At 70.6% G+C, this 57,671-nt stretch carries 38 protein-coding genes (2 of these 38 running past the window's edge); 23 read left to right on the top strand and 15 right to left on the bottom strand.

Annotation, left to right across the window (positions count from 1 at the left end):
- The 8 genes from APR04_RS03470 to APR04_RS03435 form a co-directional block, all read left to right on the top strand.
- On the top strand, window positions 1-849 hold the 3' portion of the coding sequence (locus APR04_RS03470; RefSeq protein ID WP_253867943.1) for a DNA-processing protein DprA. 177 nt of this gene lie to the left of the window's left edge; 849 of the gene's 1,026 nt are visible here — the last part of the coding sequence; the start codon falls outside the window, past its left edge; it ends in the stop codon at window positions 847-849.
- A 55-nt stretch (window positions 850-904) separates the two neighbouring features.
- Window positions 905-1,384, top strand: coding sequence for a hypothetical protein (locus APR04_RS03465; RefSeq protein WP_253867942.1), 480 nt, complete (start codon window positions 905-907; stop codon window positions 1,382-1,384).
- Between the two features lie 86 nt (window positions 1,385-1,470).
- Entirely contained in the window at window positions 1,471-3,117 is a 1,647-nt protein-coding gene (gene istA / locus APR04_RS03460) for an IS21 family transposase (RefSeq protein ID WP_253867941.1), read from the top strand.
- A 20-nt stretch (window positions 3,118-3,137) separates the two neighbouring features.
- Window positions 3,138-3,986, top strand: coding sequence for an IS21-like element helper ATPase IstB (istB, locus tag APR04_RS03455; protein WP_253867940.1), 849 nt, complete (start codon window positions 3,138-3,140; stop codon window positions 3,984-3,986).
- A gap of 17 nt (window positions 3,987-4,003) precedes the next feature.
- Window positions 4,004-4,198 carry a hypothetical protein gene (locus APR04_RS03450; protein ID WP_253867939.1) on the top strand — a complete coding sequence of 65 codons (195 nt, stop codon included), beginning with the start codon at window positions 4,004-4,006 and terminating at the stop codon, window positions 4,196-4,198.
- A gap of 689 nt (window positions 4,199-4,887) precedes the next feature.
- Window positions 4,888-5,982, top strand: coding sequence for a hypothetical protein (locus APR04_RS03445; RefSeq protein ID WP_253867937.1), 1,095 nt, complete (start codon window positions 4,888-4,890; stop codon window positions 5,980-5,982).
- 172 nt (window positions 5,983-6,154) lie between these two features.
- Window positions 6,155-7,129 carry a class I SAM-dependent methyltransferase gene (locus APR04_RS03440; protein WP_253867935.1) on the top strand — a complete coding sequence of 325 codons (975 nt, stop codon included), beginning with the start codon at window positions 6,155-6,157 and terminating at the stop codon, window positions 7,127-7,129.
- A gap of 201 nt (window positions 7,130-7,330) precedes the next feature.
- The gene (locus APR04_RS03435; RefSeq protein WP_253867933.1) at window positions 7,331-8,206 is read left to right on the top strand and encodes a hypothetical protein; all 876 of its coding nucleotides are present in this window, start codon (window positions 7,331-7,333) and stop codon (window positions 8,204-8,206) included.
- A 231-nt stretch (window positions 8,207-8,437) separates the two neighbouring features.
- Here the strand turns inward: APR04_RS03435 and APR04_RS30905 are convergent, their stop codons facing one another.
- From APR04_RS30905 to APR04_RS03420, 3 genes are all read right to left on the bottom strand, one after another.
- Window positions 8,438-9,775, bottom strand: a complete 1,338-nt coding sequence (locus tag APR04_RS30905) for a tyrosine-type recombinase/integrase (protein WP_253867931.1) — start codon at window positions 9,773-9,775, stop codon at window positions 8,438-8,440.
- Window positions 9,748-9,984 (bottom strand): helix-turn-helix domain-containing protein, encoded by a 237-nt coding sequence (locus tag APR04_RS03425; RefSeq protein WP_253867930.1) that lies wholly within the window; start codon window positions 9,982-9,984, stop codon window positions 9,748-9,750. Before APR04_RS03425 ends, APR04_RS30905 begins: the two co-directional genes overlap by 28 nt.
- 390 nt (window positions 9,985-10,374) lie before the next feature.
- On the bottom strand, window positions 10,375-10,659 hold the full coding sequence (locus APR04_RS03420; RefSeq protein ID WP_253867928.1) for a DUF4190 domain-containing protein: 285 nt from the start codon (window positions 10,657-10,659) through the stop codon (window positions 10,375-10,377).
- A 222-nt stretch (window positions 10,660-10,881) separates the two neighbouring features.
- On the opposite strand from APR04_RS03420, the gene APR04_RS03415 reads away from it, so the two are divergent.
- Complete coding sequence (locus APR04_RS03415; RefSeq protein ID WP_253867926.1) at window positions 10,882-11,475, top strand: tetratricopeptide repeat protein; 594 nt, start codon at window positions 10,882-10,884, stop codon at window positions 11,473-11,475.
- A gap of 363 nt (window positions 11,476-11,838) precedes the next feature.
- Here the strand turns inward: APR04_RS03415 and APR04_RS03410 are convergent, their stop codons facing one another.
- Window positions 11,839-13,389, bottom strand: a complete 1,551-nt coding sequence (locus APR04_RS03410; protein ID WP_253867924.1) for an MFS transporter — start codon at window positions 13,387-13,389, stop codon at window positions 11,839-11,841.
- Window positions 13,390-13,503: 114 nt separating this feature from the next.
- Here APR04_RS03410 and APR04_RS03405 point away from each other — a divergent pair, with 114 nt between their 5' ends.
- On the top strand, window positions 13,504-16,776 hold the full coding sequence (locus APR04_RS03405; protein ID WP_253867922.1) for an AfsR/SARP family transcriptional regulator: 3,273 nt from the start codon (window positions 13,504-13,506) through the stop codon (window positions 16,774-16,776).
- 98 nt (window positions 16,777-16,874) lie between these two features.
- On the opposite strand, the gene APR04_RS03400 is transcribed toward APR04_RS03405, so the two are convergent.
- Window positions 16,875-17,654 (bottom strand): DUF2382 domain-containing protein, encoded by a 780-nt coding sequence (locus APR04_RS03400; protein WP_253867920.1) that lies wholly within the window; start codon window positions 17,652-17,654, stop codon window positions 16,875-16,877.
- Window positions 17,655-18,546: 892 nt separating this feature from the next.
- On the opposite strand from APR04_RS03400, the gene APR04_RS03395 reads away from it, so the two are divergent.
- Together APR04_RS03395 and APR04_RS03390 are read left to right on the top strand one after the other, a co-directional pair.
- The gene (locus APR04_RS03395; protein WP_253867918.1) at window positions 18,547-21,954 is read left to right on the top strand and encodes a S8 family serine peptidase; all 3,408 of its coding nucleotides are present in this window, start codon (window positions 18,547-18,549) and stop codon (window positions 21,952-21,954) included.
- A gap of 199 nt (window positions 21,955-22,153) precedes the next feature.
- On the top strand, window positions 22,154-22,699 hold the full coding sequence (locus APR04_RS03390; protein WP_253867916.1) for a GNAT family N-acetyltransferase: 546 nt from the start codon (window positions 22,154-22,156) through the stop codon (window positions 22,697-22,699).
- Window positions 22,700-22,733: 34 nt separating this feature from the next.
- Here the strand turns inward: APR04_RS03390 and APR04_RS03385 are convergent, their stop codons facing one another.
- Entirely contained in the window at window positions 22,734-22,982 is a 249-nt protein-coding gene (locus APR04_RS03385; protein ID WP_253867914.1) for a glycine zipper domain-containing protein, read from the bottom strand.
- Between the two features lie 173 nt (window positions 22,983-23,155).
- Between APR04_RS03385 and APR04_RS03380 the strand changes: the two genes are divergently transcribed.
- Genes APR04_RS03380 through APR04_RS03365 form a run of 4 tightly spaced genes read left to right on the top strand, consistent with a single transcriptional unit; the run spans window position 23,156 to window position 26,739 of the window.
- Window positions 23,156-24,157: an ABC transporter substrate-binding protein gene (locus APR04_RS03380; protein WP_253867912.1), complete on the top strand. Its 1,002-nt coding sequence runs from the start codon at window positions 23,156-23,158 to the stop codon at window positions 24,155-24,157.
- A complete protein-coding gene (locus tag APR04_RS03375) occupies window positions 24,154-24,918 on the top strand; it encodes a class I SAM-dependent methyltransferase (RefSeq protein ID WP_253867910.1) in 765 nt (254 codons plus the stop codon). Before APR04_RS03380 ends, APR04_RS03375 begins: the two co-directional genes overlap by 4 nt.
- A complete protein-coding gene (locus APR04_RS03370) occupies window positions 24,890-25,927 on the top strand; it encodes a FecCD family ABC transporter permease (protein WP_253867909.1) in 1,038 nt (345 codons plus the stop codon). Before APR04_RS03375 ends, APR04_RS03370 begins: the two co-directional genes overlap by 29 nt.
- Window positions 25,924-26,739 (top strand): ABC transporter ATP-binding protein, encoded by an 816-nt coding sequence (locus tag APR04_RS03365; RefSeq protein WP_253867907.1) that lies wholly within the window; start codon window positions 25,924-25,926, stop codon window positions 26,737-26,739. Before APR04_RS03370 ends, APR04_RS03365 begins: the two co-directional genes overlap by 4 nt.
- An 88-nt stretch (window positions 26,740-26,827) precedes the next feature.
- Here APR04_RS03365 and APR04_RS03360 read toward each other — a convergent pair whose 3' ends face one another.
- Complete coding sequence (locus APR04_RS03360) at window positions 26,828-29,710, bottom strand: glycosyl hydrolase (protein WP_253867905.1); 2,883 nt, start codon at window positions 29,708-29,710, stop codon at window positions 26,828-26,830.
- 581 nt (window positions 29,711-30,291) lie between these two features.
- On the opposite strand from APR04_RS03360, the gene APR04_RS03355 reads away from it, so the two are divergent.
- Window positions 30,292-33,555, top strand: coding sequence for a 3-keto-alpha-glucoside-1,2-lyase-like domain-containing protein (locus APR04_RS03355; protein WP_253867904.1), 3,264 nt, complete (start codon window positions 30,292-30,294; stop codon window positions 33,553-33,555).
- Between the two features lie 46 nt (window positions 33,556-33,601).
- Here the strand turns inward: APR04_RS03355 and APR04_RS03350 are convergent, their stop codons facing one another.
- Window positions 33,602-34,138, bottom strand: coding sequence for an SMI1/KNR4 family protein (locus tag APR04_RS03350; protein WP_253867903.1), 537 nt, complete (start codon window positions 34,136-34,138; stop codon window positions 33,602-33,604).
- Window positions 34,139-34,514: 376 nt separating this feature from the next.
- Here APR04_RS03350 and APR04_RS03345 point away from each other — a divergent pair, with 376 nt between their 5' ends.
- The 5 genes from APR04_RS03345 (at window position 34,515) to APR04_RS03325 (ending at window position 43,618) form a co-directional block, all read left to right on the top strand.
- Entirely contained in the window at window positions 34,515-35,981 is a 1,467-nt protein-coding gene (locus tag APR04_RS03345; protein WP_253868014.1) for an HNH endonuclease, read from the top strand.
- 218 nt (window positions 35,982-36,199) lie between these two features.
- Window positions 36,200-38,284: an anthranilate synthase family protein gene (locus APR04_RS03340; protein WP_253867901.1), complete on the top strand. Its 2,085-nt coding sequence runs from the start codon at window positions 36,200-36,202 to the stop codon at window positions 38,282-38,284.
- A 116-nt stretch (window positions 38,285-38,400) separates the two neighbouring features.
- Complete coding sequence (locus tag APR04_RS03335; RefSeq protein ID WP_253867900.1) at window positions 38,401-39,315, top strand: prephenate dehydrogenase; 915 nt, start codon at window positions 38,401-38,403, stop codon at window positions 39,313-39,315.
- Between the two features lie 44 nt (window positions 39,316-39,359).
- Window positions 39,360-42,725, top strand: coding sequence for a TIR domain-containing protein (locus tag APR04_RS03330; protein WP_253867898.1), 3,366 nt, complete (start codon window positions 39,360-39,362; stop codon window positions 42,723-42,725).
- A 41-nt stretch (window positions 42,726-42,766) separates the two neighbouring features.
- The gene (locus APR04_RS03325) at window positions 42,767-43,618 is read left to right on the top strand and encodes a prephenate dehydratase (protein WP_253867896.1); all 852 of its coding nucleotides are present in this window, start codon (window positions 42,767-42,769) and stop codon (window positions 43,616-43,618) included.
- Between the two features lie 58 nt (window positions 43,619-43,676).
- Here the strand turns inward: APR04_RS03325 and APR04_RS03320 are convergent, their stop codons facing one another.
- The 3 genes from APR04_RS03320 to APR04_RS03310 form a co-directional block, all read right to left on the bottom strand.
- Window positions 43,677-45,374, bottom strand: a complete 1,698-nt coding sequence (locus APR04_RS03320) for a glycoside hydrolase (protein ID WP_253867894.1) — start codon at window positions 45,372-45,374, stop codon at window positions 43,677-43,679.
- 187 nt (window positions 45,375-45,561) lie between these two features.
- Window positions 45,562-47,253, bottom strand: coding sequence for a copper resistance CopC/CopD family protein (locus APR04_RS03315; RefSeq protein WP_253867892.1), 1,692 nt, complete (start codon window positions 47,251-47,253; stop codon window positions 45,562-45,564).
- Complete coding sequence (locus APR04_RS03310) at window positions 47,250-47,975, bottom strand: YcnI family copper-binding membrane protein (RefSeq protein ID WP_253867890.1); 726 nt, start codon at window positions 47,973-47,975, stop codon at window positions 47,250-47,252. Before APR04_RS03310 ends, APR04_RS03315 begins: the two co-directional genes overlap by 4 nt.
- 193 nt (window positions 47,976-48,168) lie before the next feature.
- Between APR04_RS03310 and APR04_RS03305 the strand changes: the two genes are divergently transcribed.
- Window positions 48,169-48,393: a tautomerase family protein gene (locus tag APR04_RS03305; protein WP_108495568.1), complete on the top strand. Its 225-nt coding sequence runs from the start codon at window positions 48,169-48,171 to the stop codon at window positions 48,391-48,393.
- Window positions 48,394-48,532: 139 nt separating this feature from the next.
- Here APR04_RS03305 and APR04_RS03300 read toward each other — a convergent pair whose 3' ends face one another.
- The 4 genes from APR04_RS03300 to APR04_RS03285 all read right to left on the bottom strand — a co-directional run.
- Entirely contained in the window at window positions 48,533-54,295 is a 5,763-nt protein-coding gene (locus APR04_RS03300) for a LamG-like jellyroll fold domain-containing protein (protein ID WP_253867888.1), read from the bottom strand.
- 130 nt (window positions 54,296-54,425) lie between these two features.
- Window positions 54,426-55,913, bottom strand: coding sequence for an aldehyde dehydrogenase family protein (locus APR04_RS03295; protein ID WP_253867886.1), 1,488 nt, complete (start codon window positions 55,911-55,913; stop codon window positions 54,426-54,428).
- Between the two features lie 94 nt (window positions 55,914-56,007).
- A complete protein-coding gene (locus APR04_RS03290) occupies window positions 56,008-57,000 on the bottom strand; it encodes an ABC transporter permease (RefSeq protein ID WP_253867884.1) in 993 nt (330 codons plus the stop codon).
- 2 nt (window positions 57,001-57,002) lie between these two features.
- Window positions 57,003-57,671 carry the 3' portion of a sugar ABC transporter ATP-binding protein gene (locus tag APR04_RS03285; RefSeq protein WP_253867883.1) on the bottom strand. The gene runs 909 nt beyond the window's last position, so only the last 669 of its 1,578 coding nucleotides appear in the window; its start codon lies beyond the right edge, outside the window; the stop codon is at window positions 57,003-57,005.

The raw sequence follows: 57,671 nt of genomic DNA, 5'->3' as shown, positions 1-57,671 counted from the left end.
GCCCAGTGGCTAGACCGCATCACCCAGCGCCTGGACCTGGCCGGTGTGAACGATGTCCTGTCGCAGACGCGGGATCTCGGGCTCGGCACCCTGATCCCGTCAGACCCGGGCTGGCCCGCCCTGGCCGGTGATACCACGGCCCACCCCCTGGTCCTGTGGACGCTCGGAAATCCCTCGGTGCTGGTCGACCGGCAGCCGCGCGTCGCCGTGGTCGGGCACCGGGTGCCGACCGACTACGGCCAGCGCGTCACCCGCGATCTGGCGACCGATCTCGCGATGCGGGGCGTCACCGTCGTCACCGCGGGCGGTCAGGGCATCGACACCGCGGCCGCCATCGGGACCGCGGCGGGTGAGGGAAGGTGCGTCGCAGTGCTTCCCGGCGGGCTGGACCACCCCTACCCCAGCAGCAACGCCGGACTGTTTCACTGGATCACCACCGACGGCGGGGTACTGGTCAGCGCTGACCCTCCGGGCCAGAAGAGCAGCCTCGACCGGCTTGCGCTGCGTAACCGGCTCGTCGCCGCATTGTCCGACGCCGTCGTCGTGACCGAGTCCGGGCACCGCTCCCCCGCCCTGAAGATCGCTCACGAGGCCCTACGCCTGGCTCGCCCCGTCGGAGCGGTTCCCGGCGAGATCACCAGCCCCGGCAGTGGCGGCACCAACGAGCTGCTGCGCCAGCACACGGCACGGATGATCACGCACGGGAGTGACGTCATGAACCTGATCACCGCCCCACGCCCCGCGACACCGTCGGCCGTGGCGGGAGATCGCTCCTCCCGGCACGACCCGTCGATGCCCCGGCCCCCAGAGCCCGGCCCACCCCTCTCAGCGGCCATGATCCCGCTCTAACCCCCGAGCACGGTCACACCCGGACGACCGGCACGCCGAGCCCCTGGAGCATGCGATGAACGACGATAAGAAGCCGCCCGAGCTGTGGGACCTGCCGGTGGTGCGGGCGTTGGACGCGATCGAGTTCTTGCCCGGCCTGGATCCCGATCATGTCGAGTTCGACGAGTTTCGGTTCCACGGCGAGGGATCCAGCGGTCCGATGCACGCGGCCGTGATCCACGCCTACCGGCCAGTGACCAGCGTCCCGTACACCGTGCGGTTCGCGGTTCATGGCGCCACCTACACCGTGCGAGGCCGTGGCCAGCAACCGCTGACGGCCAGCGGTGTCGCCGATCTGCTCCACGTCCCGCTGGCCAGTGCCGACCGCGCGATCACCCTGCTCGGGCGGGCACTGACCGAGTCGCTGCGGATCTACAACCAGGCAAACACCCCGGCTCAGAACGTCATGGAACGCCCCGTGGCTACGGAGGTGACTTTCGGGAGCGTTTGGAGCCGAGTTTCAGGAGCGGTCGGTTCTGGCGGAAGTCTGTGGTGATGAGTTCCAGGAGCGGTCGCGCGTAACGGGGCTCGCGGGTGCACGATGGGACGGCAGGGGGCCACGGAGCGGCGGACGGATCGCAGATGGCCGCGGAGTCGCGGGCACAGGTGTTCGCGGGGATCCGGCGGGACTACCGTGCCGGGATCTCCAAGCGGGAGTTGCAGCGCAGGTACCACGTCTCGTTCGAGACGGTTCAGGCTGCGCTGGATTCGGCCTGGCCCAGGCAGCGGCGTCCCATGCCGCCTCGTGGGTCGAGGCTGGACGAGTTCAAGTCCCTGGTTGATGAGTGGCTGCGCGCGGACCTGAAGGCTCCGCGCAAGCAGCGGCATACGGCCATGCGGATCTTTGACCGGCTGCGGGACGAGCACGACGCGGATGTCTCGTACTTCATCGTGAAGAAGTACGTCGCGGAGCGTCGTGAGGAGATCCGGGTCGAGGCCGGGTTGGGGCCTTCGCGCACGTTTATCCCGCAGACCCACGTGCCCGGTGCGGAGGCCGAGGTCGACTTTGGTGACGTCACGGTCGAGCTGGCTGGCAGGCTGGTGGTCTGCTCGTTGTTCTCGCTGCGGATGTCGTTCTCGGGCAAGGCGGTGCACCAGGTGTTCGCCTCGGCCGGGCAGGAGGCGTTCCTGGAAGGACACGTCCATGCCTTCAGGGTGCTGGGCGGGCTGCCGATCGGCAAGGTCCGTTACGACAACCTCAAGGCCGCCATCGCGAGCGTGCTCGGTTTCTCCCGTGCCCGTAAGGAGACCGAGCGGTGGACGCTGTTCCGCTCGCATTACGGGCTGGACGCGTTCTACTGCCAGCCCGGCCTGGAAGGCGCTCACGAGAAGGGCGGGGTCGAGGGACAGGTCGGCTGGTTCCGCCGCAACCACTTCGTCCCGGTCCCCAAAGTCGCCTCCCTGGCCGAGCTGAACGAGATGGTCGACGCCTGGGACCAGGGCGACGACGCCCGCCGGATCGGTGGGCGGGCCCGGACCGTCGGTGAGATGTTCGCCATCGAACAGCCCTTGCTCGCGCCGCTGCCCGAGGAAGAGTTCGAGACCGGGCGGTGGTCTCACCAGCGGGTCGACCGCTACGCCCAGATCAACATGCGCACCAACCGGTACTCGGTGCCCGTGCGGTTCGCCGGCAGGAAGGTCTCGATCCTGCTGCGCGCCTCGGACCTGATCGTCTACGACGGGCGCACCCAGATCGCCCGGCACGAACGCCTGCCAGGGAAGATGGAGGCCCGCTTGGAACTGGACCACTACCTCGAAGCCCTGATCCGCAAACCCGGCGCCATGCCCGGAGCGACCGCGCTGGAACAGGCGCGCGCCGCGGGCAGGTTCACCCCGGTCCACGACGCTTGGTGGGAAGCGGCCCGCAAGGCCCACGGCGATGCTGAGGGCACCCGCGCGCTGATCGACGTCCTGCTCCTGCACCGGCACATGGCCCACGAGTATGTCGTCGCGGGCCTGGCCGCGGCGCTGACTGTCGGGGCGCTGACCGCCGACGGCGTCGCCCTCGAAGCCCGCAAGGCTGCCGACGCCCACCGCACCGGCGAGCCCGGACCCGGGCCCAGTCGCGGCTGCCTGCGCCGGCAGGTGAACAACGTGACCTCGCTGACCGAACACCGGCTACGCACCCAGCAGCTGCCCGACGACACCCGCCCGCTGCCGGACATGAGCAAGTACGACGACCTGCTGCCCAGCCGCCGGCGGGGCCGGGAGGACCAAGCGGGCGGCTGACCCCGACAGGAGAGACGAAGATGACGACGCAGACCCCGCCCGCGAAGCCGAAGACGGACCCGAAGACGGGCAAGGCACCCAGGCGGCGGGGCATGACCGAGGAAGCCGCCGACGCCGCGATCGACCAGGCCTGCCGGATGCTGCGCCTGCCCACGATCCGCACCCACTTCGAGACGAACGCCGACGCCGCGGCCCGCGAGCAGATGACCTACCGCGGGTTCCTCGCCGAGCTCCTCATGGCCGAGTGCGACGACCGCGCCCGACGCCGCTCGGAGCGCCGGATCAAGGCGGCCGCGTTCCCCCGGATCAAGACGCTGCGCGAGTTCGACTTCGACGCGAACCCGAACATCGACCCCGCGGCCGTCAACACTTTGGCCACCTGCGACTGGATCCGCCGCGGCGAGCCGTTGTGCCTGATCGGGGACTCCGGGACCGGCAAGTCCCACCTGCTCATCGCACTCGGGACCGAGGCCGCGATGAACGGGTTCCGAGTCAAGTACACGCTGGCTACCCGGCTGGCGAACGAGCTGGCCGAGGCCGCCGACGAGATGACCCTGACCAAGACCATCGCCCGCTACGGACGCGTCGATCTGCTCTGTATTGATGAGCTCGGCTATATGGAGCTGGACCGCCGCGGCGCCGAGCTCCTCTTCCAGGTCCTGACCGAACGCGAGGAGAAAGCCTCGGTCGCGATCGCGTCGAACGAGTCCTTCGCGGGCTGGACCAAGACCTTCACCGACCCGAGGCTCTGCGCCGCGATCGTGGACCGGCTCACGTTCAACGGCGCGATCATCGAGACCGGCACCGACTCCTACCGCCTCGCGCACTCCCGCGACCAGCGCGGCAAGGAACCCGCCACAGGCGCCTGATGGGCTCACTCTCGCCAGTGCCCCAGCACTGGAACGCCGACCAGCGCGCCGCCGCAGACTACTACACCGGCTGGTGGGACGAGAACGGCAACCTTGCGCCCTGGCCCGAAGACTTCTTCCTGCCCGACGGCACGATCAACCCCGACTGGCAGCCCAGCCCCGGCGACACCGTCAGCGACGAAGACCCAAACCCCGACGACCCACCGTTCTGACCTCTCCCGGCAGCCGCAGGACGAGGGATTCCGCCGCTCCCTGCCCAACATGACGGCACGGACGGAGTCCAGGCTGGCCGCAGGCCACCCCGCAGGGGCCGAAGGGCCTTGACGCCGCCCGGGACGGAGCCATGATCCGCACACCACGGCGGAATCCCGGACCCCACCAACCGCTCCTGAAACTCACCTCCACAACCGGCCCCGAGAGCGTCTACCGCTCCTCAAACAGGGCTCCAAACGCTCCCCGTTCTCACCTCCGTAGCCAGGTACTCCCTGCGCGCCCCCGAACAGGCGCACCGCAGGCCCGCGGGGCCCTGGTCTCCAGCAGATTTCTGGACCACCCCGACCGACAGATCCAGTTCAAGATGCATGGCGCTACCAAACTACTCGGAGCCGTCCGCCTGCCCACCGCTGCCCTACACGCCACACGCGGACCAATCGCGCGCCCGGGTGGCCCGACGACGTACCCAACGCCGCGGCACGGGCCTGTTCTCATCCGATCCTGCCCAACACGCTCGGGAGACCTGAGGCGTTCCGGAGGCGCCCTGGTTCTGAGCCAGACCACACCGTTGTGACCGGGCGCGGTCCCCGGCGCCCACCTGTCTCGCGCGGGGTCCTCAGGATCACAGGCGGACGTTCAGCCACCCGTACGTGAACCGGCAACAGCCCTACGCGAGAGGACAGTCTAGATGGATGACCTACAAGAAGAGCTCGGCCAGTACCTCGCACACCTGCGGTCCTGGGTGGGCCGCGAACTGACCGACCCGGACCTTGCCGTGGCGGCCTTCGACCGCGACGGGCGGACGACCGCACACACCACAGTCCAGTGGAATCCGGACCTCCCACATCACAACGTGGCCAACGATCTGGCGTATCAAGTGGCAAACAGCTTGGAGCGTCAAGACGAGATATCCCGGATGCTGGTGATCGAGTACGGCCCGCCAGGCCAGGGCCGGGCCGCGTGGCTCGCCAACGCGCTTCACGGCCACTTCCCCGTCACCCCGGGCCAGATCCACGCGCAGGACGACACCTGGCGAACCCAAGCCCTGACCGCCGACGGTTGGGGAGCCGACCACCCGCTCCCGCAGGGCGTCCTCGCTACCGACCTGTCCGAGCTCACCGTGACTGCCAGAGCGTTGGACCAGACGCTGAATCCGACAGACCCCCTGCCCACTCCCTTGTTCGACGGACTCGAACCGAACAGGAGCACCTCGACGGCGCACTGCTCGCCGCGCGCACGAACCCGTATCGCGCTGCGAGCCTTGAAGCGCCTGTCCGCGGGCCGGCCCGAAGACCCGGCCCAGATGCAGGTCCTGGCACACCTGATCAGCTCCGACATCACTGTCCAGGACGCGGTGCTCATGCACACCGTCACCAGCCGGCAACACCACGCACGCACCCAAGTATTGGTCCGCACCTTCCGTGCAGCCCCAGCACCACAACGACCAGCCCTCGCGATCACCGCGGCCACTGCCGCGTTCCTGACGCACTGGCCCAGACGACCAGTCCTGAGGCTCCTGCTGCACGCTGAACCGTTCAAGCCGCTGACCGCACTCGTCTCGACCGCGATCGAGCGGCAGATCCATCCCGACTATCTGCGCCAAATCATCGTGCGCACAGCCCGCCGGAATCCGAAACAGGTCGACGCCACCCAGACAGCTCAGCGCAGCGGACGCCTCACCAAGCACCAGCGCCCTCGCCGAGCAACCAGCATTCCGCCACGATCCGCCCGAGCAGATGACACGACACCCCCAGGTACCGGGCCCGGCCTCCCGAGCCCTTAGCCCTACCCACCGAGCAGGCCGACCGTGTGGCTCCCGACACTGCGGCCACCCGGCTGCACCAACAGGCCGCGCGTCCAACCAGTGAGCCGATCCCAGCGATAACCACTTCCAACTGTCCGACCAACCCAGAACGGCCGACAGACGCGACCGCCGGAGGAAAGCGAGGACCATCATGCAGAGCGCCGACAGCGATGAATCCGCCCGACTTAAGGCACTGGACGAGATCGCCCACGACTGGCACGTCAGAGCGCCGACCACGGACGCGCACATGAAGATCGCCATCCATCTGTGGGCACAGATCAAATCCCTCGGATACACCTCCGGTCGGCTGTTGGCAGTCGGACAGGACGCGGACCTGCTAGCCGGTCACCCACCGGGCACACCCCGGACCGCGCAGGCAGTCGGCCCCGGCGAGGCCGGCCTCGTTCTGAGCGCCGGCCTGCCTCAGGCCGACCAGTGGCCCCACCCAGACCTAAGGCTGGAACCAGCCGCCACCAATGCCCCGGTCGGCTCGGACGTCATGATCGCCAACCTGCCCTACGCCGACACCAGATTCCTGGACAGGTCCAACCAGATCGACATCGCCTTGGAGCATCACCGGATGATCCGGATCGCACTGTCCTGGCTGCGGCCCGGCGGGCTGCTGGTCGCGCTGGCCCACCGGCAACTGCTGGACGGGACCGACGCCGAGCCACGCCGATCGATCGCCCAGCACGCTGACCTGCTCGGCGCCGTCCGTCTGCCCGCGTCCGCCCTGCGGGCGGGACCGTTCCAGGACAGTCCTGCCGATCTGCTCCTCCTACGGCGGCGAGAGCCCAGCCACCCGGCCAGCGGACTGCCGTTCATCGATCGCAGTCCGGTTCATGTCCATGGCCGGCCGGACATGCTCATCAATGCCTGCTACGCGAACGAACCCTGGTTCGCCCTGGGGACCATCGTCCCGGACCCGATCGATCCTGACCTGACGACCGTGGCACCCGCGAACGGGAACTTCGAACCGCACCTGAGCGACGTCCTGGACGTGATCACCGACGCAGCCATCCACCACGAGACGACAGCCCACGTACGACCGACACGGGGGCGGCCCTCCACTCCGCCACCACCTGGTCGGCCAGCCGCACCAGGCCCGGACCCGCTCGGCATCTAGGCGATGCAGTACCGCCGCCACGCTCTGCAGGGCGCCGGTAGCCCTGCGCCAACGCTGGGCTCCAGAGTGCCGGATCGATATGCATACCTACCCCCAGGACCGCCAGCCGTTCGAGCGACAAGGACCTCTCCCATGGACACCGAACCCATCCGGGGCTCCTGGCCCGTAGCGACCTTCGACCCGGCAGGGACCTGGGGAGAGATGCTCGGCAACGTGGCCTGGCTCCGCGGGCACACGTTCGCGGACATTCTCAAGGTCGCTCAGCAGCACGAGGAGCACATCAGCACAGGGCAGCGAGACCCGGACGAACCATTCCCACGGCTTCTGGGCAATATCGCCCAATGGCACCTGGCCGGACGTCAGGTGCTCGACCACGCCATCGGCTACTACACGTTCAACAGTCCGCGAGACCCCAGCACGCGAATGTTCAGCCTGGCCGAAACTGCGCCAAAAGACACGCGCAACGACGCAGAACTCGTCGGCATCGAGCCTGCCGACACGATCGGAGCCCACCTGCTCACGCAACGCGTGTGGAACGACCTGTCGGCACGACGCGAACGATTCGGCTACAGCCTGATCTACACCTACAACGCCAACCAACCCCAAACCGTCGTCGACCACCAGGCCCGGTCGATACGCATGCCGGGCTGGCAACGGCTCAGCCAGCGCGTCGCCGACCTCGCGCACATCATGACGAGCGCAGCTCTGCGGCCCGTGATGGAGCAAGCACACGACACCCAGCACGGCGCGATCAAGATCATCGCCTCCTCGGCCGCGCACCTCGTCGTGACCTCCACCGGCCTGGACCCTCGCACCGCGCCCTTCCCGACCACGCAGCTCGCCGTCGCTCCAGACCCCGACCACGGCACCCGACTCGTTCTCACGATCGGTGAGGCCGCCCGCCGTATCGCCAACAACGTCCTGGCAGGCATCAGCACACCACAGCGCCCGGACGGGATCCCCGCACCGGTCACGGGCCAGATCAACAACAACGCGTCAAGCCAGCACGCACCTGGGCGACATTTCCCGGAACCCAAGCGCCCTTCGCCGGCCTCTGCATCCGATGTCGAACTCTGACAACTGGCCTCTTCTTTCCGTGCAAGCCTTTGGCTCCCTTCTGGAGCCCTCAGATCGATCGATAGTTGTTCACAAACGCTCCCGCGCCTTTGGTCATCCGCTTGGGCGGGACGTGGCACGAGGCCAGAAGTACCAGATCCAGGCGTTGAATCCGCTCCGTCTTGTGGTGCCGATGATGCCCGGAGTCCCGCAGAGCTGCCTCGTCTATCAAACCCCGATCCCGCCGTCTGACTACACGATGCGCAGGTGTCCTCGAGCGGCTCTCCGTGGCGCGAGTGGGATGACCGCCGCGGTCGCAGGTGCAGTCCGTGCGGCATCCGGCACCGAAGATTCGACGAGCGTCTGAAGCACGGCCCGCACGTCCGGTGCGATGTCGCGCCGCGCGATGTAGTTCGACTGCGTGGTTCCCCTCGGCTTGTGTCCCAGCACCTGAGCTGCAACATGGTCCCCGTGCTTCTCGGCGATGGCGGTGGCTGCCGTCGAGCGGAGCTTGTGGAAGGAAATCCGGTCCGGGTCCAGCACGCCCTTCGACTTCTCGACGAGCTTGTCGATGATCTTGTCCGCATTGCCCGAGTTCCAGGCGGTCTTGTTCCGGGTGGGGAACACCCAGCCTTCGGGCTTCGCGTTGTCCGGTCGGATCTTCAACATCGCTTCAACGACAGTTGGCGGCAGGAGCACTGTCCGGTTGCTGAACTCGGTCTTTGGCGCCTCCTGTCGGAATGCTCCCTTGCCGGTCAGCTCCACCTGCGTACCCGAGATCGAGACCGTCGGTGCGGGCCCGTCGAGCACTAGGTCGCTCCAGCGCAATGCGACAGCCTCACCGACCCGTAGCGCCGTGCCGAGCAGCAGCACCAGCAAGGTGTCGAAGTTGGCCGCGGTCGTGCGCGTGATTTTCAGGGTCGGTTCGTCGCGCAGGATCCTCCGGATGGCCCGAAGCTCGTCCGCCTCCAGCGCGATCGGTCGAGGGTCGTGGCGCCGCACGGGCGACACTCCCGCCATCGGATCTGTCAGGAGGATGCCGAGTCGTACGGCCGAGCGGAATGCGCCGCGCAGTGCGATGCGGATCTCCGCTGCGCGGCTGCGCGAAATGCGCTTGTGACCGTCGAGCCACTGCTCCAGGGTGAGGGTCGTGACCTCGCCCAGACGCAGGTTGCCGATGCCACCTTCCTCGGCACAGACGTACTTCACCGCGCGCTTGGAGTGGACCAACGATTGAGGACGAGGTGGGGTCTCGCCCCGTCGCTCCGCAGCATCCGGCCGGGACCAGAACGCCGTCGACTCGGCCTCGATCTGGTTGTACCAGTTCCAGCAGAGCTCTCCGACGGTCGTCACGGTCGAGACAACGGTCTTGCTAAGGAGTTCGTCAACATTGTCCTGGCAGTCGTCCATGGCCGCCTTCTTGGTCGGGCCTCCGCCGGACGTCTGGCGCTCCATACCAAGGAGGTCGCAGTACCGGACACGGGCTCGCCAGCGTCCGTTGGCCTGCCTCGTCGCGCTGATGGAGCCGTGCTCGCCGGGCCTGAGCTTCTGGCGGCCGCCCATCAGGACGCCGCCTTCGACTCGCTCCACGCCAGCAGGTCACGCGGGTCGTAGCGCACGTGCCGGCCGTGGAGGCGGTAGCGCGGACCGACACCCTCGTAGCCGGAGCGGCGCCACTTCTCCAGGGTGTGTACCGAGACACCCAGCAGTTCTGCGGCCTGCCCTGGCGTGAGGTAGCCCGTCGCCGGGAGTGTGGCGTGCAGCGGCGGCTGCAGTCCGGAACGGCGCGGGCGGCTCATGCATTTCAGGTGAGCAGACCGGCCCAGGCCCGTACACCTCCGGACGGCACGGGTCTGCTGTGTCCGACACTGCGTTCGCGAAAACGTGTCCAATTCGTGTCACCTCAGGGTGCCACGAACGTGCTCTTGCAGGTCAGAGGCCGATTACCCAGAAGCGAAGTACTTCTCCGTGTGAGGGCTGAGGACCGATAACCTGCTTGTGCGGGCGGCACGGCCCGGTTGCCATGCCGGCCCCTTGGCACTCACGCGGGCTCGTCGCGCGGTCGTGCCGCGGAACTTGATCAACGGGTCTCGCTCGTCGGATGGTGCAGCCATGCTCCAGGTCCTTCCGGGTCTTCGATGTCTCCATCAAACCCGCGGCGGGACTTTGCGGACGCTACGGTCCAGCGCTCATGTGTAACCACCCGACATGCCGACGAGGTAGACGATGAAGCGCACGAGCAGGAGCAGAGCCATGACGGCGAGGTGTATCCAGCCCAGCACGATACCCACGCCTGCGAGGTGAGCGTTGTCGGCCTCTCCCCTCTCTGCGGCGTCCTGAGCCTTCTGCCCGAGGTGGATCGCGACGATGGCGAACACCACCGGGACGCAGAACCACGTGAGTATCCCTGCGGCAAGGGACCGGACGGCGAGGTCGTTCCGCTCCGGCTCCGGAGTGGAACGCTTGATCGGCATCTGGCTCTCCTCAAGACGGTCATGCCCGCTGGCCGGAGGAAAGTAGCAACGGTTCAGCGGGACCGGTCCCGCCTATGGAGAGGTAGCCGAGCGAGGGTTGGTCGAGGCCACGGCCCGCTGTTGACGCGTCGTACTGACCTTTGCAGAGGCCCTGCCTCGGGACCCCTCCCGGAGCAGGTCTGAAATGCTGCACGTCGCACACGGTCGAGGTGGAGGAACGAGATGTTCGGTCGACGACGTGGCATTACGGGACGGGACAGCGATGCCGCCGCCAAGAAGGCGTTCGAGCGGGGACAGCGAGAGTTCGCGGTGGGCCGCTGGGCCGCTGCGGCCCGCGAGTTCCGCACGGCGGTGGCGTTGGCGCCCGACTCGCCGAACTCACATTTCCTCCTCGGCGCTTCGTTGTTCAATTCGGGTGACTCGCGGGGTGCCGTCGAACCGCTGCGCGCGTGTCTCGCGATGCGGCCCGACCATGCGGACGCACACTTCGCGCTTGGCGTGGCGCTAGGTCGCCTGGACCAGCTCGACGACGCGGCTGATCACATCGCGAAGGCCGCTTCCCTCGGCGACCGGCAAGCACTGGACATGCTGCCGAACATCGGCGCCGACTACTGCCGGAGATGTGGCCGAGCTGCCCGGTTCGGCCAGATCAACAACCCAGACGCAGACATTTTCGTCGGCAGCATCGGGATCGGCTGGGCCTGCACGGGCTGTCGCACCATCCTCTGCGGAACGTGCGTCTCGGGCGGCCAGGCAGAGTCATGGGTGCTGGCGTGCCCCAGCTGCGGCGGCAGGCTCAGCGTACTGACCAGGTAAGCGACGTACGCCTCCCGCAGTCGATCAACAGGTCCGCTCGGTCGCTCCCACCCGCCGTCGACGTCGGCTCCCTGTCACCGCTGGCGGCCCAGCTCGCGACCGCCGTCCGTACCGCGCCAGGAACCACGGTGATGGTTCGAGTGTCCCCGCCGGAACCGGAGCCACGATGCGCGCCATCGAGGTCGCCGCGCGAGAAACCCGGCTCGCCCGACTTCGTGCGGCCCCGGTCACGGGTTGAGGGGATGTTCAAGCTCGAGTACCGCGGGGCGCGGATGTCGCTGGGGTATTCCGCGTGCCCGGAGATGGAAGACCGGCACAAGGTGGTGAACCGGGACTCCCGGCGCCCTCCCGCATGACGAGCGGCTACTCCGTGTCAGTGCTTTCGCCTGCGCCGCTGGTCGGCACATGCCGAAGGAGCACGATCGCGACGATCGCGAGTACGGCCACGATGGAACCCGCGATGCCCGCTGCGAGGTTCATCCCGTTCGTGAACGCCTCCCTGGCCAGTTCCAGGACCTCGAGTCGCATCGGGTCCGGCAGGGCACCGACAGCCGTTTCGGCGCCCGCCAGGGTGTCGAGGGACGCGTCCCTCGTCGCCTCGGAAGTGTTCGGCGGCAAGGTGTCGCCGAGCTCGCTCCGGTAGACCGAGGTGACCACGCTGCCGAGCGCGGCGACACCCATGGCGATGCCGAACTCCATGCCCGACTCGGACACCGCCGCGGCCGAACCGGCTCGTTCCGGAGGCGCCGAACCGACAACAAGGTCGGTACCGAGCACCATCATCGGACTGATGCCGGCGTAGATCAGCACGAAACCGGTCACGAGCATCGGCAGCTCTCCTCCGCTGTCGACCACGGCGATCATGAAGTAGCCGGGCACGGAGAGCAGCAGCGCGCCGCCGATGACGTACGCGGGCCGGATCCGCCGGACGAGCACAGGCGTCAGCGACGAGGCCACGATCAGGGCTGCCGCCGCGGGCAACAGCCACAGGCCGGCCCGGAACGCGGGCAGGCCTGCCACCGACTGGAGGTACTGCGTGATGAACAGGTACAGCCCGCCCATCAGACCGAGGCCAAGGAGCAGCACCAGCAGCGAGGCGCTGAACGCCCGGTTCGCGAACAGCCGGAGGTCCAGTAGCGGATCGGTGGACCTGCGCTGCCGCATCACGAAGAGCATCCCGACGGCCAGGCCGAGGAGGATCGCTCCGGCCGCCGCGGCGTCGACACCGTGCTCGGCCAGCCGTTTGATCCCGTAGATCACCGGCAGGACCGTCCCTAGAGACAGCACGACGCTGGCCAGGTCGATGCGGCCCGCGTCGGCGTCCTTGAACTCAGGGAGCAGCAGCGGCGCCGTGACCAGCAGCAGAACCATCACCGGCACGGCGAGGAGGAACACCGAGCCCCACTCGAACCACGCCAGGAGCATGCCTCCCAGCACCGGGCCGACGGCGGTGCCGACGGAGAAGCAGGTGACCCACACACTCAGGGCCACACCGCGCTGCCGCGGGTCCTTGAACATGTTGGTGAGCAGCGCCAGTGTCGAGGGCATCAGGGTCGCGCCGGTGACGCCGAGCAGCGCGCGGGCCGCGATCAGCGCGGCGGGGGTGGTGGCGAGGGCTGCGAGGACAGAGGCGGCCCCGAAGCCGACGGCGCCGATCATCAGGAGCCGGCGGCGACCGACGTGATCACCCAGCGCGCCCATGGTCAGCAGGAAGCCCGCGATCATGAAACCGTAGATGTCGACGATCCACAGCAGCTCGGCGCCGGTGGGCTCGAGGTCAGCGCTCAGGTGCGGGACCGCGAGGTTCAGCACGGTCGCATCGAGCGCCAGCAGGATCGTGGGGAGCGTGAGCACGAAGAGCCCGAGCCACTCTCGTGGCCCTGCCTTCGGCTTCACCTGCGTCGCTGTCGTCATCGGGAGCCTTCCAGGTACGGGGGTCGTGGACGCAGCCGACTCTGCGCCGGGCTGCTCTCGACTCGCTCACCATCCGCTCTCGGTCGGCGCCGCGGCTGCGTTACGGTGACGTTCGTGCGATTCGGAGTCTTGGGGCCGCTGGCGGTGTGGGCGGCCGACGGCCGCCCGGCCGCCGTGCCCGGCCGCAAGACGCGGACCCTCCTGGCGGCGCTTCTCGTTCGCGAAGGACACCCGGTCTCCGCGGACCGTCTCGTCGAGGACCTCTGGGGTCACGGGGAGCTGCCGGGCGATCCAGCGGCAGCCCTCCACACCAGGATCTGGCAGCTCAGGAAGGCCCTCGAAGCAGTATCACCGGGCGCTCGCGAGCTCCTGCGGTTCCGTGATGAGGGCTATGCGCTGCTCGCCGATCCCGACAGCGTCGACATCGGCCGGTTCGCGGCGCTGACGTCGCGCGCCCGCACCTCGGACGACGCGCACGAACGCATCGCGCTGCTGTCGGAAGGCCTCGCGCTGTGGCGGGGTGCGGCATTCGCCGGATTCACCGACTTCATGTTCGCGCAGCCGGTCGCCGCCCGGCTGGAGGAGGCCCGTCTCGCCGCCGTCGAAGCACTCACCGAGGCACGGATCGACACCGGTGCGCACGCCGTGGTGGCGGCCGAGCTGCAGGAGCTCGTCCTGCGCCACCCGGTGCGCGAGCGGCTGCGTGCGCTCCACATGCGCGCCCTCCATGCCTCCGGCCGGACCGGCGAGGCACTGGCCGAGTTCCAGGATCTGCGGGCCCGGCTCGCCGATGAGCTGGGGCTCGACCCGGGGGCCGAGATCACCTTGCTGCACCGGCAGATGCTGGAGCAGCACGTGCCGGTCGCCGTCCCGGCCATGACGCGACGCGCACTCGGCAACCTCCCGGCCTCCCTGACGCCCTTGGTGGGCCGTGAAGACGCGGTTGCCGCATTGCGGCAGTCGTTCGCCGACGCAAGGCAGGTGACGTTGACCGGTCCAGGCGGCGTCGGCAAGACACGGCTTGCACTGGAGACGGCAGCACTGCTCGCGCCGGACTTCCCCGATGGCACCTGGCTGGTCGAGCTCGCCCCGCTGAACGCCGCCGGGGACGCGCTTGACCTGGTCACCGAGGCTGTCATGACGGCGCTCGACATCAGGCAGACGACCGCCACGACGGCCGAGCATCTCGCGGACGCCTTGCACGGCAAGCAGATCCTGCTGGTTCTGGACAACTGCGAGCACGTTCTCGACGGCGCTGCCGGCCTTGCTCTGCTGCTGTTGCAGCGCTGCCCGGGAGTACGGTTGCTGGCCACCAGCCAGGAACCGTTCGGCATGGCCGGCGAGGTAGTGCGAAACGTGCAGCCGCTGACGGTGCCCGACGAGGACCGCGACCCCGCGCTCGACGCCATCGCACGGTCCAGCGCCGTCGAGCTGTTCGTCGCCCGAGCCGCGGCCGCCGTACCTGGTTTCGCGCTCGATGCCGGCAACGCTCCCCACGTAGCGGAGATCTGCCGCCGACTCGACGGCATCCCCTTGGCGCTCGAGCTGGCTGCCGCGCGAGTCCGCGGGCTCGGCGTGCACGGCATCGCGTCCCGCCTCGGCGACCGCTTCCGGCTCCTCGCCACCGGATACCGCGGTGCCCCACCTCGGCACCAGACCCTGCGGGCGATGATCGACTGGAGCTGGGACCTGCTGCCCGACTCCGAACGCGCGGTGCTCCGCAGCCTCGCCGTCCACTCCGATGGCTGCACCCTCGAAGCGGCCGAGGCCGTCTGCGGCGACGACCGAGTCCTCGACCTCCTTCCCCACCTGGTATCGCGCTCGCTCGTGGCCATGGACGAGAGCGGGACCGAGCCCCGGTACCGCCTTCTTGAATCCATCCTGGACTACAGCCTTGGCCAGCTCGACGAGTCGGGCGAGCGCAGGGCGGTCCTCGCTCGGCACCGCGAGTACTACGTGCGTCTGGCCGAGCGCGCCGCACCGCTGCTGCGCGGCCCCGACCAGAGGGACCAGCTCCGCGTCCTCGACGCGGAGGCCTCCAACATCGCCGTGGCCCTTGACCATGCCCTGCAAGATGACGCGATCGAGGAGGCGCTCGAGCTCGTCCTGGCGCTCACCTGGTACTGGTTCCTGCGCGGCCGGCTCAGGGAGGCGGGCCGGTCGTTGGAGACGGTGCTGGCCGCCGCGTCCGTGGCGTCCGCCCAGGCGTCGCTGACGGCGCAAGCCCGTGCGTGGCATGCCGGGTTCACCGTGCTCGCGGGCGGCGGTATCGAGCGTGGCCACCTCGACCGCGTCGCCGATGAGCTCTCTCGCGACGTCACCGACCCGTCGCAGCGGGCCAGGGTCCAGTGGTTCCTCGGCTTCGCTCTCTTCGGCGTGGGCGACCAGGCGTTCAGCGAGGCAGTCATCGATCAGGCGCTGGAGGCGTTCGAGACCCTCGACGACCGCTGGGGCATTGCCGCGGCGTTGAGTGTTCGGGCCAACCAGGCCCACGTGCGCGGCGACCTCGCAAAGCTCGAACGCGACGGACGGCGTAGCGCGGCGCACTTCGCGGCCGTCGGCGACGAATGGGGACAGCTGCAGACCGCCGAGCCGGTCGGCGCTCTGGCGGAGATGGCGGGTGACTACGCGGCCGCAGCGCGGATCCACCGAGAGGGCCTGCGGATGGCGGAGGACCTGGGCCTGTGGCCGGAGGCCTCCTACCGGCTGACGAGCATGGGCAACATCGCCATGCTCACCGGCAGCTTCGGGAGAGCGCGGGAATGCCACGAACGGGCCCTGCGCCTCGCCACCGACCACCACTTCAAGCCGGGACAGATCCACGCTGAGATCGGACTCGGCCTCGCCGCCCGCCGCGAAGGACGACTCGACGCCGCAGAAGTCCGGATGCGCAATGTGCTCCGCTGGCAGTCCGCGATGGCATTCGATCCCGGTCACGCACTCGCCCTGGCGGAACTCGGTTTCATCGCCGAAGAACGGGGCAACGCCGACGAGGCCTTGCGCCTCCACCTGGAGGGCTGGAGCGCGGCACGCAGTTCAGGAGACCCGCGGGCGAAGGCACTGGCACTCGAAGGCATGGCCGGAGCTCACGCCCGAGCGGGACGCCACACATACGCCGCCATGCTGCTCGGCGCTGCCACCAGCGCCCGGAGCTCGGTCGGCATGCCGCTGCCCATCGCCGAACGCAGAGATGTCGTCCGGATCACCCGCACCATACGAAAAGACATCGACGAGCACCTGTTCCACGTCGCGCACCGGCACGGAGCCGAGCTCGATCCCGAAGAGGCCGTCCGAATCCCCCCGGACTGGAAACCCGTCGACCTGCGCGAAGCTGGCCCCGGCTCTCGACTGTCTCGGCCCACCCAGGCAGCCCGTGTCCGTCCCTGAGGGGACGGACACGGGCTGGTCAGACGCCGAGGCCGTCGGCGGTCAGGTCCTGGGGCTCGACGCCGAGCCGTTGTAGGGACCGGGTCGCCCCGTGAGGGTCACCGCGTGCCCCGGTCGGGCCGGTTGCCATGGCTCCTGGACGGTTGCCCGGTCTCGCCTTCGGCCTGGATCTGTTCCTTGCGGAGCTGTTCGCTGATCTCGGCGTCCTCGGTGACGGTGTCGGTGTCCATCCGGACCCGCTCGACCGGGACTGTCTCCTTGTCCACGGTGGGTCGCTCAGCGTGCAAGGTCACCTCGTGCTCTTCCTCGGTGATGTCGCCGCCGGCCATGGCCCGGCCCCGGTTGGCGTCGGTGACGGGCTCGCGCTCGACGCGGACCTCTTCATGGCTGACCGGGACCGTCTGGGTGACGTCCTCGGTGACGACGTACTTGCGCAGCCGGGCCTTGCCGCTCTCGACCCGGTGAGTGCCGACTCTGAGCTGTTCCTCCGAGCGGGTCATCGCCTCGTCGGTGTTCGGTCCCGAGACGTCGTGTCCGACAGTGCCGGCCTGCGCGGAGGACTCCAGGCCGTAATAGCGGTACAGCTCCTTCTCCTGGTCCTGGGTGAGGTGACCCTCGGGGTCGTCCAGGCGCGGTGCGCCCTTGACTGTTTCCTGGTCATAGGGCACCTGGATCTCCTGATCCCGGACGTTGCCCTGGGCCAGCGGGATGAAGGTCTCGGAGCGACCGAACAGCCCAGTCTTGGCGGTGACCCACTCGGGCCTTCCGCTCGTGTCGTCCAGATACACCGTGCCGACCTTGCCGATCTTGTGCCCGTCCGAGCCGACGACGGTGCCACCTGCCTCGAGCAGTTCCTGAACTTGCTGGGTGGTGATCATGCTGCCTCCTCCTTCTTATGCTCCAGATCCACAGGAGCTGGTGGTTGGTGCCCTTGTCGTCGATGTCACTGTCGCTGGGTTCCTCGGTCGGGCTGCGTCCCCCGCTGGCGGGTGCCGGACCATATCGGTGCGAAGACCTCGCGTGGCCCAGACTGAACGCCAACGTGCCTGCCAGGGCGAGCCAGAAGGCATCAAAGCCCTACGACGGGCGGACAGGGCCAGCCTGATGCCAGGAGATCCGTCGGTGTAGATCTGAGTGCGAGAGACCGAACAGTCGGCACTGCGCCAAGAACCCGCTCCGCGGCCCGGCCGCACACGAATCTGAGCTGTACCTGTGGACAGCGGCAGCGATCCGATGTTGGTGGTAACCGATGATTTCTGAAACAAAAGAATGCCCCATTCCCCAAGCACATCGGTCGGATTCGCTGCCAGGGTCTGGGGCAACTTGTCAGAGACCTGCTTCATTATCTGATAATCAGAACGTCATCAGATCATCAGATAATCGGAACGTCATCAGGTAAACAGAACGTCACCCGTCCCGCAACCGGGCCACCCGGCAAACGGGCGACCGGGTCGCCCGACGCTTAGCTTGTCTTTAACGTCTGCCGGCGTCGTTGCTGGTCAGATTGGGTTTCGGAATGTGGGCGCGACCGTTGCCCTGGATGATTCGTCACATTCTTCGCAGATCTGGACGGAACATCGAGGAGCAATGTCGCGTGGACAGTATGGACGAACTGGGCGTTCCGCGAAGTGGTGTATTCGTGCGGCCCAGGAGCGCGGGGGCTGGGTGAGGTCTGGTTCCGCAGGTCAGGCAACCCATCGCAGGGTCTAGCGCGTCTGGTTACCGTGGCGCCGCACAGGCGGCGCGCTCGACCCGGACGGGAGCAACCCGATGCGCAGACAAGCAAGTGCAGCAGCGGTCGCGATGGCGATCGCACTGGGCGGGGGGACGTGGGCGACCGCGGCCGTCCCGCAGGACACACCGGCACCACATCATGAGCAGAAGTCTCCGACAGCCGCGGCGCAGGGTCGTCCCGCGACCGTCACGTTGCTGACCGGCGACGTCGTCACGGTGCGGACCGCACCCGACGGCTCGGTCACGGCGACGGTGCAGCCCGCCGCGGGCCGCGAGCACATGGCCTTCTTCCAGCAGCGTGAGGGCGAGCACCTCTACGTCATCCCGCGCGACGTCGCGCAGCTCGTGCCCAGCCGCCTGGACCGCGCGTTGTTCGACGTGACCGGCCTGGTCGAGGCCGGGTACGACGACGCATCGCGTGACTCGCTGCCCGTGATCGTCCAGACCGCGGCAGCCGCCGCGGCAACGGCCGACGACGCCGGCACGGCAGGCTCCCCGGACGCCGGGGCCCGCTCTGCGGCGCCGGCCAAGCAGGACTGGTCGGCGTCGGGCATCACGCCCGACCGGAACCTGGAGTCGGTGGGTGCGGTGGCCGACGTCCTGCCGAAGGGCCGGGCGGCGAAGCTGCTCGACGCCCTCGCGCCGCCCGAGACCCTGGACGGAGCCTCGACCAGGCGAACCGCACCCGGCAGCGTCGGCTACGTCTGGCTGGACCAGCCGGTCCGCGCGTCCGACGCCGACTCCAGCCCGCAGATCGGCGCCCCCGAGGCATGGGAGGCGGGATTCACGGGTGAGGGTGTCACGGTCGCCGTGCTCGACTCCGGCATCGACGCGACCCACCCCGACCTCGACGAGGCGGTGGCCGGCGAGCGCGACTTCACCGGCAAGGGCCAGGTGACCGACGGCGACGGCCACGGCACGCACGTCGCCTCGATCCTGGCCGGATCGGGCGACGCGTCCGACGGCGTGAACCGGGGCGTCGCCCCGGACGCCGACCTGCTGGTCGGCAAGGTGCTGGACGACGACGGCTTCGGCTCGCTGTCGGGCGTCATCGAGGGCATGGAGTGGGCGGCCACCGAGGGCGCCGACGTCGTGAACCTGTCGTTGGGCGACCTGTACTTCGACGTGCCGTCCCCGGACGCCGTCGCGGTGGACGAGCTCACCGAGCGGTACGGCACGCTGTTCGTCGTGGCCGCGGGCAACGACGGCGACCTCGGCGAGGGCACCGTGGGCTCCCCCGGCATCGCGGCGAAGGCCCTCACCGTTGGCGCCGTCGACGACGCAGACGACGTCACGGTCTACTCCAGCCGCGGCGGCGCCGACGCCGGCCTGCTCAAGCCGGACGTCGTCGCCCCGGGTGACGGGATCGTCGCCGCACGAGCTGCCGGAACCACGGGTGGCGACGTCGTCGACGACCTGCACGTCGCGCTGAGCGGTACCTCCATGGCCGCCCCGCACGTCGCGGGCGCGGCGGCGGTGCTCAAGCAGGCCCGGCCGGACCTCTCCGCTACGGCGCTCAAGTCCGCGCTGATGGGTTCGGCCGAGCCGACGGGCGCCGACGTCTGGGCCGAGGGCGCTGGGCGGATCACCGTCCCCGGCGCCATCGCGCAGCAGGTCACGGCCACGCCGTCGGTCTCGTTCGGCACCTTCGCCTGGCCGCACGACGGCGAGTCGGCGACCCGCACCGTTACCTACACGAACGCGGGGTCCGACGACGTCTCGCTCGCCCTCACGAGCGACGTCACCGACTCGGAGGACACCGATGCGACCGCCGCGCTCACCCTGTCGACAAGCTCCGTGGTCGTGCCGGCGGGCGGGACCGCGTCTGTCGACGTGATCGCGGCGGACGGCCCGGGCGCGATCGGCGCCGTCGGCGGCACACTCGTGGCGACCGGGACGGACGGCACAGAAGTGCGCACGCCCGTCGGCTGGGCCAAGGAGCGCGAGTACGTGAACCTCACGGTGCGCGCCGTCGACCGGGCCGGCGAGCCCGTCACCGCCGACACCTGGGGCGCCGCGATCAAGCTGGACACCGAGAACGGCGGGCTCTTCGGCACCAACCTCTTCTTCGAGGACGGCGTCGCCACGGCGCGCGTCATCCCCGGCGTCTACAGCCCGGTTGCGTTCATCGAGACGCTCGGCGAGGACGGCGCGGCCACCGATGCGCTGGTCCTGAGCAGCGGCGAGGTCGACGCGACCGCCGACGCCGAGGTGCTCCTGGACGGCACGACGGCGCGGGAGGTCACCACCTCCACGCACCGTCCGGCGGAGCTGGCGTCCCTGGGCCTCTCCATCGAGACCGAGGACTCTGCGGAGGTCGCCTCCGCTGGGGTCAACGTGACCTACGGGCCGGGGACGGACCTCGCGCTGACCCCGGTACCCGCCGCCACCCACGGCGACTACGACACCATCATCCAGGCCACGCTGCTGGCACCGACCACGGGGGACGAGGCGGCGGCCTACCGCTACGACCTCGCCCACCACAGCGAGGGCGTGGAGGTACCCGCGCTGCGGGGCGACCGCCGCACGACGGTCGCCGTCGACACCACCTACGGCGCTTCGGTCGGCGACACCCATCTCACGCAGCGTCTGTACTGGGAGCCGGGCACCATCGTCGCCGGAGCTGCCATCGAGCCGGTCCCCGTCGGCACCCGGCGCACCGAGTACGTGACGGCATTGCCGGGCAGGTGGTACCTCGGGTCCGAGATCCAGGAGGACGGTGTGGGCGTGGTGCTCACCGAGGCCGAGAGGCACGTCTGGAGCACGCCGGGCCGCGCCCGGCAGGGGCTCGCAGCGGGTGTGCTGGCCCCAGCCGTCTCGTCGATCACGCCGGTCCAGCACTGGGGCGGCGAGCTCTCGCTCCCCCCGACCAGCCGGGCCGACGACGACGGCGGCGTGCTGTGGGGCTCCGATGTCGGCGAGCGGCTGCGCATCTGGCAGGACGACGAGCTCGTCGAGGACGTTCCCGAGCCCTACGCCTTCCCCACCGTGCCCGACGGCGGGGCCGACTACCGGATGCTGCTGGAGAGCACACCCGACGACCCCGCCTACCGGCTCGCCACCAGCGTGACCGGCGAGTGGAAGTTCCACGCGCGGTCCGACGTCGCCGACAAGGCCCTTCCCCCGCTGCTCGACACCACCTGGGACGTGCGCGGGCTCGACCCGTCGGGCTCCGCACCGGCGACGACCCGGGTGCGCGTCGGCGTGGGCTACCAGGAAGACGCCTACGACACGTCGGAGGTCGAGGGCGCACGCCTGTGGTGGTCGGCGGACGACGGCACCACCTGGCACCGGGCCAAGGTGACCACCACCCGTGACGGCACCTTCGTCGCGAAGGTCAAGGCACCGGCCGGCACCGAGCACGTCTCGCTCAAGGTCGAGGCGTGGGACGAGGCGGGCGGATCGGTGACCAAGACGGTTGTCCGGGCGTACGCCGTCGACTGAGCCGGAGGTGTAGCGCAGGGTGCGGGCCGAGGGACGAGGCACGCGCCAGGAGCGGAACCGCAGACTCGGTCGACACCGATAGAGCCTGATCTCGCTCGTGAACGTCAGACGCCCGGGTCACGGCAGTGACCTGGGCGTCTGACAGCAGCTTCGGGAATTAGTGTTGCTCCCCAGGCCAGGTTCCCTCGAGAGTGTCGGGATGCTGATCAGACGAGAGCGTCCGTCCGACACCCAGACGGTCCGCGCGGTCACCGCGGCGGCCTTCGAGCAGGTCGAGCACTCTGCACCGCCGGTCGAGCCCGATGGCGTACCCGGTGAGGCCACCCTGGTCGGATGGCTGCGCGACGACCCGGGGTGGGTGCCGGAGCTGTCGCTGGTCGCCGAGTCGGGACCCTCCGGCGCGGAGGTGGTCGGCCATGTCGTCGCCACGCACGGACGGCTCGCGGACCGGCCGACCCTGGGGCTCGGGCCCCTCAGCGTTCATCCCGCACACCAGGGCCGCGGGATCGGGTCCGCCTTGATGCACACGCTCCTCGGCGCGGCCGACGCGACGGGCGAACCGGTGGTGGTGCTGCTCGGTGACCCGGCCCTCTACTCCCGGTTCGGGTTCGTGCCTGCCGGTGGTCTCGGGATCGAGTCGCCCGACCCGGCATGGGGTGACTACTTCCAGGCGCGCACCCTGAGCGCGTGGCGTGCGGAGTACGCGGGGCGGTTCCGCTACGCCGCCTCGTTCGACCGGCTCTGACCGAGCGCCGCGCTGGCCGGCGTCGTCCGCCCCGTCAGGTATCTCCGCCGGGCAGGCTCTCGCCGTCGCTGGGGACCTCGTCCTCGGACGTCGTGCTGCCCCGCACCATCGCGAACACCGGAAAGAACGCCACACCGAGCGCGATACCGACCGCGAGGTTGTCGAGCGCGACGCCGAGAGCCACCCCGATGCCCAGGCCGACCGCGACGCCGGCCCCCCAGCTCCAGCCGGCGGTCGAGGGGGAGGCGCTTCCGCTCTGGTCGTGCGGTCCGGTGTATGCCATGTGCCCAACGTAGGCAGGTGGTGGCAGGCCAGTCTTCCCCCTGGGGGCTGATCTTGCGCCGCCCCTCCCCCCGTGGGCTTACTCCGTCGGCACGTCACCCCGCAGCCTCACCGCCGAGCCGCCTGCGCTGATCCCTGTCACTCGTGGCCGGTTCCAGCACCTACGATGATCATATGCGAACGATTCTCATTCCCAGCGCGCTGCTCGTCGTCGCGCTGTCGGGCTGCGCGGCGGCCACCGCCGCGCCGCCCGCGTCGACGTCCACCGGAGCCGTCGTCACGCTCCAGAGCTGCGGGCTCGACCTCACCGTCGACAGTCCCCCGCGACAGGCGGTCACGCTCGAGCAGGGCGCCACCGAGCTGCTTCTCGCGCTCGGCCTCGGCGACCGGCTGATCGGCACGAGCTACCTGACCGACGCCGTCGCCCCCGAGTACGCCGACGCGTACGCCGACGTGCCTGTGCTCGCCGACCAGTATCCGACCGCTGAGCAGCTGCGCGAGGCCGGCCCGGACTTCGTGTACTCGATGCGCGCCTCGGCCTTCGCTGCGGACGCCGTCGGCGACCGGGCCGAGCTCGTCGACCTCGGCGTCCCGGCCTACCTCTCGGCGAACGACTGCGAGGACCCGGACCTGGTCGCCGACGAGGTCGGGTTCGACCAGATCTTCGCCGAGATCACGGACCTGGCAGCCGTGTTCGACGTCGAGAGCCGCGGCACCGAGCTGGTCGGCGAGCAGCAGGCCGTGCTGACCGAGGTGGCCGACGCCGCCCCACAGGCCGAGGGCCTGGACGTCGCCTGGATCTACTCGACGATCAACGGCGCGCCGATCGTGGCGGGGAACGCCGGTCTGCCGCAGACGCTCACCGAGCTCGCCGGCGCAGGCAACGCGTTCGAGGACCTCGACGCCCAGTGGTCGGAGACCAGCTGGGACGAGATCGCCCAGCGCGACCCCGACGTGCTGGTGCTCGCCGACCTCTCCCGCGGCCTGACCGGCGACAGCGCGGACGACAAGATCGCGACGCTCCGCTCGGACACCGTCACCGCCCAGCTGTCGGCCGTGCGCAGCGACCAGCTCGTCGCCATCCCGGCGACCGAGATGGATCCGTCCGTCCGCAGCATCAACGCGCTCGCGGCACTGTCCGGCGCACTGGTCGAGTACGCGGAGGTGGACAAGTGAGCGAGGACCTGACGCGCTGGGCGCGCGCGCACCTCGCGGCCTGGGACCAGCAGCAGGCGGCGTACATCAACCGCCGCGAGGACCGGTTCGCCGTGATGCTGGACGTCCTGACCGAGGCAGTGCCTGCCGACGCCCTCGTGGTCGACCTGGCCTGCGGCCCCGGCTCGATCTCGGCCCGGGTGCTGGACCGGTTCCCGGAGATGACCTGCGTCGCTGTCGACTTCGACCCGCTGCTGGTCGAGCTCGGGCGGCAGGCGCTGTCGGGCCACGGCGACCGGCTGCACTTCCAGGAGGCCGACCTGTGGGACCCGGCCTGGACCCAGGTGCTGGACGGCCGCAGGCCGCACGCCGTCCTGTCCTCGACCGCGCTGCACTGGCTGCCCGCCGACGTGCTCGCCCGGGTCTATCGGGACGCCGCGAACGTCCTGGAGCCCGGCGGCGTGCTGCTGAACGCCGACCACCTGCGTCAGCCGGACGGCCGGCCACTGTTCGAGGAGCTGAGCCAGAGGGACGACGCCGCGACCCAGGCACGCGACCAGGCAGCTGGTGCGCTGCGCTGGGACACCTGGTTCGCCGAGCTCGTCGCCCACCCGCACTTCGCACCGCTGGCTCCCGAGCAGGAGCGACGTTTCGCGCACCGCCCGCCCAACCCGGACCTGAGCCTCGCCTTCCACGTGTCCGCGCTGCGGGCGGCGCAGTTCCGTGAGGCCGGGCCGATCTGGCAGCACCTCGATGACTATGTCGTCCTCGCGCAGCGCTGAGCTCGCGCGGCCGATAGCCGCGACGGTCGGCACGGCGCTCGTCCTGGCGGCCGTCGCGTTCGCCGCCGTCGGGACGGGCGGCGGCGACATCACGTGGAGCGAGACCGCTCGCTCGCTCGGTGCACACCTCGGCCTGCCCGTCGCGCCCTTGCCAGCGCTCGTCGACTCCGTGGTCTGGGAGCTGCGCGCGCCACGCGCGCTGCTCGCGGCCGTCGCGGGTGCCGGCCTGGCCACCTGCGGTGTGGTGCTCCAGGCCGTGACGCGCAACGCCCTCGCCGAGCCCTACCTGCTGGGCATCTCCTCCGGTGCGTCGACCGGCGCGGTGCTCGTGCTGGTCACCGGCCTGGGCTCGGGGGCCGTGTCGCTCGCCGGCGGCGCGCTCGCCGGCGGCCTCGCGGCGTTCGGCCTCGTGCTGCTCCTGCTCGGCCCCAGCACGGCGGGCGCCAACCGCCTCGTCCTCACCGGCGTGGTCGTCGGCCAGCTGTTCGCGGCTCTCACGTCCCTGGTGCTGCTCGGCTGGGGCGACGCGGACGCCGCGCGGGGCCTGACCTACTGGCTCACGGGCTCGCTCGCGGCCGCGCGCTGGCCCTCCGTCCTGCTGTGCGCGACCGTGGTCGGCGTCGCCCTGCTCGCCCTCCGCCTGATCGCGTCCGACCTCGACGCCTTCGCCTTCGGTGCCCGGACGGCGGCGTCGCTCGGGGTTCCGGTCGCGGCGGTGCGCGCCGTGGCCCTGGTCACGACGGCGGTTGTGACCGCCGTCGTGGTGTCGAGCGTCGGGGCGATCGGGTTCGTGGGGCTGATCGTGCCCCACGCCGTCCGCGCGCTCGTCGGGCCGCTGCACCACCGGCTGCTGCCGGCGAGCGCGGTGGGCGGAGCCGTCTTCCTCATGCTCGCGGACACGGTCGCGCGGACGGCGCTCGCCCCGAAACAGCTGCCCGCCGGGGTCGTGACCGCCCTGCTGGGAGTCCCGGCGTTCCTCCTGATCCTGCACCGGAGGGAGCGCCAGTGAGTCCCGGCACGGCGGCCCCCGCCCGCGGCGTCCGACCGGTCGAGATCAGCGGACAGGGCCTGACGGTGCGCGTGCGCGGCCGCACGGCGCCGATCCTCGACGACGTCGGGTTCACCGCCCCCGCGGGGTGTGTCACCGGGCTGATCGGTCCCAACGGCTCCGGCAAGTCGACGCTGCTGCACACGCTCGCGGGGTCGACCTCACCGCAACCTGGGGTGGTGCGGCTCGACGGCCGGCCCTTCGGCGAGCTGCCTCGGCGCGAGCGCGCCCGCACCGTCGCCGTCATGGAGCAGAACAGCGACTCGGACACCGACCTCGCCGTCGCGGACGTCGTCGCCCTCGGCCGACTGCCCCATCGCGGTCGCATGGCACCCGCCGGCCCGCAGGACGCGGCCGCGTGCGCTCGCGCTCTGGACCTCGTCGGCCTGACGGGGACAGAGCAGCGACGCTGGCGCACCTTGTCCGGAGGTGAACGCCAGCGCGTGCAGGCGGCTCGGGCGCTGGCGCAGGAGCCGGCCGTGCTGCTGCTCGACGAGCCGACCAACCACCTGGACGTCCAGCACCAGCACGAGCTGCTGTCCCTGCTCGCCACCACCGGTCTGACCGTGGTGGTGGTCCTGCACGACCTCGCGCTCGCGGCGCGCTACTGCGACCGGCTCGTCGTCCTGCACGAGGGACGCACGCACGCGGCGGGCCGCACCCACGAGGTGCTCACCGCCGACACGCTCCGCACCGTCTTCGGTGTGCGGGCAGACGTGTCACGGCACGCGGACACGCTGCGGGTCGAGGTGCTCGGCTCCGTCGGGGACTGACGGGCGCGGGTGTCCTGGCGCTGGCTCTGGCGCTCCACCAGCCGATGGCCCCGGTCGTGACCGGGGCCATCGGGTCGCTCGGTGCTCGTCAGCTCACCGCCAACGGCCCGAACGGCACCTCCAGCACGGAGTCCGCGAGGTTCACGAGCGACGTCGCGTTACCGAGCACGTTCCAGACCTCCACCTTGATCGTGCCGTCGGAGATGTCGCCGAGAGTGCCTTCGGAGCTCTCCATCGCCTGGTTCGCAGAGGTGTAGCGCTCGAAGCCGGGAACCGGATCCGTTGCGAAGTACCTGTAGGTCTCCACCCGGTCGAAGGAGCCGTCGCCGTCGAGATCGTAGGAGACGCGCAGTCGTGTGCCGTTACCGACATTCGCTCCCGCGTCCACGCCGAGGTCGAACGCGGTGCGCAGGCCGCCGAACTCGCCCGTGACGTGCTCCAGCGTGGCGGTGAGCCCGGTGCTCGGGTCACCGACCGCATCCGGTCCCGACCGTGCGCCCAGCACGGCCGTGGCAGCGGAACCGGGGTCGGCAACCAGGGCGCCACCTGCGGTCAGGTAGAACGTCGTCGCAGCACGCTCGGGCGGATCTGTCGGATCTGTCGGGTCCGGCGGGTCCGTCGGGTCTTCGGTACCGCTCGGGGCGCCGCCCCCGCTCCACGCATGAGCACCCGAGGTGACGGTCTTCCCGACCGGCACCGCGAGCGAGGTCCCGTCCGAGAACTCGACCGTGAGGGGCGACTGCGTGATGTTCGAGGCCACGTAGGTGCGCGCCCCGTTCTTGGTGAACACGGCCGCCACCGGGGAGTCGGCGGTCACCGCGGGGTCGACCGTGCCCAGCCCGGCGACGTTGGCGATCCAGTGATAGGTGTGCGCGCGGCTCTCTCCTTCCTCGACCGGGTACTCACGGTCGCCGTCGAGTGCGGCGAGCGCTCGCTCGCCGTCCCCGAGCGCGAGATACGACCACAGGATGTCCTGCCAGACCGTCGGACTGCCGTTGTTGGCCGCGACCATCTCGTCGTAGTTGGCGACGACGTCATCGGGTCTGAGGCCCAGGTAGAGATGACCACCGGTGACCGGCAGCGTGTTGATGCCCTGGATCATCTCGGCCTCGCCGCTGAACCAGGTCGCGTAAGCCCCGCCGCTGCCCCAGATCATGCCGACGGTGGAGTGACCAAATGCATCGGGCATCGCGCCGGACCCGTCGAACCAGTACTGCTGGATCGCCGCCGTCTGCGTGGCGTAGAGGTAGATCCCGGCATCGCGAGTGGCGTCGTCGCCGGTGGCGACACCCCACTGGATGAGGCCGTTCGCGAAGTTCTGGCCTTCCGAGCTCGACTCCTGGTTGTTGCCGTTGACGAAGGCGCCGTGGCCTGCCGCCCAGTCGTGGCCCGCATAGATGTCGAAGTCCCGGAGATACGGGTAGCGCAGGTCGGTGCGATCGAAGTTGTTGGCATCTGCGATCAGCTGGTCGACCATGCCACCGAACTCCTGGTCGGTGGCCCACGCCGGATCGAATCGCGCCAGGGTGGCGGCTGCGACGATGAAGTACCCGTAGTGGAAGTGATGGTCGTTCAGCTCTTTGTCCGACCCGTACGCGGCGGGGAATCCCACCAGCGTGCCCCAGTTCTCGTTGTACGCGAACACCTGCTCCGTCTCACCGGGGCTCGCCGTGAACCAGTCCGTGAGCGTGGCCTCGATCTGTCCGAGCGCCGTATCGCGCACGCTCGTGCGGTCGACCTGGTCGGCGATCTCCGCGATCCGCACCGCACGGCCGAGCGCCTTGCCGGTCCAGTAGGTGTCGGCGGCGTCGATGCTCATCGGGTCATCCGCTTCCGCGTCGAGCAGGGCATCGAGCCGCGCGTTCGCGTCGCCCTCCGCGGTCGCGACCGAAGGCACCTCTGGCAGCACACCGGTGAACGGGGTGTCCGTCGTGAACGACGTCGCTCCGATCAGCGTGGTCATCTTGCCGCGTGCGGACTCGTAGTCGCGGTCGGAGGCCGCGCCGTCGCCGGGCCCGTCGCCGGCAGCCCCCTCGAGGTACACGTCCTGATGCGGGTAGAGCGCCACGATCGTGCCCGCATTGCTGCCCTCGTGGGCCTCGGTCTCCAGGGAGTAGGTCGTACGGACGATGCTCGTCGCCTCGTCGTACACGTAGTCGGCGCGGGTCCCCGTCACCTCGACGTAGGCGTACGGGGTGTACGAGTCCGCCTGGGCGGTCCGCGCCGCGTCGTCGTCGCCCGGCGTCGTGGGAAGTGCTGCGACGGAGAGGTAGCCCTTTCCGGAGAGGTCGCTGCTCAGCTCGTTGCCCGAAGTGGTCCAGGACGACCCGGTCGGCGCGAACGCGACGTAGTCGGCGCCACCCGTGCTGAATCCGATCCGGGCACCGTCGTCGAGCCACACGCGCAGGTCCGACGCACCGGTGAGCACGGCGTCGCCACCCGTCATCTCGAACCAGGTGACGGGTAGCCCGTGCCCGATCGTCGCCGTCATGGAGCGTGCTCCGTCGCTCCACGACGGGGTGACGGTCCAGTCGCTCCAGTCCGCGACCTCGGCGACGGATGCGTTCAGTCCGGCGACCCCGACGACGAGGTCCTGGCTGTACGGGTAGTGAAACTCCCCGATCCCGCCGGGCGTCCCGTAGAGGATGGGCTGCTGGGTGTACGAGAGCCCGAGGCCCTCCGGCGACGGCTTGTACGACACGGGGTGCGCGTGCAGCGGCTCGCTCATCGAGCAGTTGAACTTCTTGAAGGCCAAGGAGGACCACCAGTCGTTCGTCGGCACGGCTCCTTCAGGCGCCGAGTCGGTGATGAACGCGCGAGCGTCGGTCGCGAGCGGGGCGCACCCCTCGGGTGCTGGGCCGACCTGCTCGGTCGTGTAGCTCCCCGCGCCCACGGGCGTCGGTTCAGCCGCCGCGGCCGGGACGGCGCTGATCGTGGAGAGTGCGACCACGACCGACGTGAGGACAGCCATGCGCGAACGCCGTCGGCGAGGTCGAGGTCGAGACCTGAGCCGATCGTCGCCGGGCGATCGCGCCGTTCGCTCGGGATGAGCCGTGGAACCTGTGCTGGCAGAAGGCTGGAACATCGTTGTCCTCTCGGAGCCGCCCCGCCATCGGGATGCCCGGCTCATCTCGTTCCCACGTCGTTGAGGGTGATGAAGGACTTGCGAGATCTTGCATCGGACCGCTTCGAGCAGCGGTTTCATGGAAGCGCTCTCACACTTTGGCAGGGTTAAAACGCGGTCGTCAACCATTCGTCGGGAGACATCGTTTTCGTAATGAACTGTGCCGGGCCCGCCCCTGGACCTCAATGGCAGGGCAACAAATGGCAACTTATTGTCCGATGTCCCCCCAGCACCCATAGTGACGGGCGTGCGCACGCCACCGGCGTCCGTGCACGGCCCAGGCAGGCAAGGTCCCTCGATGGAGAGGCAGACTACTGATGGCACACAGATCGACCGACCCCGTCCCCGAAGGCGTCGCACCGCGCGGACGTGCCGTGCGGCGAGCCGGCGGTCCACCCCCGAGGCGTAGGCACCGGACGCTTGCCGCGATGCTCGGCGCGCTCGCGCTGCCGCTCGCGGTGCTCCCGGCGCAGGCCGCCGAGAACGGCGACATCCGGCCGCAGGAGCCGGGCGTCACCCTGCGGGTGTTCGACGTCCAGGTCCCGCTCGACGACTACTGCACGCTGAAGCCTGGCCAGACCCCGAACGTCGACAAGCTGATGCCGACGATCGACTGGACCACGGCGGAGGACTTCGGCATCCCGGACCGGTTCGTCACCGAGGTCTCCGGCTATCTGAACGTCCCGGAGGACGGCACGTACGACTTCCGGCTGACGAGCGACGACGGCGCGCGGCTCCTGCTCGACGACGCCCTGGTGGTCGACCACCCCGGAAAGCACGGGGCGACGCCCAAGGAGGGGTCGGCCGAGCTCGAGACCGGCTACCGCGCTCTGCGGATCGACCACTTCGACGGTGACTTCGACCAGCGGCTGAAGCTGGAGTGGCGGCCGCCGGGTGCTTCGGGCTTCGCGCTGGTACCCAGCTCGGTCCTCAGCACCGACGCCGACGTCACGCGCGTCACCTCGCCGGGGCGCAAGTCCTGCGAGGGAGTCACCGAGGCCCCTGGCGACGGGCTGCCGCTGACCGAGGTGCACCCCGACTACACGCTGACCGACCTGCGTCCGGACGGGTTCGAACCACAGGTCACCGGGATGGACTGGCTGCCGGACGGCCGGATGGCCATCGCCACGTGGGGCGGCGACCGGGAGACGGTGCTCGGCGAGGTGTACCTGGTCGAGAACGTGACGGGCGACGCCGCTGCCGGCGACGTCACGTACACGAAGATCGCCGAGGGCCTCCAGGAACCGATGGGCCTGAAGGTCGTCGACGGCAGCATCTACGTGTCCGAGAAGCACGGCCTGACCGAGCTCGTCGACGACGACGGCGACGAGGTCACCGACGAGTACCGCGAGGTCGCGACCTGGCCGTTCGGTGGCAACTACCACGAGTTCGCGTTCGGTCTCCTCTACGAGAAGGGGCACTTCTACGTCACCACGGGGATCGCGATGGTCCCCGGCGGCGCGACGCGTGACCCGCAGCTGGTCGAGAACCGTGGCTCGGTGATGAAGATCGACAAGGACACCGGTGAGGTCGAGTACCTCGCCGGCGGTCTGCGCACGCCGAACGGCCTCGGCTGGGGAGCGGACGGCGGCATGTACGTCACCGACAACCAGGGCATGCACGTCCCGACGTCGAAGCTCGTGCGCGTCGAGGAGGGCGCGTTCTACAACCACTACACGAACCCGGACGGCCCGTACGACGACCAGCCGGTGACCGAGCCCGTCCTGTGGATGCCGCACAGCGAGATCTCGAACTCGCCGAGCAACCCCGTCCTGCTGACCGACGGCGTCTTCGCCGGGCAGCTGGCGATCGGCGACGTGACGTACGGCGGCCTGCAGCGGGCCTATCTCGAGGAGGTCGCCGGCCAGGAGCAGGGCGCGGTGTTCCGCATGACGCAGGGGCTGGAGTCCGGCGTCAGCAGGACCAGCATCGGCCCGGACGGCTCGATCTACGTCGGTGGCATCGGCTGGTCGGGCAACTGGGGTCAGGCGGGCAAGCTCGGCTACGGCCTGCAGAAGCTCACCTTCGACGAGAGCCGCGCGTTCGACATGCTCGAGATGCGCGCCGTCGACGGCGGGTTCGAGATCGAGTACACGCAGCCCCTGTCGGACGAGACCGCGCAGGATCTCGCGGCGAAGTACTCCGCTGCGCAGTGGCGCTACGTGTCGACCCCGCAGTACGGCGGACCGAAGATCGACGAGGAGGACCTCGAGGTCACCTCGGCGACGGCGTCCGACGACCGCAGGACGGTGACCCTGATGATCGACGGGCTGAAGCCCGGCCACGTCGTCAACGTGCACTCCCCGCGCCCGTTCGCGTCGGAGAGCGGGAACGAGCTGTGGAGCACCGAGGCGTGGTACACGCTCAACCGTCTGCCGGACGGCTCGACGCCTCCGCCCGTCTACGAGGCAGAGGCCGCCGACCTCTCCGGCGGTGCGGGCTGGAACACCAACCACGCCGGGTACTCGGGCGCGGGTTTCGTCGACCGCAACTGGGAACCGGGCGCACGCACGACGTTCGCGGTCGAGGCCGACAAGGCCGGCCGGCACGACCTCGCGCTGCGCTACGCGAACGGCCAGAACTCCGACCCGAGCCCCCTGCCACGTTCGCTGAGCCTGTACGTCAACGGCGAGAAGCAGAAGCAGGTCTGGCTCGACAGCACGGTGAGCTGGTCGGCCTGGGCGACGCAGGTCGAGACCGTGCGGCTGAAGAAGGGAGCGAACTCGATCGCCTATGTCTACGAACCCGATGACGTGGGGCACGTGAACCTCGACAGCCTCACCGTCACACCGACCGAGCGCATCGCTCTCTTCGACGGTGGCGATCTCGACGCGTGGGAGAAGGTCGGTGGCGGGCCCGCGACGTGGCCCGTCGAGGACGGCTCGATGGAGTCCGTCGGCGGCGACATCCGGACCAAGGAGAAGTTCGGCGACTTCCGGATGCACGCGGAGTGGTACCAGCCGGAGCACGCGCCCGACGTCACGGGTCAGGCGCGCGGCAACACCGGTGTGTACATCCAGGAGCGCTACGAGGTCCAGGTGCTGGAGTCCTTCGGCATCGATCCGCCGGCGACGAACGACGCAGGGTCGATCTATCTGAAGAAGGCCCCGGACGTGAACGCCGCGACGGAGATAGGCACCTGGCAGACGTACGACATCGCGTTCCGCGCCGCCCGGTTCGCCAGCGACGGCACCAAGACCGAGGACGCGCGCATCTCGCTCTGGTGGAACGGTCAGCTCGTGCACGACGACGTGGCGGTCGACGGCAAGACCGGGAACGGCAAGGCCGAGGGGCCGACTCCGGGTCACATCAAGCTGCAGGACCACGGGGACCCCGGCCTGAACCCCCGGTTCCGTGATGTCTGGATCGAGCGTCTCACCGGACAGGAGCCTGCGGACCAGGCCCTGGTGGCCAAGGTCTCGACGCGGCTCACCCCGCCGAAGGTCCGCACCGGCCAGGACGCCGTCGCGCTGGTCCGGGTACCCGGCGCCAAGGGCGGACCGGCGCCGACGGGGACGGTCCGGGTCACCCTCGGGGACGAGACGGTCAGGGCCACGCTCGGCCGCGGCCCGGCACGGCTCCGGCTCCCGACGTCGGGGCTCGACGCGGGGGTGCACCCGGTGCAGGTGGAGTACCTCGGCGACCTGGCGTACGGGCGGAGCACGGCGACGGTGGACCTGACCGTGCGCTGACGTGACACCCAGGACGGGTAGGCGGCGCAGCCGCCTACCCGTTCGGTCACCGAGCGTAGGTCTTGAAGAGCGTGTCGTGGCCCGTCCACCACTCGTTGAGCAGCTCGCTCTGCACCTCGCCCTGGACGATCCCCAGGAGAAGGTCGGTGGTGAGCAGGTCGAACCTCTCCCACAGGTCGCCGTTCCGGTCCGAGACCCTGATCGGGTAGGAATCGGCCGCCACCTCGGGTGGGACCTGCCAGTAGAGCGTGACCCCCGTGCCGGTCGAGGCCCAGGGCAGCAGCCTGGAACCGGGGTCGAGGTCGTCGGGCGGCTCCACGACCTCGTCCTCGAACAGGTCCTGGAGCTGCTCGGACTCCAGCCCCGACCGCTCGAGATCGACATGCTTCAGACCAGGGCCGGGCGCCGGGACGAACAGCCGCACGTGGTCCAGCCAGAGCCCGCCACCCCCTGCGTCGAGAAGCGTGCGGTAGTCCTGCGGCACGGGCGCCCCGAGCCGCTGTTCGACCTGTTCCCAGTCGAACGAGTCGGCCGGCGGTGCGAGACGTGCCAGCTCGGTCAGCTGCTGGGGACTGGTGGTCATGAAGGTGCACTCCTCTGTGTCGCTGGTCCAGATCGGGTCTGCCCGAACCGGAGCCCGTCCGAGCTCCGGTCGAACGCCGGTGTTTCCCTGACATCGGGCGTGGTCGAGGGCCCGTCCCCGATCGTGAAGAACGGGCGGGTCTTCGTCGCGTACTCGGCGTCCGCCACCGGAGCGTCGGTTCTGCTCGTGGCAGATGGCTCCTACCCGGCGTGCGGTACGAACGGACGTACTATATGTTGGTGGCATGACGCGAACGGGTGAGGTGACGACTCGGGCAGGCGATGAACCTGCCAAGTCGGTGCTGCCCGGCGGTGGCGCACTTCCCGGGGTCGTCGACGTCGCAGGCGTCCGGGCGCTGCGCCAGGTGTTGGCGGGCATGATCCTGCCAGGTGCCTCCGACACCGCGTCGTCGGCGCCGAAGGGACGTCAGGCAGAGTGGGTAGACCTGCTCGCGGAGCTCGAAGCGGTGAAGAGCACCGTGAGCGCCACGCAGGCCCGGCTGGCCGTCGCGCTGGACGAGGCCAGCCGAGCCGAGGAGGCCAGGCAGCACATCCGCGCCGAGCGCCGAGGTCGTGGTGTGCCCAGCCAGGTGGGTGCGGCGATGCGGTGCAGCCCACATGCCGGTGCGGCATTCCTTGGCGTGGCACGGGTCTGGGTGACCGAGATGCCGCACACGTTCGACGCTCTGCGCGCCGGAGTGCTGTCGGAGTGGCGAGCCACCCTGCTGGTACGCGAGACGTCGCACCTCTCGACGGAGCACCGCGCCCAGATCGACGAGGAGATCTGCGGGCCGGCCGGTCTGGCGGCGCTGACCCGGATGGGTACCAGGCGGCTGGTCGCACGAATCAAGGAACAGGCCGCCCAGCTCGACGTGCACGCGTGCGTGAAGCGCAACGCGAAGGCCAAGGGCGAGCGCTGCGTCAGCATGCGTCCGGCACCGGACCTCATGGTGTATCTGACTGCTCTGGTACCGATGCAGCAAGGGATCCAGGCCCATGCGCACCTGAAGAAGCACGCGGAAGCGGCCAAGGCGGCAGGTGACGAGCGTGGAGCCGGGCAGATCATGGCTGACACCCTGATCGAGCGGGTCACGGGCCGCGATCCCGGGCACGCCGACGACGTGCCCGTCACGATCAACCTCCTTGTCTCGGACGCGACCCTGCTCGCGCAGGGCGACCAGCCCGCCGTCGTCGTCGAGGGCGGGCCCGCAGGGGTGGGCACCGTCCCCGGCGTCGTAGCACGCGAGCTCGCCGCGAACGGCATCGACGCCGATGCCGCGTGGTTGCGCGCGATCTACGTCGACCCGCGTGGCCGGCTCCTGGCCACGACCTCGACAGCCCGGTACCACCCGCAGGGCCTCGCCGCGCTGCTGCGCGCCCGGGAGCAGGGCATCTGCGCCACGTCGTGGTGTGACGCACCCGTGCGGCACATCGACCATGTCACGCCGCACGCTGAGGGCGGGGCGACCAGCCTCGACAACGGGCAGGGCCTGTGCGCCCGTTGTAACCACGCCAAACAAGCACCCGGGTGGACGCAGAGACCGGTCCCGCAGGGCACGACAACAGGCGAGGGCCGGGACTCCGTGGAAACGGTCACGCCCACGGGCCACACCTATGTCTCGGTGGCTCCCCGCCCACCGGAACCGATCCGGGAGACGACTCCTGCGTGGACCCCTGCGGTCGGTATGAACGGCCCGGGTCAGGGGCGCCTGCCGCGCAGCCGGTACTCGATCGGCTGCCACACCGCCCGACCGCGGGGCGCCATCGCCTACCGGCCCCGGGGACGGGGCTCCGACCGCCGACCACCCAGAAGACCACGCCGGGCCGACCTCGCCTGGGTATAGCCGTCAGGCCGGACTCCCCTGTGGACACCCCGCCCACGCACCGCTAACGTTCCGGCCATGACGTCGCACCTGATCAGCCTGGACTGGTGGCCCGCCGAATAGGCGGGCTCGCGACGCATCCACTCACACGTCCACGACCGCCTCGCTCCGAGGCGGTCGTCTCGTGTTTCCCACGCGGCGGTCGGTCCGGGGCAGGCACCCGAACCGAGAGGCCACGCATGTCCCGCACACCTGGCTCCGCCAGCCCTGCCAGCCCTGCCAGCCCTGCCAGCCCCGCCAGCCCCGCCAGCCCCGCCAGCCCCGCTGACTCCACCGCCACGAGCCACCCTCTCCTCGCTCGGGTCCTGGCGTCCGACGGATCGCTACCCTTCGCGCTCCTGCGCCGCCACGGCGGCACCGAGGTCGAGGTGCTGACCGGCGACGTCGTCGACGCCGACCTGCTGCGCGACATCCCCCTCGACGGCGCTCCGGTGCTCGCCGTCGTCCCGTTCCGCCAGGCTCGCGAGCGCGGGTTCACCGTGCACGACGACGGCGCACCGCTGCGCTGCCTCGTCGTGCGCGAGTCCGAGCGCATCCCCCTTTCCGACGCCGTCGCCGCCCTCCCGCCCGAACCTGTCGCCGCCGAGCCGCTCGGCTTCGACATCCCGGACGACGAGTACGCGGGCATCGTGCGCCGCGTGATCGACGACGAGATCGGGCAGGGCGCCGGCGCCAACTTCGTCGTGATGCGCCGCTTCGAGGCCCGCACCGGCTCGGCGCCCGTCCCCACGCTGACGTCGTGGTTCCGTGCTCTCCTCACGCACGAGACCGGTTCGTACTGGACCTTCGCGGTGCACGCTCCGGCGTCCGACGGCGAGTCGCTGTCCCTGGCGGGCGCTACACCCGAGCGGCACCTGACCCTGCACGACGGCGTGGCCCAGATGAACCCGATCAGCGGCACCTACCGCCACCCCGCGACAGGCCCCACGCGCGACGGCGTCCTTCAGTTCCTGCGCGACACCAAGGAGAACGAGGAGCTCTTCATGGTGGTCGACGAGGAGATGAAGATGATGAGCGCGCTCTGCCCCGGCGGCGGGCGCATCGTCGGCCCGTACCTCAAGCAGATGGCCCGCCTCAGCCACACCGAGTACCTGCTGGAGGGCCGGACCGCCCTCGACCCGCGCGAGGCGCTGCGCCTGACGATGTTCGCGCCCACCGTGACCGGATCGCCCATGGAGAACGCCTGCGCGGTCATCACCCGCCACGAGACCCGCCCCCGCGGCTACTACTCGGGCGTCCTCGCCCTGTTCGAGCCCGACGGCGCCCGTGGCAACCCTGCCGAGCACACCCCGTCCGGTCCCGCGAGCTACTCGCTCGATGCCCCGATCCTCATCCGCACGGCTTACCTGCACGACGGCGGCCGCGTGTCCGTCCCCGCCGGAGCGACCCTCGTCCGTCACTCCGTCCCCGAGCACGAGGTCGCGGAGACGCGAGCCAAGGCCGCGGGCGTGCTCGCCTCGCTCGGGCTGGTGCCGCGCGGCGCCGGTCCCGGCGCCGTCGTCGACCTGAACACGCAGCCCGGCGTCGCCGCGGCACTGACCGCCCGCAACAGCCAGCTCGCCGAGTTCTGGGTCCGTCCGCAGGACGCTACGCACGCCGGACCGGCCGACCGGTCCGCGACGCGGCTCGAGAGCGCGCGGATCTCGCCGCTGGCCGGCCGGAGCGTCCTCGTGGTCGACCACGAGGACCAGTTCACGACCATGCTCGCCCATCAGCTGAGCCACCTCGGCCTGACCGCCCGCGTGGTCCGGTGGGACGCCGTCACCGACGTGCTCGCGGACGATCTCGTCGTCCTCGGCCCGGGACCGGGCGACCCGCGCGACCACGAGGACCCGCGCATCGCCGCCATCACCCGGCGGATCCACGAGCGCGTCACGGCGGGCCGGCCGCTGCTCGCGGTCTGCCTCAGCCACCAGGTGCTCGCCGGCCTCGCCGGCTTCCCGGTCCGCGCGCTGCCCTCGCCGCGGCAGGGCGTGCGGCTCGACGCCGACGTGTTCGGCACCACGGCCGCCATCGGCTACTACAACACCTTCGGCGCGCGGCTGACCACCATCACGGCTGCCGCCGCCGACAGCTCCGTGGCGCGGCTCGCCCTGGAACCGTCCGCCGACGCGGACGGCGTGCTCACGGCTCTGCGCGGTCCGGGGGTGGCCTCGGTCCAGGGACACCTGGAGTCGGTGCTGTCGGCCGACGGCCTCACCGTCCTCGACACCCTCACCCGCCACGTCCTGGGCGCCCCGGCAGAACCGTCCCCTGCACGCTGAACATGCCGCCGTGAACCCCCTCCGCACACCGACCACCTGTAGGCTCCTGACCGCACCAGCTCTCGCACCACCTTCCAGCTTTCACGAGCGATCTTTCACGAGCGCGAGGGGACACCGTGACGGACGGCACGAAGACGGCCGGCGTGATCGGCCTGGGATTCATGGGCGCTTCGCTCGCCGCCGCGTTCCGTGGTGCGGGCGGCTTCGAGCGGGTCGTCGGGTACGACAGCTCGCCGGAGGCTCGGGCCAGGGCTGCCGACGAGTCGTACGTCGACGACGTCCTGGACACCGCGGCCGACGTCGCACGTGCGGCAGACCTGCTCGTCCTGTGCATGCCGGTGCAACAGATCATCACCTGTCTGACGGAGCTGGGGCCCGAGCTGCGCCCCGGAGCCGTCGTCATGGACATCGGCAGCACCAAGTCCGCGGTGACGGAGGCGATGGTCAAGATCCTTCCCGACGGCGTCGTGCCGATCGGCGGGCACCCGATGACGGGGCCTGCCACGGCCGGGGCCGACGGGCCGACCGCGCGGATCTATCACGGACGGGTCTTCCTGCTCACGCCGACCGAGCGGACGGATCCCGGCGTGACCCGGTGGTGCACCGTCCTCCTGCAGGGGATCGGCGCCCGGGTGGAGGTGCTGGATCCGGCGCGCCACGACCGGCTCGTCGCCACCGTCAGCCACCTGCCGCGGATGCTCCCCGTGCCGCTCCTCGAGCTCGCGGTCAAGGACCCGGACCCGCTGCTCGCCACGCTGCCGGCCGGCGGCTTCCGGGAGAGCACCCGGAAGGCGACGGAGAACCTCGACATGTGGGTGGACGTGCTGCTCACCAACACCGACAACATCGTCGAGACGATGCGGCGCTACGCGCACGAGGTCGAGCTCGTCGCCGACCACGTCGAGCGGGGCGACCCGGCCGCGCTGCGCGAGATCCTCGCGACGGCGTCCGACCGCTGGACCAGCCTCTTCGACACCGGCGACACCGGCGACACCGGCGGCGCCGTGCCGACGGCGTCCGGCAACCGCTGACAGCTCGGCACCGCTCTTCCGACTCCCCACGAAGGCTGGCCGGAATGACGAAGATCTTCATCTCGTACCGGCGGGACGACACCCGCGACGAGAGCCTGCGGTACTACCACTACCTGCGCGACCGCTATCCCGCCGTGTTCCTCGACACCGAGGGCATCCCTCCTGCCACCGCGTTCCCGCGCCTGCTCAGGGAGGCGATCCGCGAGTCGGACCTCGTGCTGGCCGTCATCGGTCCCCGGTGGGACGGTGACGGACGCATCGACGATCCTGACGACTTCGTGCGGCAGGAGATCGAGCACGCCTTCGATCACGGCAAACGGGTCCTCCCCGTCCTGGTCCGTGGCGCCGGCCTGCCGGAGGCCGGCCGGCTGCCCGAGTCGCTGCACCCGCTGACCGAGCGCCAGGCGGTGCCTGCCGAGCAGGACGACCTCGCGTGGCTCGGGTCGACGATCGAGCGGGCGCTCGACCCGGTGCGCTGGGACGGTCCGGCGCACGGTTTCGCCGGCCGCGTGCGTTCGCTGCTGACGGCTGTCGGGGTCGACGTCTCCGGGAGCGGGACGGGCCCCTCCGGCGAGCCCTGGTTCCGGGCCCGGGCGGCCCACGACGTCGTCGGCTGGCACGCCGGGACCGTCGTGGTCGCGTGCACGGTCGCCGAACCTCGCACCACCACGCTCGTACGGCTGTCCGAGGCCGCCGGCGCAGCGGGCGCGGACCACACGGTCCTGGTCGTCGACGACCGGGTGGGCACGGACGCGGTCGCCCCTGACGGTTGGCCCACCGACGTCGAGGTGACGACGTTCCGGGGGATGGTGTCGAGGCTCGCGCCGCTCGACCCGTACCTCGGCCGGCTCCGCTACGAGTACGCCCGGCGCATCGCCGGAGCCGGGTCGACGTTCGTCGAGCTCGCCGCCGCCAAGTCCGACCGGCACGAGGACGGCAGCGAGATCTCCCGGTCTCCGCGCACGTCCGTCGGAGGCTCGGTCGAGCGGTGGTCGGAGGACGAGAGCGGTACCCAGCTCGCGCTGCTCGGCGACTTCGGGAGCGGCAAGAGCTGGTTCTGCCTGGACCTCGCGCACCGGCTGCTGAGCGCCTCGGCCCGGCCCGACGGCGCCGACGTCGTCGGACGGTTCCCGCTGCTCGTCGAGCTCCGCCACGTCCGGCCGCCACGGGACCTCGACGCGCTGGGCCTGGCCACGACCCGGACGGGCGGGCGAAAGAGCCCGGACCGCATGATCCTCGAAGAGTTCGGCAGGCACCACGGCCTGCACGACCAGGTCGCCGCCGTGCTGGTCGAGCTGAACCGGCAGGGGCTGCTCCTGCTCCTGTGCGACGGCTTCGACGAGATGCCCCGTGACGACCGGGAGACCGTGCCGCAGGCGTTCGAGCGTCTCCGCGCGCTCGCCGAGCCGGCCAGCAAGGTGGTCATCACGTCACGCACCCTCTACTTCCGGGACGTGCACGACGAGTCCGAGGTGCTCCTCGGCGACCGCGGTCGCCGGTTCGACATCCTGTACCTGCGGGAGTTCAGCACGGATCAGATCCGCGACATCCTCAAGGCGCGGTACCCCGGCGACTGGGAGCGCCGCTGGAACATCATCACCGACACGTACGGGCTGCTCGACCTCGTACGGCGGCCGTTCGTCCTCGGTCTCGTCCTGGAGGTGCTGCCGGCCATGCGGGGACGCGGCGGCGCCACGCTCGCGGAGCTGTACGACGTGTACACCCGCCGGTGGATCGAGGAGGTCAGCCGGGACCGGCCGCACGCGATCTCTCCGCGAGAGCGGCGGCCGCTGATGCAGCGGCTCGCCTGGGCGATGTTCCAGGAGGACACGCTCGACGTCCGCGCGGAGGCCGTCGCGAAGATCGTCGCGGGCGAGAACTACGTGCGGATCCCGGGGCTCCTCGAGGCGATCGCCGCTGACCTGACCACGCAGTCGTACCTCCAGCGCGACTCGCACGGCCACTACCAGTTCGCCCACAAGTCGTTCCTCGAGTACTTCGTCGCGGACCACCTCGCGACCGAGCTCGCCAACGGCGGCTACCACCTCCTGGCGACCCGGCACCTCTCCCCCGAGATCATCGCGTTCCTCGCCGGCATGCCCGTCGACGCACCGCGCCTCTACGACCACCTCGCGACGATCCGCGGCCGCTACGACGACCACTACACGGCCGGCAACGTGCTGTCGCTGCTCCGGGCGCTGCGGTTCCGCCTCTCGCGACGGGACTTCTCGCAGCTGGTCGTCGTGGGCGCCGACCTCGCCGGGGCGAACCTCAGGGGCTCGAGCTTCGTCCGGTCGATCGTGGAGTCGATGAACGTCACCGACGCCCAGCTCACGTCCACCGACTTCACGGACGCGACGTTCAAGGACCTGAACCTGGGCGTGCGCTCGTCGGGCAAGGGCGTCGCCACCGGCCCCGCCGGGTCGCGTGCGGTGACGCTCGGTGACAGCAGCGTCAGCGTCCAGGACCGCGACGGAGCCGAGCTGCACCGGCTGCGCGGGCCCTCGGACTCCCTGACGAGCGTCCAGTTCGACCGTAGCGGGAAGACCCTGGCCGCCGGCAGCTTCGATCACACGGCTACGGTGTGGCGCACCGACGTACCGTCCGGGCACCCCACGTCACGGCTCGTGCTCGAGGGGCACACCAACACGGTGTACGACGTCGCGTTCGACCCGAGCGGGGCCTACCTCTTCACCGCGGGCAGCGACGCACTGGTCAGAGCCTGGTCCGTCGACGACGGCGCGGAGCTCAAGTCCGCACGAGAGCACCGTGCCACGGTCTACTCGATCAACGCCTCGCCGGACGGCCGATGGCTCGCGACCGGGAGCTTCGACGCGACCGTCGGGCTGTGGATGCTCGCCACCGACCCGTCCGACGGGCTCCAGCTGCGGTGCGTCCAGCGCCTCGAAGGCCACGAGAGCCTCGTCAACGGCGTCGCCTGGTCCCCCGACAGCCGCACCGTCGCCTCCGCCAGCAACGACGGGACCGTCCGGCTGTGGGACGTCGACGCGCGTCGTGCGCGCACCGTCCTCACCGGCCACCAGACCATCGTGTGGTCCGTCGCCTACAGCCACGACGGACGCCTGCTCGCCAGCGGCGACTCCGACGGCGTCATCCGGGTCTGGGACGTCTCGGGAGACGAGCCGGCGCGCTTGCTCCGGAAGGTCGACGCGCACGAGGCCGCCGTCTGGAGCCTCGCCTTCCAGCGGCACGACGACGCCCTGGTCAGCGGCAGCCTCGACGGCTACGTCCGGTCCTGGAGCACCGTCAGCTGGGCTCAGCGGGACGAGACCGCCCTGCAGGGCGATACCAACCAGCGCATCAGCTGCCGCGGGATGAAGATCAGCGGTGCGGGCGGCCTGAGCCCGCTCCAGGAGCAGTTCTTGACGAAGATGGGTGCACGGCGGTGACACCGCCGGCGCGTACCAAGGAAACCAGCACAGGAGGATTCGTGGCCATCGGCTATCTCGGCCCAGAGGGAACATTCACGCACGCGGCCGCACGGGAGCTGCGCCCAGGGGCCGACCTCGTGGCTCTGACGACGCAGGCCCAGGCGATCGCGCTGGTCGAGGACGGCTCGATCGAAGGCGCCGTCGTGCCCGTCGACAACACGGTGAACGGCGTGGTGCTGCCCACCTGGGACGCGCTCCTCGGCACGACGGCGAGCCGCATCGTCGCCGACACGCTCGTGCCGGTGACCTTCAACGCCTATGCCCTGACGGGGGACGTCGTACCCGAGGTCGTCGTCAGCCACCCGCACGCCCTGGCCCAGTGCGCGAGGTACGTGAGCTCGCTCGGCGTACCCAGCAGGGCGGCGTCGTCGACCGCGGAGGCCTGCGCCTCGCTCGCGCCCGGCGAGGTCGCCATCGCCGCACCCGTCTGCGCCGAGCTGTACCCGGTAGCGACCATCGCGACGAAGGTCGAGGACGGCGCGGGCGCCATCACCCAGTTCGGCGTCGTGAGCCGCGACGACGTGCGGCCGACGACGGACCGGTGGACCACCGTCTTCGCCGCCCTGCCGGAGCGCAACGCCCCTGGCAGCCTCGCAGCCCTGCTCACGCCCCTCGCGAGCCTTGGCTGCAACCTCGAGAACATCGTCGCCCGGCCGTTGCGGGGAAGCGTCGACTACGTCTTCCTGCTCTTCGTCACCGACCTCGACCAGGATCGCGAGGCGAGCGCCCTTGACTCGCTCAGAGCGCAGTGCTCCGGGCTCTCCGTGCTCGGACGTCTCGCGGCCGCGAAGCACTCGCGACCGGACGGCGCGTCCGGCATCCCCGCGCGCCTGGCGCCCGTCCGGTCGTGACCGGACGGCGTGCTCAGGCAGGCAGGCTGAGGACGGGCACGCCGGTCACGCCTTCCCGTCACCCCGGCGTGACGACCACCTGGGCCACCGCGTAGCTCGACGGCTCCGCCGTGCTGGTCGCGCGGATCGCGACCGTGCGCTCCGCGTCCACGTCGGGCGCTGTGAACACACCGGAGGTGTCGATCTCGCCGTTCCCTTCGCCGACGACGCTCCACGTCACCCCGCCCTTGCCGTCGACCACGCGAGCGCGGAGCGCAGCCGACCCGCCGCCGGACACGGCGGACTGCACGGGGTCCACCGCTACCTGCAGTGCCGGAGCGGCCTGGGTGTATATGGCGTAGCCGTGCGCGGCCGGAAGTGCCGTGTCGGTGAAGGCCGGCCCGGCCTCGGCCGTGCCCTTGGCCCGGAGCGTCCCGCTCGAGGCGGGCAGCAGGGCGTTCGCCTCGGGCTCGCCGTCGGCATCGGTGTACGCGATGCGGTGGAACCCGGCGTCCTCGAGCCGGTCGCCCACGAACTCCACGCGCACGTCCTTGGCTTCGTCGCCCTTGGTCTCCACGAGCACCGTGTGCCCGCCCTCGGCCGACCGGAAGGCCGTCGCCCGGACGTCCTCGTCGGACGACGTGGTGCGTAGCACCGTGCTGTGCTCGGGGATGTACCGCATCAGGGCACCGGCCTCGTAGAACGCCGCGGTCGGCTCGATGCCGAGGACCACCGAGTCCCAGAGATTGAACGATCCGTTGGTGTTGAATGCGGGGTCGTCAGGCATGACCCCGTTGAGCTGCCAGATGAGGTTGGAGCGGACGCCGCCGTTGGCACTCCCGATGATGTAGTTGGCGTGCCCGGTCTCCCACCCGCTGTCCCCCGGGTCCGCCCAGCCCATCTCGGTCAGGTGCAGCGGGGCGTCACCGATCGTCGCCTGCCGCTCGTCGATGAACCCCGCAAGGCGTGCGTAGTCCTCACCGTAGAGATGAAAGCTGTAGGCGTCGAACACGTCTCCGGCGTTCCGGGCCATGTAGGCGGTCCAGTCGGGGGCGCCGACCTCTTCGGGACCCCAGATCTCGACACGGTCCCGCAGCCCGTCGGCGACGAGCTGGTCGTGCACCGCTCGGGCCATGTCGGCGTAGTACTTCTTCTGGTCGGCCGGGCCCTCGAAGTCCCAGCCGCCGTTGGGCTCGTTGTAGAAGGTCAGGTAGCGGACGTTGTCGTAGCCTCGCTCGTCGATGAGCTCGCGCAGGACGGCGGAGGCGGACTCGCCATAGGCCTCCAGGTCGGCGGGCGCGCTCTCGTACGGATCGCGCACGCCGGGGTAGTTGAACCAGTCGTGGACCTCGCCGCCCACCTTCCAGCCGAAGTTGAACAGGATCTCGGTGCCGGCCTCCTCGAAGGCGTCGAGATAGCGGTAGATCGTCCGGATCTCCGGACTCTCGAAGTCGTACTGCCCCTTCTCGAGCTCCATCCAGTCGATCTGGAACCACAGCCGTGCGACCTTGGGCCGCAACGTACGGATGCGCTCGACATCGACCTCCCAGTCGGCCTCGTCGTACCCGCGCTCGGTGGTGTTGGCCATGAGGCTCCACGGGATGACGTTGACACCGATCCCGAGGTAGTCCTCCTGCACCACGTCCTGGGTGTCGACGGTGACCGTGACCTGGTCGTCGCGCTGCGGTGCCGCCGCGCTCGCTGTCGTCAGCATGGTCGTCGCCAGGGCGACCACCGCTGCCGCGGCGAGCGGCCCCGCTGTGTATCTCCTGCGCATGAGTGACTCCCGTCCCCGTTGATGGAGCGCAGCGCCGAGCCAACCGGACGGCGTACCCCGGTGGCGAAGCCAGGCGCTCGAGCCATCAACACGTTATGCGCTTTCCGCGCAACGCACCCGACGGCGCCGCTGCCGCTCCGCCCCGAGACGTCGTCGGCGCGGTGCGGCGAGGCGCAGGCCGGGGCCGTCAGGGGACGCGGAACGTCACCGTACCCACCGGGTTGTCGAACTCCGTCGTGCGCAGCGACACCTGCACGTCCCACTCCCCCGAGGTCGGCAGCACCACTTCACCGGCATAGACACCCGGACCCAGCGAGCTGACCGCCACCTGGCCGAGGTCCACCTCTCCGGACGTCAGGCTGAGCCGTGGGGCCTCGTAGCCCTCGGCGGGCTCCCCTGCCGCGTCGGTCATCGTGATGGTGAGGGTGGCCGGCCCGACTGCCGGCGGGTCCAGGGCGACCCACGCCGAGACGCCGTGCAGGCGCACCGACTCCTGAACACTCGTCCCGGACCCTTCCGCGGCGGAAGCGGTCACGTCGGTCTCGGGGCTCCGGTCCACCAGGAAGCCGGTGATGAACAGGACGACGACCAGCACGCCCGCCTCCGCGAGCGCCGTACGGACCACCAGCGTGGCCGGGGACCCACGGTCCCGCCTGCGGGTGGCCCCCCGCAGGCGCGGCAGCAGGGAGAACCGGTTCCACGCCGCGAGGGCGATCGCGACCAGCGCGGCGAGGACCTTGACGAGGAGGAGGGCCCCGTAGCCGGAGTCGAGGAGCGCGGCCCAGCTTCCGGCGATCCGCCAGGCCAGGAACGACCCGGCGACCACGAGCACCGCGAGCAGTCCGGCGGCCCAGGTCGAGAAGCGACCGAGCACGACGGCGCCGGAGTCGCCGCGCGCGAGGTCCCCGAGCACCAGGGCGACGGCCACCAGCCCGCCGAGCCACAGGGAGCCCGCGGCCAGGTGCAGCACGTCCGCACCGATCACCAGCGCCTCCGGCGTCGTGGCCCGGGTGTGGCCGGTGAACGCCGGTGCGACGACCGCCAGGACGCAGCCGGCCAGCACCAGGGCAGCCCTCGTCCGGTCGGGGGCTGCGGCCGCCGGGAGTGCCACCACGGCCAGCCCGAGCCCCACGGCCACGGCAGCGGGGACGACGTACTCCGCCGGCGCGAGCGACGACCAGGTCGAGCCGTCGGTGATCGCCGAGGCCGGCAGGCCGAGCTGGTAGAGCGCGACCAGCGGCACGGCCAGCCACCAGCCGAGAGCTGCTGCGCCGGCCGCCGCGCGGGCGACCGGACGGAGCCGGGCGCGCGAGCGGTCGGCGCTGCGGCCCCGCGGCAGGAACAGGACCGAGAAGGCCGCCACTCCGGCGGCCACGAGGAGGCCCACGTAGCCCAGACCGCGGACCAGGCCGAGCGGGAGAGGTGCGTCGGTGCCGGCGTCCGCGCTGGTCGTCGGTACGTCCACCAGCTCGCTGTGGGCGCCGACGGCGAAGCTCAGCGAGCCGCCGATCGGGTGCCCGTCCTCGGACACGAGCCGCCACAGGACCACGAGCGTGCCGTCCGGAACCTCCTCGTCGAGGTCGACGAGGAGCTGCGACTCGCGGACCGTGGCCGATGAGGCCACCTCGGCCCCGGTCGCGTCGAACACCCTGATGCCCGTCGGGACACCGATCACGGACTCGTTGAAGGTGAACGTGACCCGCTCGGGGGCGGCGTCAAGCACCGCGCCTTCCGCCGGGTCGGTGCTCAGCAGGGTCGCGTGGGCCGCGGCGCTACCCGCCGGCCCGAGGAGGAGCGCGCAGACGACGGCGAGCAGGAGGAGCCAGCTGCCGGTGCGCTTCCCCGCGCTCCGGTGACTTCGCAGGTCGAGGCGCGTCACTGGCGTCGGCGGCGCCGGTGCAGGACCGCCCCGCCCGCCAGGCCGCCCGCGACCAGGACGCCGGCCGCACCGTAGGCGACCAGGAGGTTCGGCTCCTCGGGATCGGCGGTCGCGGTCGCCGCCTCTGGATCGGCGGTCGCGGTCGCCGCCTCTGGATCGGCGGTCGCGCTCAACTTCTCGGGATCGGCGGTCGCCGTCGCCTTCTCGGGATCGTCGGTCGCAACCGCCGCCTCGGCGCCACCGGAGGTCACGACGACGACCGGCGCCGGCCGGTCGAGCGCGTCGTGGCCCGCTCCGTGCTCGGCGACCTCGGTCCAGGCCACCTCTCCGTCCTCGCACTCCTGGATGACCGGGAAGACGAGCGTCGCACCGACGTCGTCGGGCAGGCGTACGGAGAGCTCGACCTCGGCGTGCTCACCGTCCGGGAGCGGTTCGTCGGTGGTCCAGGTCAGGCCGTCCGCTGCCTGGTCGACCGCCCAGCGGTCCGTGCCGGTGGCCGTCACGTCCGCGACCCCCTCGGGCAGCCGGACGGAGATCGCGGTCGTCGCCGACTCGTCGCACCCGTGCGGGATCTCGACGCGGAGGGCAGCCGTGGCGCCCGCAGCGGTGGTGGACGGCGTGATGGTCACGTGGGCCATCGCCGACGTCGCCCCGAGGGCCACGAGGCCGACGGCGGCGATCCCGGAAAGGGTGACGCGACGGACGACAGTCCTGCGATTCATGAACGACTCCCCGACGTTGGAGGTGGCACGCACACCAAATCAGCCCGCTGAACCTCTGTCAAGAGTGTGAACTGAACGGCTGAAGTCATGGACGCCACCCTGCTGTACGCGTACCTTGGTTCATGTCACTGAATCAAGGTCGCCTCTGTGAACGAGTATCTGTGTGCGGAGCGGCCGTCTCCGGAGGGAAGACATGCCCAACATCACCGTCGAGCTGCTGCGCGGCCGCACCGTCGAGCAGCGTCGCGACTTCGCCAAGGCCGTTGCCGACAGCGCCGTCGAGATCCTGGGCGCCCGGCGCCAGGACGTCCGCATGGTCTTCAGCGAGATCACCCCCGACATCGTCGCCAACGGCGGCGTGCTGGCCAGCGAGGACGAGAGCCGCGCCGGCGTGGTGGCCGCCCTGGCCGACGACTGACGTCCGCCTTCTCTTCGAGGCCTAAGTTTCTTCGCTTTGAGCGGGCTCAAAGCGAAGAAACTTAGGCCTCGAAGGGAAGAGGGAAGCAACGCGGCGTGGGCCCGGAGGATCCGTCCTCCGGGCCCACGCCGCTTTCCTGCTACCGCACTCTGATCGTCACCCTGGTCGAGCTCGCCAGGGCGAGCTCACTGCCGAGATATGACGCCGTCAGCGTCAGCTCCTTCTGCTTGGGCCGGGGCACCTCGAAGCTGGCTCGACCGTTCTCGAGGGTCCCGACCAGGGTCGAGCCGTCCTTGATCGCGACCCGCACCTCCCCGGTGACCGGGACGTCGTTCTCCGCGGTGAGCGAGACGTCGATGACGGCCCGCTTGCCCGCCCTCTCCGCCGAGATCTCCATGGTGGGTACCACCTTCTCCACCACGACCCTGACCTTCGACGAGGAGGCCCGGTGGTCGGCGTCGCCCCCGTAGCGGAGGGTCAGGTCGTGCACCGCCGGCCGGAGCGAGGCGGCCGGCAGGACGAGGGTTCCCCGTCCGTCCGCGACCGTGGCCTTCCCGAGGCTCGTGTCGCCGTCGAAGAGCTCGACCTCACCCGTCGCCGTGTCCGGCGACACCGCCACCGAGACCGTGCCCGCCGTGCCGTACGTGATGGGCAGGGCGACCCCGACCACCGCCGTCACCGCGGGTGACTTCACCGTGATCGTCACCTTTGCCGCGGCGGAGCGGTCCGTCCCGTCGTCGGCCCGGTAGGTGAAGACGTCCTTGCCGGAGAACCCGGCGTCGGAGGTGTAGGTGAAGGACCCGTCCGCCTCCAGGGTGACCTCGCCGTTGGCCGGCTGGGTGACCCCGGTGGCGGTCAGCACGTTGCCGTCCTCGTCGGTGTCGTTGGCCAGGACTCCCGGCGCCGGGACCATCAGCGGCTCCCCGCCCACGGCGGTGTAGGCGTCGTGCCCCGCCTCCGGAGCGGTGTTGACCGGCGGCTGCTCACCCTCCTCCACGGTGATGGTCACCGTCGTCGCCGCAGACTGCACGGTGCCGTCGGACGCCCGGTAGGTGAAGGTGTCCGTGCCGGCGAACCCGGCGTCGGGCGTGTAGGTGAAGGATCCGTCCGCCGCCAGGTCGACGGCGCCGTTGGCCGGCTGGGTGAGCCCCGTCGCCGTCAGGTCGTCGCCGTCGACGTCGGTGTCGTTGGCCAGGAGGCCCGGCGCCGCCACGGTCAGCGGCTCGTCCTCGACGGTGCCGTAGGCGTCGGCGGCGCCCACCGGCGCCACGTTCGCCGCCGGTCCGGCATGGAGCTGGCCCACCTGTTCGGCGGTCAGCTCGTACCCGAACATCCGGAAGTCGTCGACCAGCCCGTCCCAGCGGGCGTCTCCCCAGCTGGTGCCACCGAGGAGGTTGGTCGTCGTCTGGCCGCCCACTCCGACGTCACCGATGTCGACGGTGAAGTCGTCACGCGTGGCCTGGAGCTCGCCGTCGAAGTAGATCTTCCCGACCGAGCCGCTCTGGGTGAACACCACGTGCGTCCACTCGTCGAGCGGCAGGTCGTTGCCCTGTCCCAGCACCAGACGCTCCTGGGCGCTGCCCGGGGTGCCCGGCGCCTTGAACGTCGCAGCGAAGCCGGTGGCGCCGCTGGTCTGGGTGTTGGACTGGAGCAGGAAGAACGTGTCGGTGCTGCTACCGATCTGCAGCAGCGGGACCCAGGTGGGCAGCGCGTCCGGGCGGGCCCAGACGGAGACGCTGAACTGGTCCTCCATCCCCGCCTCGACGTTGTCGGGCAGCTCGACCTGGTTGCCCGTCGACGCCGCACCACCGGGCAGGTCGATCCCCGCGCCGAACTTGCCGTCCGGGGTCCAGCCGGCCGCCCCCGAGAGGGTCGCCGCCCCGACCGAGCTGTCCAGGCCGGTGTTGGCCGCCGTCGTGCCCTCGCCCTCGTCGAAGGGGTAGTGGATCGGTGTCCCCTCGCCCGGCGGCGGCCGCTCGACCGTGTGCTGCACGGTCTGCGCGGAGTCTCGCCACCCTTCGTCGGCGAGGAAGCGGACCTCGACGTCGTGCTCTCCCGGCGAGAGGGCGACGCCGGTGAACCGGACCGCTCCGTCGACCAGGTCGACCTGTCCGCCGATGCGGGTCTCGTCGACCCACAGCTCCGCGACGCCCGAGGGAGCCGCACCAGAACCGGCCGCGATGACGGCCGACACGTCGACCGGCTCGGCGAACGGCGACGGTGAGGCCGGCTCGACGGTGACCGTGGTGGTCGTGGCGAGCGCGGTGCCGTCGGCGTACATGGCCGCGATGTCGGCGTCGCCGAGCGTCGAGGAGTAGACGCGGACGTCGTCCATGAGGCCGTCGTAGGCCGGGTCGGGGAAGCCGTTGCGCCCCAGCCAGTTGTTGGCCGTCGGCCCGACGTCGGTCATGTCGATCGTCAGGTCGTCGCGGGACGCGATCGGCTCGCCGTTGAGGTAGAGCGTGCCCGTCGCACCCTGGCGGGTGAACGCGACGTGGTTCCACTCGTCGACCGTCACGTCACGGGTAGGCGTGGCGTAGACCCGCTCCTCCAGGGCGTCGCCCTTGGCCTTGAACGTCGCCGCGAGCCCGGTGGCACCGTCTGCGTTGGTCTGCAGCTGGATCTGGAAGAAGCTGCCTGCCGCCTCGAGCCCGTCCCCGAGGTGGAACAGACCTGCCCAGTCCGACGTGGTGTCCGGCCGCACCCAGAACGAGGTGGTGAAGTCCTCCTCGCCCTGGAGCAGGTTGTCGGGCAGGTCCACCGCGTTGGCGTTGGACCCGCCGGCGAGGTCGACGGCGTCGCCGTGCACGCCGTTCTCGCTCCACCCAGTGGCCCCCGTCAGCGTGGCCGCGCCGACGGACGCGTCCGTGCCGGTGTTGGCGGCGCGGGTACCGGAGCCCTCGTCGAGCTCGTAGTGCACCGGGACGTCGGAGGCGCCAGGGTCGGAGCCCACGATCACCAGGTCGTCGACCATGACGCCCGCACCGGAGTCTCCGGCGGCGATGGTCAGGTCCTCCGACCGTGCCCCCGCGACGAAGGTCCCGACGTACTTGCCGAACTTGTCCTGCGACGACACGTCAGGGTCTGCCGTCAGGGTCGTCGACAGGTCACCGACCGAGAGGTCGGCGGTGCCGGGTGCGGTGCCCGCGGACCGGCTGTCGCGGGCGTAGCGCAGCGACATGCGGTACTCGCGGCCGGGGTCCAGCCCCTCGACCGTGCGGGTCAGGCTGCCCTCGCTGCCCACGCCGAGGTGGTAGCCGGTGGCGCCGAGGCCGCCCTGGCTGGATGCGGCGGCACGGACCAGCTGGACCTCGCTGTCGACCTCCCACGGGGACATCCGGCCGTTGCCCGGCTCGACGTCCACGACCGCCGGCGGGTTGGCGGAGCGCCACTCCGCCGGGATCCGGGGGTACTCGAGCTGGTCGACGAGGTGCGGGGCCCGGGCGTCCATCTCGACCGTCGGGTCGATCTGGACGATGTCGGCCACGGACGGCGTGCCGTCCTCGTCGAAGACGAAGAGCATGTACGCACCGGGCGGGGCGTACGTGCCGTCGACAGGGGTCTCGACGGTCAGGGCGCCGTCGGTCTGGGAGAACGCCAGGTCCTGGAAGTTCTGGTCGTTGTTGAACCCGTGCGTCACCGAGCCGTTGCGGACCAGCGTGACCCGGGAGACCGGGCCGTCGGCCTGCACGTCGAACGTGCCGTCGTAGCCGACCTCCTTCGGGACGCCCGTGACCTCCGGACGCACCGCCGGCTCGTCACCGTCGAACAGGTACGCCGGGGAGTAGAACTCCACGTCCGTGTAGTTGCGCGGGCCCGGCGTACCGCCACCGCCCACCATCAGGCGGCCGTCGGGCAGGAGAAGCGCGGTCGAGTGGTAGAGGCGGGCGTGCTCGTAGGGCACCTCCACCTCCGTCCACTCGCCGGTGTCGGGGTTCCAGATCTCGGCCGTGGTGACGTAGCCACCGTTGCCGTTGTTGTCGCGGGAACCACCGGTGACGATCACGTTGCCGTCGGGCAGCACCGTCGAGGTGGCCCAGTGCCGCTGGTGCTCCATCGGCTCGGTCGCCTCGACCACCGGCGCGTCGGTACCGCCGGTGATGTCGACGGTGAAGCCGGCGCGAGCGCCGTCCGGGCCACCGCCGTTCGCCCACCAGCCGCCGCCGACCTGCAGGATCTTGCCGGGGCGGTACATCGTCGCGGTGGACGTCGCACCGACCGGGTTGCCGAGCTCGTCCTGGTCGGCGATGTCCGTCGGCAGGGTGCCCCGGAGGATCACCTCACCGTCGCCCGAGGGGTCGAGCTCGTACATCTGCGTGCCGGTGATGTTGAAGACGTTGCCGTTGCCCGGCGCGACGAACGCGCGCGGGTACCACCAGCGGTTCTCGTCGGGCCCGTTGCCGTTGCCGCCGTCGCCGTACGCCGCCGCGCTGGTGGCGCCCTCCAGGAGCTCCCAGGAGCTGCCCTTGTCGGGGGTGTAGATCTCCGGGGTCAGGACGCCGGGGCCACCCGGGCCGCCCTTGAGGCTGCCGCCCTGCACGACGACCGAGCCGTCAGGAAGGGTGGTCCCCGTGGGGTACCAGCGCGGGTAGTTCATCGGGGCCTCGTCGCGCAGGCCCTGGTTCGTCGTGTAGCTGGTGACGCCGAGCGACGCGTCGTTGGGGGCGTTGCCGCCCAGACCGTCGTCGCCGCCGACGGTCATCGTGGCCCGCCGGTGCGGCATCTGGACCTGCATCGAGCAGAACAGGTCGGTGTACGTCGAGTTCGTGACGACGTTGTCGTTCACGTTGGCGACCGTGCGTGGCTCGGCCGGATCCCAGACGTCGATCTCCATCTGGCCGCCCTGGGTGACGCACGAGTTGCCGCCGAAGTCGTACGGCGAGCCATCTGTGCAGCCCGAGGAGACGCTGCCGAAGGACTGGACGCGACCGTCGGAGGTCAGCGCCGCGTTGATCGGGACCAGCGGCCAGGGCGTGACGCCGCTCCAGGAGCCCTGCTCGGCCTTGTCCGGCGCCGAGCAGTCGGCCGGGAGGAGACCGGCGGAGTACGCCAGGCCGTTCTTCATCTGCGTGCGGATCGGGGCCTCTGCGTACGCCGAGCCCTCGTGACCCATCCCCGAGTACCAGGACCGGCCGGAGTCGATCTCCTGGCACCAGGTGATCGGGTGGTTCGTGCCGTTGTTGCCCCCGCCGTACGAAGACTCGTCGGCATTGAGCAGGGTGCGCACGTTCGGGGCCGGGTTGACCAGCCAGTCGTACCACTCGTCGCTACGGGTGAACTCGGCCGGCAGCCCCTGGGTCAGCGGGTGCTCGCTGTCCTCGACCACGACCCGGCCCGGGCGCACCGCGGGGTCCTCGGGGTGGCCCTCCGACGCCGCGCCGACGAGCCGCGCGTAGAACGGGTTCACGTCGTGCTCGCTCTGGCCGACCGACCAGCCGGCGTAGTGCAGGCCCATGTACCCGCCGCCGCCACGGATGTAGCTCTCCAGCGCGGCCCGCTGGGCCACGTTGAACAGCACGCCTCCCGTCTGGGCGAAGACCACGGCGTCCTTGGTCGCCAGGTTTTCCGTGGTGAACGCGGCGGGGTCCTCGGTCTCCTGGATGTCGACCGGCTGCGAGTACTCGGCGCCCAGGTCCGTGGCCAGGTCGCGCACGGCCTGGCGGGCCTGGACGTGGGAGGCGTGGAAGTTGGGCTTGTAGAACAGGAGGACCCGCAGCTCGCCGTCGTCGACGGATCCGGCCGCCGCCTGCGCGGGCGACGCGGTGGTGGGTGCCGCGAGCGCGACGCCGCTCCCGAGGGGTACGGCCACCGCCACGGCGGCCAGCATGGCCGCCAGGCGCGGGAGCGCTCGGCGGGGGCGACGCGCGGGGCGCCGCCGGTCAGGTCTGCGTAGCAGGTTCATCGTTGAATCCCTTTTCGCACGTGGTTCATGGACATGACGGCAGCCCGGGTGGCCGGTCCCCGCACGGGGCCGGCCACCCAGACCTCACTCTGGGTTTCCTGTGTTTCCTCTCAGCGCCTGCGGCGCACGCTCACCGCAGCTCTGCGATGACGGTCTTCAGCTCCGTGTAGTCGTCCAGGCCGAACGACCCCAGCTCGCGACCCCAGCCGGACTGCTTGAAGCCGCCCCGCGGGAGGGTGACGTCGTCCGCGTGCCAGGTGTTGAGCCAGACCGTGCCTGCGCGCAGCCTGCTCCCGACCCGGTGGGCCGTGCTCAGGTCGCGCGACCACACGCCGGCCGCCAGGCCGTAGACCGTGTTGTTGGCCGCCGCGACGACCTCGTCCTCGGTGTCGAAGGGGATCGCGGTGATGACGGGCCCGAAGATCTCGTCGGTCTGGACGGCCATCTGCTCGGTGACACCGGTGATCAGGGTCGGCGCGAAGAAGTACCCGTTCTCGGCGGCCGGGTCGGGGCTGCCCGCTGCGAGCGTGGCGCCGTCGGCGACCGCGCCGCGGACGTAGCTCATGACCTTCTCGTGCTGCTCCTGCGAGACCAGCGGACCCATGGTGGTCGCCGGGTCGAAGGCGTCGCCGACCTTGATCGCCTTCGCCGCTGCGGCGACGCCCTCGACCACCTGGTCGAACACCTCGCGCTGGACGTAGAGGCGGGAGCCGTTGACGCAGCACTGGCCCTCGTTGAAGAAGCCGGCCAGGGCGGCGCCGGCGATCGCGGCGTCGAGGTCAGCGTCGGCGAAGATGATGTTGGGCGCCTTGCCGCCCAGCTCCAGCGACACCTTCTTGAGGTTCTTCGAGGCGCCGGCGGCGATCTTCTTGCCGACCTCGGTGCTGCCGGTGAAGGCGACCTTGTCGACGCCCGGGTGGTCGACCAGGGCCGCACCCGCGTCCCCGAACCCGGGCAGGATGTTGACGACGCCGGCCGGGACGCCGGCCTCCAGCAGCAGCTCGCCGAGCCGGAGCGCGGTGAGCGGGGTCTGCTCGGCCGGCTTGAGCACGATCGTGTTGCCCGCCGTGATCGACGGGACGATCTTGAAGCAGGCCATCGTGAGGGGGAAGTTCCACGGCACGATGCCCGCGACGACGCCGATCGCCTCGCGACGCGTGTAGGCGTGGAACTCCCGGCCGGGCACCGACATCGGGATGGTGGTGCCCTCCATCTTGGTGGCCCAGCCGGCGAAGTAGCGGAACAGCTCGGCGGCCACGCCGACGTCGCCCCGGGCGGACGCGAGGCTCTTTCCGTTGTCGAGGGACTCGAGCTGCGCGAGCTCCTCGGTGCGCTCGTCGATGAGGTCGCCGATGCGCCACAGCAGGTGCGAGCGGTCGCGCGGCGTCATCTTCGACCACGGGCCCGTCTCGAACGCGTTACGGGCGGCGACGACCGCACGGTCGGCGTCGACAGCGGAGGCCTGGGCGACCTGGACGAGGACCTCCTCGGTCGCCGGATTCACGGTCGCGAAGGTCTGGCCGTCCTTGGCGTCCACCCACTCGCCGTCGATCAGCAGCTGCTTGGGCGAGGAGAGGAACGAGGCGACGGCGGGCAGGAGGTGGGAGCTCTCGGGCATGGGGAGCCTTCCGTGGTTTCGGGGTTCAGGGTCGGTCGTGGGGCTGGACGGGCCTGGGCTGGCTGGGCTGGGTCGGGGCGCGGTCGGGCCGTGGCTACTTGATGATCAGCACCTTCGATCGGTCGAGGGTGAGCGCGACGGCGGCGACGATGATCGCACCGTAGAGGATCTGCTCGTAGGCCGACGGGACCCCGACGATCGGCAGCCCGACACGGAGCAGCGTCACCACGAGCGCTCCGGCGAGGCTGCGCCACAGCGACCCGTGACCACCGGTGATGGCGGTACCGCCCACCACGATGGCCGCCACCGCGGGCAGCAGAAGGTTGTCCGCCATGGACGGGCTGCCGCTGAAGTTCCGGGAGACGAGCATGAGCGCGGCCAGGCCCGCACAGGCGCCGGAGACGGTGAACGCGGCGACCTTGACCACGTCGACCGGCGTGCCGGCCAGCCGGGCCGCCGACTCGGAGTAGCCGGTGGCGCGGATCCAGCTCTCGAGCGGGGTGAGCCGCAGGACCAGGGAGATCACCGCGACGACCACCAGCGCGACGACGAAGGACATCGGCACCACGCCGCCGACGTAGAGCGTGAGCCAGTTGGTGACGTCGCGGTCGACCACCCGGATCGGGCCGGCGTCCGAGATCACCAGCGCGATCGCCGAGAAGATGCTCATACCGCCGAGGGTGACGATGAACGACGGGATGCGGAGCAGCACGTGGGCGAGGCCCTGCAGCGCCCCGATCGCGGCGGTGGCCGCGATGACCGCGACGGTGGTGAGGCCACCGAGGTCGGGCAGCCACAGCGCGAAGAAGACCGTCGCGAGCGAGCAGAGCGCGGCGATGGACAGGTCGATGCCCCCGCACAGGACCACCAGGGTGGCACCGGCCGCGAGCACGACGAGCGGCGCCGACGTGCGGACCGCGGCCGTGAGGCTGTTCAGGGTCAGGAAGCCGGGGTCGGCGATGGTCAGCGCCGCCAGGAGCACGACGAGCGCGATGACCGGCATGAACGAGGTGAGGCGCTGACCTAGCGTCGGGCGGACCGGGACGACGGCGTCGGCGGCCGGCTTGGTGATGACGGGTGTGGACATGGTCAGACCATCTCCTTGACGAGGTCGAGCGGGGTCGGCTTGCCCCCGGCTGGGGCGGCGACCTCCGTGGTCGCCCGGCCGTCGCTCATCACGATGATCCGGTCGGACATGCCGATCGCCTCCTCGAGGCTGTCGGCCAGCAGCACCGTGGCCACGCCGCTGCCCGCGAGCTCGCGCATCAGGCGGTACACCTCCGAGCGCGCCCCGACGTCGAGGCCGCGGGTCGGGTGGTCGAGCAGCAGCAGCCGGACGTCGCCGGCCACCAGCCAGCGCGCCAGGACCACCTTCTGCTGGTTGCCGCCCGACAGGCGCTGGATCGCGGTGCCCCGGTGCGGGGTGCGGATCGAGAGCCGCTCGATCCACCTGTCCACCAGCGTCGCCTGCTTCCGCGGCCGCACCAGCGGGCCGGTGCAGCGGGAGTGCTGCTTGGTCAGCGTCATGTTGTCGGCGACCGACATCGGGCCGACCATGCCCTCGGTCTTGCGCTCGGCCGGGACGTAGCCGACGCCGGCGGCGCACGCCGCGCGCGTGCCGGACAGGTCGAGCCTCTCGCCGTCGAGGACCACCTCGCCGGCCGTGGTGGGCTCGGCGCCGAAGAGCGCACGGCACACGTCCTCGCGGCCGGAGCCGTGGACGCCGACGATGCCGACTATCTCGCCCGCATGAACGTC

The sequence above is a fragment of the Promicromonospora umidemergens genome, assembly GCF_024171995.1.
GTDB lineage: Bacteria > Actinomycetota > Actinomycetes > Actinomycetales > Cellulomonadaceae > Promicromonospora > Promicromonospora umidemergens.
Note: the sequence above shows the minus strand (reverse complement) of the source record. Positions and strands in the feature narration are given on the sequence as shown.

Bases quoted from the DNA above. Each gene is read 5' to 3' on its own strand.
- APR04_RS03465 (WP_253867942.1), top strand. From the start codon at position 905: ATGAACGACGATAAGAAGCCGCCCGAGCTGTGGGACCTGCCGGTGGTG.
- istA (WP_253867941.1), top strand. From the start codon at position 1,471: ATGGCCGCGGAGTCGCGGGCACAGGTGTTCGCGGGGATCCGGCGGGAC.
- istB (WP_253867940.1), top strand. From the start codon at position 3,138: ATGACGACGCAGACCCCGCCCGCGAAGCCGAAGACGGACCCGAAGACG.
- APR04_RS03445 (WP_253867937.1), top strand. From the start codon at position 4,888: ATGGATGACCTACAAGAAGAGCTCGGCCAGTACCTCGCACACCTGCGG.
- APR04_RS03440 (WP_253867935.1), top strand. From the start codon at position 6,155: ATGCAGAGCGCCGACAGCGATGAATCCGCCCGACTTAAGGCACTGGAC.
- APR04_RS03435 (WP_253867933.1), top strand. From the start codon at position 7,331: ATGCTCGGCAACGTGGCCTGGCTCCGCGGGCACACGTTCGCGGACATT.
- APR04_RS03425 (WP_253867930.1), bottom strand. From the start codon at position 9,984: ATGAGCCGCCCGCGCCGTTCCGGACTGCAGCCGCCGCTGCACGCCACA.
- APR04_RS03420 (WP_253867928.1), bottom strand. From the start codon at position 10,659: ATGCCGATCAAGCGTTCCACTCCGGAGCCGGAGCGGAACGACCTCGCC.
- APR04_RS03415 (WP_253867926.1), top strand. From the start codon at position 10,882: ATGTTCGGTCGACGACGTGGCATTACGGGACGGGACAGCGATGCCGCC.
- APR04_RS03410 (WP_253867924.1), bottom strand. From the start codon at position 13,389: ATGACGACAGCGACGCAGGTGAAGCCGAAGGCAGGGCCACGAGAGTGG.
- APR04_RS03400 (WP_253867920.1), bottom strand. From the start codon at position 17,654: ATGATCACCACCCAGCAAGTTCAGGAACTGCTCGAGGCAGGTGGCACC.
- APR04_RS03395 (WP_253867918.1), top strand. From the start codon at position 18,547: ATGCGCAGACAAGCAAGTGCAGCAGCGGTCGCGATGGCGATCGCACTG.
- APR04_RS03390 (WP_253867916.1), top strand. From the start codon at position 22,154: ATGCTGATCAGACGAGAGCGTCCGTCCGACACCCAGACGGTCCGCGCG.
- APR04_RS03385 (WP_253867914.1), bottom strand. From the start codon at position 22,982: ATGGCATACACCGGACCGCACGACCAGAGCGGAAGCGCCTCCCCCTCG.
- APR04_RS03380 (WP_253867912.1), top strand. From the start codon at position 23,156: ATGCGAACGATTCTCATTCCCAGCGCGCTGCTCGTCGTCGCGCTGTCG.
- APR04_RS03370 (WP_253867909.1), top strand. From the start codon at position 24,890: ATGACTATGTCGTCCTCGCGCAGCGCTGAGCTCGCGCGGCCGATAGCC.
- APR04_RS03360 (WP_253867905.1), bottom strand. From the start codon at position 29,710: ATGGCTGTCCTCACGTCGGTCGTGGTCGCACTCTCCACGATCAGCGCC.
- APR04_RS03355 (WP_253867904.1), top strand. From the start codon at position 30,292: ATGCTCGGCGCGCTCGCGCTGCCGCTCGCGGTGCTCCCGGCGCAGGCC.
- APR04_RS03350 (WP_253867903.1), bottom strand. From the start codon at position 34,138: ATGACCACCAGTCCCCAGCAGCTGACCGAGCTGGCACGTCTCGCACCG.
- APR04_RS03345 (WP_253868014.1), top strand. From the start codon at position 34,515: ATGATCCTGCCAGGTGCCTCCGACACCGCGTCGTCGGCGCCGAAGGGA.
- APR04_RS03340 (WP_253867901.1), top strand. From the start codon at position 36,200: ATGTCCCGCACACCTGGCTCCGCCAGCCCTGCCAGCCCTGCCAGCCCT.
- APR04_RS03330 (WP_253867898.1), top strand. From the start codon at position 39,360: ATGACGAAGATCTTCATCTCGTACCGGCGGGACGACACCCGCGACGAG.
- APR04_RS03320 (WP_253867894.1), bottom strand. From the start codon at position 45,374: ATGCGCAGGAGATACACAGCGGGGCCGCTCGCCGCGGCAGCGGTGGTC.
- APR04_RS03310 (WP_253867890.1), bottom strand. From the start codon at position 47,975: ATGAATCGCAGGACTGTCGTCCGTCGCGTCACCCTTTCCGGGATCGCC.
- APR04_RS03305 (WP_108495568.1), top strand. From the start codon at position 48,169: ATGCCCAACATCACCGTCGAGCTGCTGCGCGGCCGCACCGTCGAGCAG.
- APR04_RS03300 (WP_253867888.1), bottom strand. From the start codon at position 54,295: ATGAACCTGCTACGCAGACCTGACCGGCGGCGCCCCGCGCGTCGCCCC.
- APR04_RS03295 (WP_253867886.1), bottom strand. From the start codon at position 55,913: ATGCCCGAGAGCTCCCACCTCCTGCCCGCCGTCGCCTCGTTCCTCTCC.
- APR04_RS03290 (WP_253867884.1), bottom strand. From the start codon at position 57,000: ATGTCCACACCCGTCATCACCAAGCCGGCCGCCGACGCCGTCGTCCCG.